Genomic DNA, 55,517 nt, shown 5'->3' on the forward strand with positions numbered 1-55,517 from the left:
CTGCGCACGCGCGGCGGCGGGGCGCACCCACAGCAGGTAGGCGGCGCCCAGCAGCACGATCCACAGGCCGCCCACGACCAGCGCGGCTCGGGTGTGGGGGAAGTAGCCGAGCACGCCCAGCACAAGCAGCATGAAGGCGATGGCGGCCAGCGGCGCGGCGGGCCACAGCGGGACCGGGAACTTCAGCGCGGCCACCTGCTGCGGGCTCATGCGGCGGCGCGCCGCGAACTGCGACAGCAGGATCATCAGCCAGACCCAGACCGTGGCGAAGGTGGCGATGGAGGCGATCAGCAGGAACACGTCCTCGGGGATCAGGTAGTTCAGCACCACGCCGGCCAGCAGCGCCACGGCCATCACCACCACCGTCATCCAGGGCACGCCATGGCGCGAGACACGGCCGAAGCCGGCGGGGGCCTGGCCCTGGTGCGCCATGCCGTAGAGCATGCGGCCGGCGCCGAAGATGTCGCTGTTGATGGCCGACACGGCCGCCGAGATCACCACGATGTTGAGGATGGTGGCGGCCGAGGAAATGCCCAGGCCGCTGAAGATCTGCACGAAGGGGCTGCCCTGGCTGCCGATCTGCGGCCAGGGGAAGATGCTCATCAGCACGAACAGCGTGAGCACGTAGAACAGCAGGATGCGCAGCGGCACGGCGTTGATGGCGCGCGGGATCACGCGCGCCGGGTCCTTGGCCTCGCCGGCCGAGATGCCGATGATCTCGATGCCTCCGAAGGCGAACACCACCACCGCCAGCGAGGCGATCAGGCCCGAGACGCCATGGGGCATGAAGCCGCCGTGCACCCACAGGTTCTGCACGCCGGTCGGCGCCTGGTCGGCCGCCATGCCGAAGCCGAACACCATGATGCCCAGGCCGCCGCCGATCATGGCGATGATGGCCGCCACCTTGAGCAGGGACAGCCAGAACTCCATCTCGCCGAACACCTTGACCGAGCACAGGTTGAGCGCGCCGATGAAGCAGACGATGGACAGCACCCAGATCCAGCGCGGCACCTCGGGAAACCAGAACCCCATGTAGATGCCGAAGGCCGTCACGTCGGCCAGGCAGACGATGACCATCTCGAAGGTATAGGTCCAGCCCGTGACGAAGCCGGCGAACGGCCCCAGGTAGTCGCTGGCGTACTGGCCGAAGGAGCCGGGCACGGGGTTGTGCACGGCCATCTCGCCCAGCGCGCGCATCACCATGTAGACCGCCGCGCCCGCCAGCAGGTAGGCGATCAGCACCGAGGGCCCCGCCTGCTGTATGGCCTTGGCCGAGCCGTAGAACAGCCCCGTGCCTATGGCCGAGCCCAGTGCCATGAAGCGGATATGGCGGGCCGACAGCCCTCGGTGCAGGCTGCCTGCAGATGGTGAACTCATGCGCTGTCTCCCCCCGTCATTGGTGAAATGGCTGCCGCATCCACAGGCTTCATCAGCCTGCGGATGGGTCTGCGATCAGATGTATAAGCCTGTATATACAATATGCGCAGACACCGATTTCCCGGACCGGGGATTACCCGGAGGCGGGAAGGAACGGGAATGGGGGAGCCGCCGAAAGAGGCGACGGGAGTGCCGCCGCAGGCCCCGGTATCAGCCCAGGCCGCCCGTGTGCATGCGGCCTGCGTGGTACAGCAGCGGCGTGTGTCCGGCCTGGTGGCTGCACTGCTCGACCTCGCCGATGAAGATCACATGGTCGCCTTCTTCATGGCGATGGCGATTGCGGCACTCGAAGACGGTGGTGGCTTCGGTCAGCAGCGGCACGCCCTGGGCCGAGCTGCGCCAGGCGGTGTTGGCGAAGCGGTCCACGCCCTTGCGCGCGAACAGCTCGGCCAGGGGCTTTTGCGAGGCCGACAGCACATGGATGGCGTAGTGCGAGCAATGCTGGAACACGGGCAGCGAGGCCGCCGACAGCGCCATGCTCCACAGCACCAGCGGCGGTGTGAGCGAGACGGAGTTGAACGAGCTCACGGTGACGCCCACCGGATGGCCCTGCGGGCTGCGCGCGGTGACGATGGTCACGCCCGTGGCGAACTGGCCCAGCGCGTCGCGGAACTCGCGCGACGAGAACGGGGCCTGAGGGGCCAGGTTGGCCATGGCGGCAGGAGGCAGGGCGGAATTCACGGGTGCAAGAACCAGGCGGCAGCAAGGCGGCAGCAGGGCTGCCGCGTTTGGGACGGGCGCCCGTAGCCGGGCAGCAACCGTGCATTATGGGTGCGGATGCCGGCAGATGCGGCCGATGGGGATTTGGCCAGGGAGGTCTTTGCCTTGCGTGCGCCGTGCCGGCTCACAGCGCCATGCGCATCTGGGCGGGCGCGGCGTTCTCCTGCAGCCAGCCTGCCATGCGGGCGCGCGCGCAGCGCTGCAGCCGCATCAGCAGGGCATGCTCGGGCCAGGCCAGCGCATAGCGCCGGCACAGGTCCTGCTGCATGCGCGCCAGCAGGGCGGCGGCCATCTCGGCATCGGCCAGCGCCCGGTGGGCACGCTCGGCCACGGGCAGGCCCAGGTGGGCGGTGAGCCGGCTCAGACTGTGGCTGGGCGCGTCGGGATAGATGCGGCGCGACAGCAGCACGGTGCAGGCAAAGGGCTGGGGCGCGGCCTCGCCGGCCAGGGCCAGTTCGGACTGCCAGAACTTGCTGTCGAAGGCCGCGTTGTGCGCCACCATGGGCGCGCTGCCCACGAAGCGGGCGGCATCGCGCATCACCTCCTCGGCGGGCGGCGCGGCTGCGACCATGGCATTGGTGATGCCGGTCAGCCGCGTGATGAAGGGCGGTATCCAGGCACCCGTGCGCATCAGGCTCTGGAAGCGGTCCACGACCTGGCCGCCCTCGATCAGCACGATGGCGACCTCGGTGGCACGCGCGCCCTGAGCGGGCGCCATGCCCGTGGTTTCAAAGTCGATGACGGCAATCGGCTGCGGCATGGGGCGATTGTGCCCGGCAGTGCCCGACCGGCGTGCCGGGGCGGCTATTCCTCGGCCTGGCTGCCGTCGGCCGCGCCCAGGCGCTGCACGACCTGGTCGAGCAGGGCGTAGAGCTGCTCGATCTCTTCATGGCCCACCAGGCGCTCGATCTCGGCATAGGTCTCGGAGGAATGCGGCGCGATCTCGGCCACGATGGCGTGGCCGGCCGCCGTGAGCTCGAACTCGGCGCCGCGCATGTCGCTGGCGTGGCGCGAGCGCTCCACCAGCTGCCGGCCTTCCAGCGTCTTGAGCAGGCGCGAGAGGCTGGGCATGCTGATGTAGGTGGCCTGCGACAGCTCCATGGGCCGCAGCCTGTGCGTGACCGCCGCCATGGCGCGCAGCACGCGCCACTGCTGTTCGGTCAGGCCATGGGCGCGCAGCATGGGCCGAAAGCGCACCATGACCGATTCGCGTGCGCGCAGCAGCGCCATGGGCAGGGAGCGCGAGAAGGCGCGCAGCGGCTCGGGGGCAAAAGAGGTCGTGGTCTGGGGCATGTTCGGCAGCATCTGTCGGCTGGATTCTATGCAGCCGCCGCTCCCTCCCCGGAGCGGCGTTGCGCGCGCCTTGTCAGGCCGGGGCCTCAATAGGTCTGGCTTTTCGGCGCGGGGGCCGCTGCCTGCTTGAAGCGCGCAGCCAGCGCGCTGGTGGCCTGCACCAGCACGCTGGTGTCCAGGCCCACGGCCGTGAAGGTGCAGCCCAGCTCCAGGTACTTGCGCGCCAGGGCCTCATTGGGCGTGAGAATGCCGGGCGCCTTGCCGGCGCGGCGTATGCGCGCGATGGCGTCGGCAATCGCCTCCTGCACCTCGGGATGGCCGGGGTTGCCGATGTGGCCCATGGAGGCCGACAGGTCGGCCGGGCCGATGAAGACGCCGTCCACGCCCTCGGTGGCGGCAATGGCGTCCAGGTGGGCCAGCGCCTGGCGCGTCTCCACCTGCACCAGCACGCAGACCTGGGCGTTGGCTTCATGGGCGTAGTTGGCGCGCCGGCCCCAGGCCGAGGCGCGTGCGCCGCCCATGCCGCGGATGCCGCCCTGGCCGTCGGCCTGCGGATAGCGCGCGGCGCGCACGATGCGTGCGGCCTGCTCGGCCGTGTCCACCATGGGCACGAGCAGGGTCTGCACGCCGATGTCCAGGTACTGCTTGATCAGCATCTCGCCGACCTCGCCGTGTCCCATGGGCACGCGGGCAATGGCATGGCTGTCGGGATAGGCCGCGATGGCCTGCAGCTGCGCCAGCAGGGTGCGCGTGTCGTTGGGCGAATGCTCGCCGTCGATCAGTAGCCAGTCGAAGCCGGCGCCCGCGCAGATTTCCGCCGAATAGGCGTCGGCCAGGCCCAGCCACAGGCCGATCTGGGGTTGGTCGGCCGCAATGGCGGCCTTGAAGCGGTTCACAGGTGTCTGCATGGTGTGATTGTCCGGGCCTCAGTGGCCCATGCACAGGTACTTGGTGCTCAGGTATTCCTCTATGCCGGCGGCGCCGCCCTCGCGGCCCATGCCCGACTGCTTGACGCCGCCAAACGGCGCCACGGCCGTGCTGATGATGCCGCTGTTGATGCCCACCATGCCGTACTCCAGCGCCTCGCCCACGCGCCACACGCGGCCCACGTCGCGGGCGTAGAAGTAGGCGGCCAGGCCGTACTCGGTGTCATTGGCCATGCGGATGGCCTCTTCCTCGGTCTTGAAGCGGAACACGGGCGCCACGGGGCCGAAGACCTCTTCCCTGGCGATGCGCATGCGGTCCGTGGCGTTGGCCAGGATGGTGGGCTCGTAGAAGGTGCCGCCCAGCGCATGGCGCTTGCCGCCCAGCACGACCTCGGCGCCGTTCTTCACGGCGTCGGCCACCAGCTCCTCGACCTTGTCCACGGCGGCCTGGTCGATCAGCGGGCCCTGGCCCACGCCGGCCTCCAGCCCGTTGCCCACCTTGAGGGCCTGCACGGCGACCTTGAGCCTGGCCATGAAGGCGTCGTACACGCCGTCCTGCACCAGCAGGCGGTTGGCGCACACGCAGGTCTGGCCGGTGTTGCGGTACTTGGAGGCCATGGCGCCTTCCACGGCGGCATCGAGGTCCGCGTCATCGAAGACGATGAAGGGCGCGTTGCCGCCCAGCTCCAGCGACATCTTCTTGAGCGTGGGCGCGCATTGCTCGGCCAGCACGCGGCCCACTTCGGTGGAGCCCGTGAAGGTCAGCTTGCGCACGGCCATGCTGGCCGTGAGCACGCCGCCGATGGCGCGCGAGGAGCCCGTGATCACGCTGAACACGCCTTCGGGAATGCCGGCGCGCTGGGCCAGCTCGGCCATGGCCAGGGCCGACAGCGGTGTCTGCTGCGCGGGCTTGACGATGATGGTGCAGCCCGCCGCCAGGGCGGGCGCGACCTTGCGCGTGATCATGGCGGCCGGGAAGTTCCAGGGCGTGATCGCGGCGCAGACGCCCACGGGCTCCTTGGTCACGATGATGCGCTTGTCGGCCCAGGGCGCGGGCACGGTGGAGCCGTAGATGCGGCGCGCTTCCTCGGCAAACCACTGCACGTAGGAGGCCGCATAGGCGATCTCGCCGCGCGACTCGGCCAGGGGCTTGCCCTGCTCGCTGGTCATGATCAGGGCCAGGTCCTCCTGGTTCTCCATCATCAGCTCGAACCAGCGATGCAGCAGGCGCGCGCGGGCCTCTGCGGTCTGCTGCTTCCAGAGGGCGAAGGCGCGCTCGGCGGCGGCGATGGCGCGCTGCGTCTCGGCCTCGCCCATGCGGGGCACATGGCCGACGGCTTCGCCCGTGGCGGGGTTGTGGACGTCGATGCGGCTGCCATCGTCGGCGGCCAGCCATTGGCCGTCGATCAGGCAGAGGTTCTTGAGCAGGCTGGGGTCACGCAGGGCAAGGGGCATGGGAAATCTCCTGGAAGTACGGTGCAGGCGCCTGGACGAAGGCGCTCAGACAAAACGGAACTGCAGCCGGCCCAGCGGGCCGTAGTCGGCATCGAACAGGTCGCCAGGCTTGGCGGCCACGGGGCGCGTGAACGAGCCGGCCAGCACGGTCTGGCCGGCCTCCAGGGCCTCGCCCCAGGGCGAGAGCTTGTTGGCCAGCCAGGCCACGCCGATGGCGGGATGGCCCTGCACGCCGGCAGCCAGGCCGGTCTCCTCGACCACGCCGTTGCAGCGCAGTATGGCGCCGCACCAGGGCAGGTCTATCACCTGGGGGTCAGCGCGGCCGGCGCCGGTGACGATGCCCGCATTGGCTGCGTTGTCGCTGATGGTGTCGTAGACCTTGCGCATGGCCTTGGTGTGGCGGTCGAACTGCTCGATGCGCGCGTCGATGATCTCGATGGCCGGCGTCACATGGTCGGTGGCGTCCAGCACGTCCTGCAGCGTGATCTCCTTGCCGCCGGGCAGGCCCGGGCCGCGCAGCGGCGCCTTGAGCACGAAGGCCAGCTCCACCTCCACGCGCGGCGCGATGAAGTGGGCGGCCGGGATGTCCAGCACCTGGCCCGGCGTGCAGCGGTAGAGCATGCTGTCGAGCAGGGTGCCGTAGTCGGGCTCGTCGATCTGGCTCGATATCTGCATGGCGCGCGAGGTCAGGCCGATCTTGTGGCCTATCACCTTGCGCCCCGCCGCGATCTGCAGGCGCACCCATTCGCGCGAGACGCGGTAGCCATCCTCCACGGTCATGCCGGGAAAGCGCTTGGAGAAATGCTCGACCTGCACGCGCGTCTTCTCGCTGCGGTCCAGCTCCTGGGCCAGTTGGGTCAACAGTTCTTGGGAAAACATTTCAAGGCCTGGAAAAGAGAGGGTGGAGGGTGCTGTGCTTGCCGTCATACACCTGGCCCGGGCTTTCATCGACCTGCACGGTCAGGCCCAGGTGGCGCTGCGCGAACAGCGGCTGCAGATGGCGGCGCGCGCAGGCCAGCAGGGCGTCGCCGGCCTGCTGCTGCACGGCGGCCGAGCGGCCCCGGCCCATGCGCAGGTTGATGTAGATGAAGCCGTAGTCGCCATCGCCGCCGGCCGCACGGCCCGCGGCCCCGCCATCGGCCACGGCGCTGTGCGGCGCGGGGTAGGCCAGCACGCGCGTGCCGCCCGTGGGAAAGACCTGGGCGCCGTCTTCGGCACGCACGGTGAGCATGGTGTCGGCCAGGGCGCGGCACAGCTGCGTCATGTCGGTGTGCGCGTCCAGGCTGGCCGTGTAGAGGATGACCACGTGCGGCATTCAGGCCACCTCCATGGTGGCGGCCGTGCAGCTCACGGCGAAGATGGGAATGGGCTGGCAGTACAGCACCTGGCCCGCGCCGCGCGCGGCGGCGGCCACGGCGATGAAGCTGCGGATCTCGAAGCCGCCCTGGCCGCCGTCGCGGTAGGTCTCGGCGTCGGTGTACGACAGCAGCGCGTCCCGGTCGTTGCGGCACCAGCGGTCCATGAACTGCTGGTCCCACTCCCAGTTGACCTTGCCCGAGTCGGGCGTGGCCGGCCAGTGCGAGATGCCGCCCGTGCCCACGATGGCGATGCGCTCGGGCGCCTTGTCGCAGGCGCGGCGCAGGGCCTCGCCAAAGGCCCAGGCGCGGTGCAGCGGCGTCAGCGGCGGGCCCTGGCAGTTGATGTTGACCGGGATGATGTCCTTGTCATAGGCCGGCGTCAGAAAGTGCAGCGGGACCATGATGCCGTGGTCGAACTTCCACTCCTCGGCAAAGGCCACGTCCACGGTCTGCATGACCTCGGTGATCAGGCGCCGCGACAGCTCGGCATTGCCGGGAATGCGGTGGCGCTCTATGCCCAGCCAGGCCGGGTCCTCGATGGGCCCTTCGTAGTGGTCCGCCATGCCGATGGCATAGGCCGGCATGTTGTTCATGAAGAAGTTGGCGAAGTGCTCGGCCGCGATGACGATCACGGCATCGGGCCGCGCCGCCTCCAGCCGTGCGCCCATGTCGCGGAAGGCGGCATGGAAGGCATCCCTGGTGGCCGGATCGGCCAGGTGTGCGCGGCCCGTGATGCCGGGCGCGTGGCTGCAAACGCCTGCAAATACCAGACTCATCTCAAACTCCTGCGATCTTTTCGTTGGTGGCTGTCGTCATCGCGTAGACGCCCGCGCGCACCGGTCCGTGCTTTTGCACGCCGTCGCGCATGGCCTGCAGGTAGTCGGCCCAGGGCATGCCCAGCAGCGGCGCGAAGTGCATCAGCAGCTGGCCGTTGCAGCCCAGCACGTAGAGCTTGCCGATGTCGCCGTGGAACATGGCTTCGTACTCCTCGGGCTCCAGTGCGTACTCGGCCAGCAGCGCGGCGCGGTCCTCGGCAAAGCGCCGCTGCACCTCGGGCTCGCGGTTGAGCTGGAACAGGAATTTCTGCATGGTGTACAGGCTCATGGCGGCTCCCGGTGTCGGCCTCAGCCCAGCGTGATGTTGGCGCGGCGGATGATGGCTTCGTACTTGGCGATTTCGCTGGTGACGAAGGCTGCGAACTGCTGCGCCGTGCCGGCCTGCGAGACGATGCCGCCGCGCGCGAAGGCGTCCACCACGGCGGGCTCGGCCAGGGCCTTGACCACGGCGGCGTTGATGCGCTGCACCAGCGCATCGGGCGTGGCGCCGGGTGCCAGCAGACCCTGCCAGGAGTTGGATTCCAGCGCCACGCCCTGCTCGGCCAGCGTGGGCACCTGGGGAGCGAACTGCGAGCGCTGGCGCGTGGCCATGCCCAGTGCCACCAGCTTGCCGCTTTGCACATGGCCGCGGAACTCGGGCCAGTTGCCGAACATCACGTCCACCTGGCCGCCCAGCAGGTCGGCCAGCGCCGGGCCCTGGCCCTTGTAGGGGATGTGGACCATGTCGATGCCCATCTCCTGGCACAGCAGCGCGCCCGACAGATGGGCCGAGGTGCCGTTGCCGAACGAGGCATAGCTGAGCTCGCCGGGCTTGGCCTTGGCGCGGCTGCGCAGGTCCGCCAGCGTCTTCAGGCCGCTGCCCGGGTGGGTGGCCAGCACATGCTCGGACAGGCCCATCAGCGCCACGGGCTTGAGGTCGCGCGTGGTGTCGTAGGGCAGGTTCTTCACCAGCGTCTTGTTGGCCGTGAAGCTGTTGGCCACGCACACCAGGGTGTAGCCGTCGGCCGGCTGCTTGGACACATAGTCCACGCCGATCACCGTGCCCGCGCCGGGCTTGTTCTCCACGATCACAGGCTGGCCCAGGGACTTGCCCAGTTCGGTGCCCACCAGGCGCGCCACCAGGTCGGTGGTGCCGCCCGGCGTGAAGGGCACGATGATGCGCAGCGGCTTTGCGGGCCAGGTGCCGGCCGGGCTACCGGGCTGGGCCTGGGAAAGGCCCGGGAGCATCAGCGCTGCGGCCGTGGTGGCTGCGGTGGATTGCAGGAAATGGCGGCGTTGCATGTCTTGTCTCCTCGGTTCTCTTTGTCGTTGTCGCTGGTCGCCCGTTCAGACGCCCCAGTGCGGAATATGGTGCGAGCCCAGCGAGACGGCCACGTTCTTGGGCTCGCAGAAGACCTCGTAGCTCCAGCTGCCGCCCTCGCGGCCCGTGCCCGAGGCCTTGGTGCCGCCGAAGGGCTGGCGCAGGTCGCGCACGTTCTGGCTGTTGACGAAGCACATGCCGGCCTCGATGGCGGCGGCCACGCGGTGGGCGCGGCCCACGCTCTCGGTCCAGACGTAGCTGGACAGGCCGTACTGGATATCGTTGGCCAGGCGCACGGCCTCGGCCTCGTCGCTGAAGGGGATGATGCAGGCCACGGGGCCGAAGATCTCGTCCTGGGCGATCTGCATGCGGTTGTCCACGTCGGCAAACACCGTGGGCAGCACGTAGTTGCCCTTGCGCACGCGCTCGGGCAGCACGGGCGCATCGAGCCCGCCGCACAGCATGCTGGCGCCTTCCTTCTGGCCCAGTTCGATGTAGTGGCGCACCTTGGCCAGGTGGCTGGCGCTGATCATGGGGCCGACAATGGTGGACTCGTCCAGCGGGTCGCCCACGGTGATCTTCCTGGCGCGCTCCACGAAGCGGTCCACGAACTTCGCATAGATGCCCTTTTGCACCAGGATGCGGCTGCCGGCCGTGCAGCGCTCGCCGTTGTTGGAGAAGATCATGAACACGGCCGCATCCAGCGCGCGCTCGAAGTCGGCGTCGTCAAAGATCACGAAGGGGCTCTTGCCGCCCAGCTCCATGCTGAACTTCTTGAGGCCGGCGGCCTGCACGATGCGGTTGCCGGTCTGGGTCGAGCCCGTGAACGAGACGGCGCGCACATCGCGGTGGCGCACCAGGGGCTCGCCCGCGTCCTTGCCGTAGCCGTGCACCAGGTTGAGCACGCCGGGCGGAATGCCGGCCTCCAGCGCCAGCTCGCCCAGGCGCGCGGCCGTCATGGGCGACAGCTCGCTCATCTTGAGCACGGCCGTGTTGCCGAAGGCCAGGCAGGGCGCCACCTTCCAGGTGGCCGTCATGAAGGGCACGTTCCAGGGCGAGATCAGCGCGCACACGCCCACGGGGTGGAACAGGGTGTAGTTCAGGTGCGTGGGCGTGGGATAGGTGTGGCCGTCCACGCGCGTGCACATCTCGGCAAAGTAGTAGAAGTTGTCGGCCGCGCGCGGCACCAGCTGCTTGCCCGTCTGGGCGATGACCTGGCCGCAGTCGTTGGTCTCGGTCTGCGCGATCTCGGGCACATGGCGGGCGATCAGGTCGCCCAGCTTGCGCACGAGCTTGGCGCGTTCGGTGGCGGGCGTGTTGGCCCATTTCGGAAAGGCGTTCTTCGCGGCGGCGACGGCGGCCTGCACCTCGGCCTCGCCGCCAGCGGCGACCTCGGCCAGCACCTCCTGGGTAGCGGGGTTGACGGTCTCGAAATAGTCCTTGCCGGCGACGGCCTTGCCGTCGATCAGGTGGTCAATGCGCATGGGGATTCCTTGGCGTGTGCGGTGGGTTCAGGAGGCGGCCGGCTCGTCGCCGACGATGGTGTTGACCAGGCGGCCCAGGCCTTCGATCTCGGTGACGATCTCGTCGCCCACGCGGGAGTCGGCCACGCCGTCGGGCGTGCCCGTGAGGATGAGGTCGCCGGGGTTCAGCGTCATGAAGCCCGACAGATGGGCGATCAGCGAGGGGATGTCATGCACCATGTCGCGCGTGCTGCCGTCCTGCTTGAGCTCGCCGTTGACCCAGCTGCGCAGGCGCAGGTTCATGGGGTCGGGCACATCGGCCGCATCGACGAACCACGGGCCCACGGGCGTGGCGCCGTCGCGGTTCTTCACGCGCAGGTTGGGCCGGTAGAAGTTCTCCAGGTAGTCGCGTATGGCGTAGTCGTTGGCCGTGCAGTAGCCGGCGACCACGCTGTAGGCATCCTCGCGGCGCACATTGCGGCAGGTCTTGCCGATGACCACGCCCAGCTCGCACTCGAAGTGCATGTAGGCCACGTCGGCGGGCCGGTACGTGCGGCCTCGGTGGCCGTTCAGCGTGTTCGGGCCCTTGAGGAAGACCAGCGGTTCCTCGGGCGCCTTGTTGAAGGCGATTTCCTTGGCATGGTCCGCATAGTTCAGGCCCAGCGCGAAGACGGTGCCGAACTGCAGCGGCGGCAGCCACTGCACGGCGGTCTCCGCCACCAGGCGGCCATCGGGCAACTGCACCTGTCCGTGCGGGCCTTCGGTGACCTGCAGGGTCTGTCCTTCGAAGATGACGCGTCCGTGCTTCATGCTGCTGCTCCCTGTTCTGCCACCACCGAATGCGTGAGCCGGCCCAGGCCGGGCACCTCGATGACCACGCGGTCCCCGGGCCGCGCCAGCGGCGCGCCTTCGCCCGGGCCCAGCAGCAGCACGTCGCCGGGCGACAGCGTCATGAATTCGGTCACGTCGGCCAGCAGCCTTGCGGGCGAGCGCACCAGATCGGCAAAACCGCGCTGCCAGACCTGTTCACCATTGATGGACACCGTGAGTTCTGCCGCTTGCGCATCGAAGCCTGCGCCGCGCACCAGCGTGCCCAGCGGGCAGAAACCGTCGCGGCAGCGCTGGCGGATGGCGGGGCGGTAGTAGTTCTCGTGCGGCAGCGTGAGGTCGCTGGCGATCAGCCAGCCGGCCACATGGTCCATAGCCGTTGCTTCGCTGACGCGCGTGGCGCTGCGGCCGATCACCAGGCCGATGCTGGCATCGACGCGGACCTCGCCGGGATCGGCCGGCACGGCCACCGCAGCGCCATCGCGTGCCCAGGTGTTGCGCGGCTTCAGGTAGAGCACGGGGGCGCGCGGAGCGGCCTTGTAGGGCGCGCTGTCGAACTGCGGCGACAGGCGCTGCACGGTGGCCTGCTGGTTGAGCAGCGTGCCGTAGACCGTGCCCAGCGCAAGGCCGTCATCCAGGAGAAAAGGCTGAATCTGCATGGTGTGGATTTAGTTAACGTGGTAATTATTGTTTTTGCAACAAGCCCCGTCAACACGGTGGATTCAGGGTTTTCCCAGGCCGCAGCAAAAAGCCCCTGCGCGGCAAACCGTGCAGGGGCTTGAAGGGGCGCCGGGCGCTGCCGGTGCTGGCGGGGGCTGGCGTCAGCTGCGGCGGCGGCGCAGTGCGGCCATGCCGCCCAGGGCCAGCGCCAGCAGCGCCTGGGCCAGTGTGGACAGGCCGGGCACGGGGGTGGCCGTGGCGCCGGGCGGCAGGGCCGCAGGCGCGGCCACCGCCACGGGGTCCACGATGACGCCGTTGACGGTCAGGTCGCTGTCGCCCGTCTGCCCGTCGGTGATGTCGAAGCTCACCGAGCGGCGGTCGGGTGCGAAGCGGTAGGCCGAGGCGCTCAGCTCATACCAGTGCGCCGTGGGCGTGGCGGCCGTGGGGCCGTACTTCCAGAGCGTGGCCTGGGCGGGTGCGGCTTCAGGCAGGTCCATGCGGATGGTGGCCATGGAGCCCGGCGTGCCGCCCATGAGCACGAAGCTCAGGCTGCCGTAGGGCATGCGCAGGTTGCCAGGCAGCGGGCTTTGCGAGGGCGCGGGCTGAAAGCCTGCCGAGTTCGAGGCGAACTGCCACTGGTCTGCACCCACGTTGCCGGTGCCGTTGCTCACGCCCGCCGTATTGCTGCCCGTGCCGATCTGCGTGCCGATGGGCACAGGCTTGCTCAGGGCCAGCACAGCCGGCGCGCTGGCCGTGCCCGAGGCCGGCAGGTTGACCGCATGCACGCGATAGCTCACGGCGGGGTCCAGTCCGGTGAAGGACAGCGTGGCAGCGGTATTGGCCGCGGTGCTGACCGTGTTGCTGGCAGGTGCCGGCAGGCCGGCGGCATCCAGGCCGGCCATGACCTGTTCCCAGCTGGGGACGGGCGCATTGGCGGGCAGGGCCACGGCGCGCAGGCTGCCGCCCACGCTGGGCGTGGCCTGGACCACGGCCGATGTCTGGTCCACGGCCTGGGCGGACAGGGCCACGGTGGACAGGGCGGGCACCGCCAGGCTGTCCAGGCGCGCCTTTTTCCAGGCGGCATAGGGCAGGTCCTTGGCCGCGGTGCCATCGCCGTAGAAATCGGCATCGCCGCAGTCGCTGATGATGTCCACGCTGCCGCCTGCGTCCAGGCTGGCCGGCATGGCGCCTATGCCTTCGGCCGAGCAGGCGGTATTGGGCACGGTAATGGCGACCAGGTCGGCAGCGCGCGGGCGCAGGTTCAGGGCCAGGCCTGCGCCGTTCACGCGGCCATCCCAGGAATAGAGCTGGAAGTTGCGCGGCGCGGTGCCCGTGGCGCTGGCCGAGGGGCCGGCAATGATCAGGTACTCGCCGGCCGCGTTCTTGCGGATTTCGCGGATGCCTCGGCCGCCCAGGTCCAGGCGGATCGGCTGGCCCATGATGGCGCTGCCCTTGCTGCCGCCATCGGCCGCAGGCAGGGCCGCGAAGTTGGTCACGGGCACGATCAGCGCATGCGTGCGGCCCGTGGCTTGGTCGGCCGTGACGGCCGGCGCGCCCGGTGCCGGCACCAGCGGCGCGCGAAAGCCCAGCCATGCGGCGCCGTCGTCGGGGCTGGTGGACATGCCTTCGATGGAAAAGCCGCTCATCGTCTCGGCCTCGGGCGCCTTGGTGGCGCCGCCGTCCGAGCTGGCCACCAGGCCCAGGTAGTGGGCGGCAAGGCCGTCATGCGCGGCCGCGTCCCAGCTGCGCAGGTCCTCGCGCAGCCAGCGGTAGTAGCCCTGGGCGGTCAGCGTCGTGGAGGCGCCGGAGCCGGTCACATCCATCGCCGCCAGGCGCCAGCGGTCGGTGCGCGACTTGCCGCTCTTGTTGTTGGAGTGCGAGCTCGCCACGTACACGCGGCTGCCCAGGGCAAAGCTGGCCTCGATGTCCATTTCCTCGTCGCTCTTGCAGCTGTCCAGGCCCGTGAGGCCGGGGGCGGTGCAGGCGGCGGCATCGGCCAGGCCCAGGGCGGTCCTGTCCAGCATCAGCGGCTTGATGGGCAGCCCGCCGGCCGGGCCATAGGCCGAGAAGGAGTTGCCGGCCGGCAGCGCATTGCCCGAGGCATCCTGGGCGGGCGCCTCGTCGTCGCCCACCAGCATGGTGGCGGCATCGATGACGATGGCCGTCGATGCGTCCGAGCGCCCGGCCAGCCAGCGCGGGCTGGTGTTGGTCGCGGTGTTGGCCGAGGCCGCGTACTTGATGGTGCGGCTGACGGAGGCGCCGCCCGCGTTGATCAGCGTGACGGTGATGTCGGCATAGCCCACGCCCGTGGGCGTGATCCTGAGCACGGCGTTGCCGGCCTGGTTGGACGCGGCCAGGCCTGCGTCGGCCACCACGGCCTGGTTGCTCGAACGCGCAGTGACCTGTACGCCGCCAGCGCCCCCCGCATCCTGCACCGTGAAGCCGATGCCTGCCGAGGCCAGCGGGTCGTTGGCGTCGCCGACCACGCCGGAAAACGCGGTCAGTTCGGGCAGCGAGGCCGTCGGCGGGGCCGAGGCCATGAAAGGCACGCTCACTGCAGCCGTGCTCCCGCCGAGGCCGTTGACGGCGCGCACGCGCAGCGTATAGCTGCCGGGCTGCAGGCCTTCCAGCGCCTGGCTGTTGCCCAGGGCCACGGCCGTGGAGGCTACCGATGCAAAGCTGTCCTGCGACAGCTCCACCACGTAGTAGGCGGCGCCCGGCACGGCGTCCCAGGCGGCCGTCACGCGGTTGCCGGCCGGGGTGGCCGCCAGGTTGGAGGGGGCGGGGGGCACGGTCGCCGGCACGGTCTCCAGCGGGGCCCAGGCCACGCCATAGAACACGCCGTCCTGCGGCGCGGCGATGGACTCGGCCGTGCCCGACAGCGTGCCGGCGTAGCCGCCGTGATCGAAGGCGCGGTACAGGCGGCCCGTGGTGTCGGTGGCCATCAGCATCACATTGCCGCCGCCGGTATCGAAGGCGGCCAGGCCGTGGACCTTGGACAGGCCGGCAATGGAGCCTGCGGGCTGCCAGCTGGTGCCGTCCATCGAGAGGCGGAATTTCCGGATGGCGCCGGTATCGTTGTCCGCCACGTAGACGGTGTTCGCCAGCGCGGGGCCGCCATCGAGTTGCAGGAAGGCGATGCCGCGGTAGGTGGAGGGCGTCAGGCCCGCCAGGGGCAGGGCCGTCTGGATGCCCGTGGTCGGCAAATTCGTGCCGATCTGGTTGAGCGAGCCGCCGTTGATGGCGGCGATCAACTGGCCGCCGGCGACCGCCAGGCCCTGGACATTGCTGCTGTTCAGTTGGGAGATGCCCGTGCCGTCGGCAGCCACATGCCAGATGCCATTGTTGGCCGTGGCCGTACCCTTGCCGCTGGCCCAGACGGCGCCGCAGTCGCTGCTGGCTGCTGCGCGGATGGTGTCCTTGCTGAAGGCCGTGGTGCCGAGCGGGCGCAGGCTTTTCACGTCGGAGTCGAACCCCACCACGGCCACGGCGCGCGGGGCCGCCGCTGCCGTGACGCCGTTGGGCTCGGTGCCGCCGGTGGCCACGGCATAGCCGGGAACCACCAGGCACAGGCCATTGTCCGAGCGGTTGAGCAGGCCTTCCGAGCCCTTGCTGCTGGCCGTCAGCGGCGTCGCTCCGCCTGACAGCGGCAGCGATTGCACCAGGGTGCCGTCCACGCGGTACTCATCCAGGAACACGGGCAGCGCGCCTGTGCCCGTGCCCACGCGGTAGGCCACCAGGTTGCCCGGGGTGAAGGGCGCGGACCATGCAGCGCCACACAGGGCCAGGCAGGCCGTTGCAATCGCCTTGTGCCGCCAATCCAAAGTACTCGCGCGCATGCTCACCATCCCCCTGTGTGACAAATCGCGCGACTGTAAGAGGCGGCTGTGACAGCCCGGTGACGGCAGGCCCGCAGGATGGTGGGAAGGCACCATGCAAAAAAAGACGGCTCCCTCAGGGGAGCCGTCCTTGCCTCATTGCGCCGTGATGCCCGCGCTTTGCTTTTTCTGGTTATGGGCGCTGCGTGTGCACGGGGCAGCGTATCGCGCGGTCGATCAGCGGATCAGCAGCACAGGCACCTGGCTGCCGGCCAGCACCTGGGTGCTGACCGAGCCCATGACCAGGCGGCCCAGCGTGCCGTGGCCATGCGTGCCCATGACCAGCAGGTCGAACTTGCCTTCTTCGGCCGCCTTGATGATGGAGTCGGCAATCGGGCCGACCTTGCTCAGGCGGGCTGCCTGCACGCCGTGCTCGGCCAGGTAGCTGCACACGGGGTCCAGCACCTTGGTCGACTCCTCGGCGTAGTACTCGTCCACCACGTCCTTGCCCAGGGCGGCGCGCGCGCGGGCCGGCAGCTGGGGCTGGACGGTGATGGCGCTGTAGCTGTGGGCCGAACCCAGGATCTCCGGGTGCGAGGTCAGGTAGGCCAGCATCTTCTGGGTGTAGGGGCTGCCATCGACAGCGAGCAGGATGTTCATGAAGGTCCTCCTTGGGTATGGCCCGAGACTAAGCCCAAGCCGGGGTGGAGTGCTTGATCCAGGTCAAGCACGGGCCGGTGCCTCTGCCGCCCCTGCGGTCGCGTGCACCGGCAACTCGATGGTAGAGCGCGGCGAAAACCCCTCCTGCTCGCCCTTGCGCGCGTAGCCCAGCGGGTTGGCCACCACGCGGCAGCGCCAGGCGCTGCCATCGCCGCGCAGGCCCTCGGCCACATAGTCGCTGGGCGAATGCAGGTGGCCGTGCAGCCACAGATCGGCACAGGGCAGCAGTTCATCCAGCACGTTGCAAAAGCCGGCCGTGCCCGGCACCAGGCCGTAGCGCGGGTCGGCGCTGCGCAGGCTGGGCGCGAAATGCGTGACGGCCACCGTGGGGCCATCGAAGGGCCTGGCCAGCGCCTGGCGCAGCCATTGCTGGCAGACCAGCGACTGCTCGCGCATGGGCTCGGCCAGGAAGGGCTCGCCGTCGCGCGTGCCGCCGGTCTTTTGCAGGTAGAAATTGGCGGCGCGAAAGGCCTTCTCGCGCAGTTTGAGCAGCCGGGCCAGATCGGTCACGCCTTCATGCATGGACATGGCGTCGTAGTCGCTCCACAGCGTGGTGCCCACGAAGCGCACGCCGTCCAGCACGGCCGTCTCGCGCTCCAGCCAGACCATGCCCATGCGCTCGCAGGTGGCACGCAGGCGGGCGTGGGCGGCGTCGAAGTCCTGCATGTCGTACTCATGGTTGCCCGGCACGAAGATCACGGGGCAGGGCCAGCCCGCGTACTGGGGCAGGGGAGAGAAGCGCTCCAGCCCGAAATCCTGGTCCGGCAGCAGGCTGCCGCTCTGGTAGGAGCCTATGTCGCCGGCCAGCACCAGCACGTCGGCATCGGGTGCGGGCTCTGCGGTGAAATGCGGATGGGCCTCGAGGTGCAGGTCGGACAGCAGCTGGATCTTCATGCGGCCAAGTGTAGAACCTGCGCTGGCGCTGGCGCGGGCGCCCCGCAAACGGCGCTCAGGTGTGCGGGAAGGTCGCCTCTGCAGAGCGCGTGAGCGTGCGCAGCAGCCAGTCGTAGGCCTGAGGATGCTGGCCGCGCCGGCGCCACAGCGCGTCCACGTGCACGGGCTGCACGTCGAAGGGCAGCTCGCGCAGCACCAGCTTGTCGGCCATGCCGGTCACGGGCACGAAGTGGCGCGGCAATATGGTCAGCAGGTTGGAGGTCATGACCACGCGCCCGGCCGTGAAGAACTGGTTGACGGTAAGCACCACCTGGCGCGTGCGGCCCAGCGAGGCCAGGGCCTCGTCGATGAAGCCGAAGGAGCGGCCCGAGAAGCTCACCAGCATGTGGCGCGCCGCGCAGTAGTTGTCCAGCGTCAGCGGCACATCGGCCAGCGGATGGCCCTGGCGCATCACGCACAGGTACTCGCCTTCATACAGGCGCCGGCTGTCGAAGGCCACCAGGGCGCCCGACTGCGCGCGCGCCGTCAGGTCGGCCAGCGCGGCGGGGAAGTAGCCCACGGCCATGTCGGCCTCGCCGGCCTCCAGCAGGCCGCGCGGGTCGCGCGTGGTCAGCGGCAGCACGCGGATGCCGATGCCGGGCGCCTCGCGCTCCAGCAGGCTGAACATGGGAGGAATCAGCGTGGCGGCCGTGGCGTCGGCCATGGCCAGCACAAAGGTGGCGGTGGCGGTGGAGGGGTGGAATTCGCCTGGCGTCAGCGTGTCCTGCAGCTGCTGCAGCGCCTCGCGGATCACGGGCCACAGCGCCAGCGCGCGCGGCGTGGGCTCCACGCCCTGGCCCTGGCGCACCAGGAGCTCGTCGCCCAGCGCCTCGCGCAGGCGGCGCAGCGCATTGCTCACGGCCGGCTGGGTGATGGCCAGCTTGTGGGCCGCCCGCGTGAGGCTGCGCTCCGCCATCACCTCGTCGAAGACGCGCAGCAGGTTCAGATCCAGTGTGCGGAAGTTCAGGGCGGACATGGCCGTGGCAGCGAGCGCTGAGTCATCACTGACGTGAATGCTACAGATTCAAGATATAAATTTGAAGAACTCTAGGGTAAACCCTATAGTTACCCCTAGTCGCCCGCCACGCCGTCAAAAGCGGCCATTTAACTGGGTTTATCTGCCATGAGCAACTTCATTTACAACTCCTACTGTGTCGAGCACCCTGGTGTGGTGCATGTCTATCAAGCCGCCGACGACCGCAAGAGCGCCGTCAAGCGTTTCTCCGGCAAGCGCGGCGCCAGCGCCCTGCTGCTCGCTGCCCTGGTGGCCGCGCTGATGGTGGTGGTCAACGAGGTCGCCCACAACTGGACCGACGGCCACATGCTGGGCGCCTGGGTCGTGCTGTGGGTTGCCGCCTTCATGGGCCTGGCCCTGTTCTCCGCCCCCGCCCGCCGCGCCGCCATGATGGCCCGTGCCGGCTACCGCGCCTGGACCGAGAGCCGCCAGCAGGCCGCCGCTGACGAGCGCATCTGGAACGCCGCCCTGCAGGACGCCCGCCTGATGGCCGATCTGGCCCGCGCCATGGATAGGCAAGGTAGCTGATCTCTGCCTGGGGTGCCTTGCGGCGCTCCTCCAAAAAAAGCCGCTGCCCACAAGGCGCGGCTTTTTTGTTGTCTGGGAGCGTCGTTGAAACGCCACAAACAAAGCCTCGCACTGCGAGGCTTTTTCCATGGGTCGAGAGCTACTCAGGGATTCATTGTTCTGTGCATCTTCCACAGTCCATGAAACTGGCGCTACCCAAAGCAAGGGGCACCGAGGAAGGGCCGCCCCGCACCGAGGGTGCCGTCCCCCCCGCGAAGCGAGAGGGGGAAGCGGCGTAGCCGCTCAGGGGGAGCTTTATGTCCCCAGGCGCTTTTCCAGTTCGGCCTTGGTCACCAGCAGCTCCTGGGGCAGCTTGTGGGCCAGCTTGTCGAAGTGCTCGGTGTGCAGCTGCATTTCCTCGGCCCAGGCGGCCTTGTCGATGCTGGTCACGCTGGCGAACTGGTCGGCGGAGAAGTCCAGGCCGGTCCAGTTGATCTCGGCGTACTGGGGCGCAATGCCGAAGGCGGTCTGCTCGCCCTGTGCCTGGCCTTCGAGGCGGTCGATCATCCACTTGAGCACGCGCATGTTCTCGCCGTAGCCGGGCCAGACGAACTTGCCGTCGGCATTCTTGCGGAACCAGTTGGTGGTGAAGATCTTGGGCAGTGCCGCGCCCTGGGCCTGGATCTTGGCGCCCAGCGTGAGCCAGTGCTGGAAGTAGTCGCTCATGTTGTAGCCGGCAAACGGCAGCATGGCGAAGGGGTCGCGGCGCACCACGCCCTGGGCGCCGAAGGCGGCGGCCGTGGTTTCCGAGCCCATGGTGGCGGCCATGTAGACGCCTTCGGTCCAGTTGCGGGCCTCGGTCACCAGCGGCACGGTGGTGGAGCGGCGGCCGCCGAAGATGATGGCGTCGATCTTCACGCCCTTGGGATCGTCCCAGGCTTCGTCCAGCGCGGGGTTGTTGGTCGCGGCCACGGTGAAGCGGGCGTTGGGGTGGGCGGCCTTGGCGCCGGTCTCGCGGGCGATCTGGGGCGTCCAGTCCTTGCCTTGCCAGTCGATCAGGTGATCGGGCAGCTTGCCGGTGTCCTTGTCCATGCCTTCCCACCACACGTCGTTGTCGTCGGTCAGCGCGACGTTCGTGAAGATCACGTTCTTGTCGAGGCTGGCCATGCAGTTGGGGTTGGTGTGGTAGTTCGTGCCCGGGGCCACGCCGAAATAGCCGGCTTCGGGGTTGATCGCGCGCAGCGAGCCGTCGGCCTGGGGCTTGATCCAGGCGATGTCGTCGCCGATGGTGGTGACCTTCCAGCCTTCGAAGACCTTGGGCGGCACCAGCATGGAGAAGTTGGTCTTGCCGCAGGCGCTGGGGAAGGCCGCAGCCACGTGGTACTTCTTGCCTTCGGGGTTGGTCACGCCCAGGATGAGCATGTGCTCGGCCAGCCAGCCCTGGTCGCGGCCCATGGTGGAGGCGATGCGCAGCGCAAAGCACTTCTTGCCCAGCAGGGCGTTGCCGCCGTAGCCCGAGCCATAGCTCCAGATTTCGCGCGTCTCGGGGTAGTGGACGATGTACTTGGTCTTGTTGCAGGGCCAGCTGGTCTGGTCCTTCTCGCCTTCGGCCAGGGGCGCGCCCACGGTGTGGACGCAGGGCACGAACTCGCCTTCCACGCCGATCACGTCATACACGGCACGGCCCATGCGGGTCATGATCTTCATGTTGACGGCCACATAGGCGCTGTCGGACAGCTCCACGCCCACGTGGGCGATGGGCGAGCCCAGCGGGCCCATGGAGAAAGGCACCACATACATGGTGCGGCCGGCCATGCAGCCGTCGAACAGCGGCTGCAGCGTGGCGCGCATCTCGTTCGGGGCCATCCAGTTGTTGGTCGGGCCTGCGTCTTCCTTGTTGGCCGAGCAGATGTAGGTGCGGTCCTCGACGCGCGCCACATCGGACGGATCGGACCAGGCCAGGTAGCTGCCGGGGCGCTTGACGGGATCGAGCTTCTTGAAGGTGCCGGCATCGACGAGCTGCTGGCACAGCTGCTCGTATTCCTCCTGCGAGCCATCGCACCAATGGATTTTGGCGGGCTTGCACAGTGCGGCCATCTCGGCCACCCAGGCGATCAGGCGGCTGTTCTTGACATAGGCGGGGGCCTGGATGTTCAGGCCTTGCATGACGGGTGCGTTCATCGCGGAGCTTCCTTCAATTGAAAAAACCAGTTTTTCAAAGGGGACGCGCCTGCTGCACCGCGCCAACTTTGAGAAACGGGCTCTCGTTCAGTCGGCGCGCGAAGGAAGCTCTTCTCTGGGCGGCGAAGCGGCGCTGGCGGAAGCTGGCGGCGCACCGGCTGGGGATTCGATTCTAGGGAGCGGTCACGAATTTGTCAGCAAACGAATGGCAAAAACTATGCATTCTATGCATTGAAGTATGCAATATGAACGATGAAATTGCCTGTTGAAAAGGCAAGCAAAAAGCCCCGCAAAGCGGGGCCTGGTGCAGGGGCAGGAGGGCCGGATTCAGGCCATGTTGACGGCAATGAAGGCCAGCAGAAACATCAGCACGGCGCCTGCCAGGGGCAGGATGACAGGCATGTAGGGGACGACGGCCTCGGTGGCGTCTTCGGGGGCCGGCTGCTCGCCGTGGTGCGCTGCGGGATCGTGCGTCATGCAAAAGCTCCTGGCTTGCCAATGGGGATGCCTGATTCTAGGCAGGCCTGTCCCCTGGCGCCTTCGGGGAAAGCCATGACACCGGGCCTGCTAGACGGCATTGACCTGCATGCCTTCGGCCTGAAGGGCGGCTATGACCTCGTCGATATGGGCCTTGTTGCGCGTCTGCAGCACCAGCTCGATTTCCACGCTCTGCGCGGCCAGCATGGTGAAGGCGCGCTGGTGGTGGACTTCCTCGATATTGGCGCCCGCTGCAGCCACCGTGGCCGTGATGCGCGCCAGCACGCCGGGCACGTCGCGCGCGCTGACCTTGATGCGCGCCAGCCGCCCGGAGCGCACCATTCCGCGCCCGATGATGGCTGCCAGCAGCAGCGGATCGATATTGCCGCCCGACAGGATCATTCCCACCTTCTTGCCCGCAAAGCGCTGCGGATGGCGCAGCAGCGCGGCCAGGCCTGCGGCGCCCGCGCCCTCGACCAGGGTCTTCTCGATCTCCAGCAGCATGAGCACGGCCTGCTCGATATCGCCCTCATCGACCAGCAGCATGTCGTCCACCAGGCGTGCCACGACTTCCTGCGTGATCGCGCCGGGCTGGGTGACGGCAATGCCTTCGGCGATGGTCGAGGTGCCCATTGGCAGCTCGGCCTGGCGCACGGCATTGAACATGGACGGAAAGCGCTGGGTCTGCACGCCGATGATTTCGATGTCCGGGTTCAGCCCCTTGGCCGCCGTGGCCACGCCCGCGATCAGGCCGCCGCCGCCAATGGCCACGACCAGCAGGTCCAGATCCGGCTGTTCGGCCAGCATTTCCAGCGCCAGGGTGCCCTGGCCCGCCGCGATCTGCTCGTCGTCATAGGGATGGACAAAGCACAGGCCCTGCTGCTCGGCCAGCGCGTAGGCGTGCTGGCGCGCCTCGGCCAGGGAGTCGCCGTGCAGCACGACCTCGGCGCCGAAGCCGCGCGTGCGCTCCACCTTCACCCCCGGCGTGAAGCGCGGCATGACGATGACGGCACGCACCCCCAGGCGCTGCGCGTGGTAGGCCACGCCCTGGGCATGGTTGCCGGCGCTCATGGCGACCACGCCGCGTGCGCGCTCCTCGGGCGAGAGCTGGGCCAGCTTGTTGAGGGCGCCGCGTTCCTTGAACGAGGCCGTGAACTGCAGGTTCTCGAACTTGAGATACACCTGCGCGCCCGTGATCTGGGACAGCGTGCGCGATTCCACGCAGGGCGTTTCGAGCACGGCGCCGCGCAGGCGGCCGGCGGCGTTCTGGATGTCTTGGAGGCTGAGCATGGCGCATTGTGGCGCACACGCGGGCCTGCGCGCGCCAGGCCATGCAATGGATTCCCCGCAGCCAGCGTGGTGCAGGGGGCTTTCATAAAATAAGAATCATTCTTGTCTGTGGGGCGCGCACCGCTCCGGCTGGCCATGGCTTTCTCCTCTGTCCAAACACCTGCACGCCCTCCGCGCTGGCTGGGGCGGGGCACGCTGCGTGCCTGTGATTTCAGCGGGCCCGACTACCGCATCCTCGATGCCGAGGTCACGGCACAGGATGCGCTGCTGGCCGGGCACCTGCAGGCCTGGCAGGTCCAGCCCGGCCTGTGGCTGCATGGCGTGGAGGCCCGCGACCTTCGCACCATGAGCACGCGTTCGCCGGCCGTGCCGGGCCTGCACATGGTCGTGCTGCTGGAGGGGTGCGTGGACGTGGCCTTCGGCAACCAGGGCCTGCAGCTGCAGGTGGCGCCCGCCAGCGCCGCCGGTGCCCATGTGCAGGCCTGCGGGGCCGTCATCCACACGCGGCCCGGCGACATGTTCATGCGGCAGTGGCGGCGCGGCAAGTTCGAGCGCAAGCTCAGCATCACCGTGCAGCCGCAGTGGTTTGCCGCACAGACCCTGCCCATGGCGGCGCCGCCGCTGCTGCAGCACTGGATGGAGCAGCAATTGCTGGCCATACGGCCCTGGCAGCCCTCGCCGCGCGCCGTGGCGGTGGCCGAGCAGATCATCCAGCTGGCACGCGAGGGCTCGGCGCCCTTGCTGCTGGCCAGCCGCACGCTGGAGCTGGTGCACGAGGCCGTGCAGTCCCTCGAGGTGCCCGAGCCCGATCCGGCGCAGACCGTGCCGGGCGTGCTGGGCGTACGCGAGCACCGGCGCATGGCGCGCCTCAAGGCCCTGCTGGACAGCGGCGGCGACGGCTGCCGCACGCTGGCCGAGATCGCACGCGAAGTGGGCCTGAGCGCCAGTGCGCTGCAGCGCCAGTTCCGCCTGGCCTATGGCTCCAGCATCGACGAGTACCGGCGCGAGCAGCGGCTGGCGCGCGCCTGGGCCGCGCTGGAGCAGACGGGCTGCAGCGTGGCCGAGGTCGCACATGGGGCCGGCTATTCCAGCGCGGCCAACTTTTCCACGGCCTTCAAGCGCCGCTTCGGCATCTCTCCCAAGCTGGTGCGTGCCCGGGTCTGACGCCCGGCGGGCGTCTTTGGTGCGTGGCGCAAACATCGGCAGGCCTGCCGCAAAGCCTGCTTGCGCCAGGCGGTGCTGCAATCTGGCAAAAGAAAGGACATACGCGAATGACACAGCTGCAGGCGCGCACCTCGGTGCACATGGACAGGCCCGACGAAGCCATTGCCGCCATCGTCGGGCACATGCAGGAGCACGACATCACCGTGCGCCGCGAAGGCTCGCGCTGGGTGGCCGACTACGAAGGCGGCCGGGGACAGCTGTGGCTGGAGGGCGGGCAGGTCCATGCGGAGGTGGCGGCACCCGGCGTGGAGCTGCTGCAGGACATGAAGCTCATGCTGGCCCACCTGCTGCTGGAGGCCACGGGCGCCGCCGACGGCTCCCTGGCCTGGGAGGGTGACGGCGCCGCGCTGCAGCGCCCGCCGGCCTTCCGCGAGCTGCGGGTGCTGGCCGTGCGCGATCTCACGCCGCACATGCGCCGCGTGCGCTTTGCCTGTGACGACATGGCGCGCTATGCGCAGGACACTAACATCCACGTCAAGCTGCTGTTTCCGCAGCCGGGCGTGGCCGAGCCTCAATGGCCCACGCTGTCGGCCAGCGGCCTGCTGCGCCTGCCCGAGGGTGACGGGCGCCTGGATATGCGCACGTACACCATGCGTGCAATGGGAATGGCCCAAGACGGCGCCAACGGATGGATCGACGTGGACTTCGTGCTGCACGAGGATGCCGGCCCCGGGTCGGCCTGGGCCGCGCGCGCCCAGCCGGGCCAGCGCATCGGCATGACCGGCCCCGGCGGGCGCACGGCCACGCCGGCCGACTGGATGCTGCTGGCCGGCGACGACACCGGCCTGCCGGCCATGCTGCGCATTGCGGCCGCCCTGCCCGCGCACACGCGCGGCCATGTCTTCGCCGAAGTCCAGGGCCCGCAGGACGAGCAGCCCGTGCAGGCGCCCGAAGGCCTGCAATGGCACTGGCTGCACCGGGGCGCTGCCGAGGCCGGCACCACCACGCTGCTGATCGACGCGCTGCGCGCCGTGCGCTGGCCGGATGCGTTGGCCGGTCATCCCGCCAGCCGCTTCGTCTGGGCCGCTGGCGAATTCGACACCGCCCAGGCCGTGCGCCAGTGGGCGCGCGAGGAGCGCGGTCTGGAAAAGCACGAGCAGCTGGTCGTGGCCTATTGGCGGCGCGGCATGAGCGAGTCGGATTTCAAGGCCGCGAAGTAGGCCGCTAAATAGGCCGCGAAGCAGGCCACGCAGGAGGCCGGCGCCTCAGGTGGCGCTGCGCTCCTGACGCAGCAGGAATTTCTGCAGCTTGCCTGTGGGCGTGCGCGGCAGGCTGGCCGCAAAGACGAATTCACGCGGGATCTTGTAGCGCGCCAGCCTGTCGGCCAGGAACTGCTGCAGTGCCTCGGCCTGCGGCGCGGCCTCGCCGCGCGTCACCACGTGGGCGACGACGGTCTCGCCCCATTCGGCGTGGGGCCGGCCCACGACGGCGACATCGGCGACCTGGGGATGGGCCGACAGCGCGTCCTCCACCTCCTTGGAATACACGTTCTCGCCACCCGTGATGACCATGTCCTTGGTCCGGTCCACGATGAAGAGATAGCCCGCGTCGTCCAGACGCGCAAGATCGCCCGTGTGGTACCAGCCGCCCGGTGCGAAGGCGGCAGCCGTGGCCTGGGCGTCGTGCAGGTAGCCGTCCATCACGCTGCCGGTGCGCAGCCAGATTTCGCCGGTGTCGCCCGGGCCGGCATCCTCGCCGTCGTCGCGCACCACGCGCATGTCCACGCCGGGCAGGGCCACGCGGCCGATGGAGCCGGCCCGCTCCACCTGCTCCTCGGGGTAGAGCGTGGTGCCCGTGGGGCCGGTCTCGGTCATGCCGTAGACCTGGTAGAAGCGGTCGCTGCGGTAGGCCGTGGCCAGCTTGCGCGCCATGTCGGCGCCGATGGGGCCGCCGCCGTAGACCCAGGCGCGCACGCTGCTCAGGTCGTAGCGGGCAAAGTCGGGCAGCATCTGCAGCGGCGCAAAGTAGGAGACGGGGGCGCCGAAGTACAGCGTCACGCCCTCGTCCTGCACGGCCTGCAGGAAATGCTGCGGGTGGTACTCGCGCAGCAGCACCACGGTGCCGCCCATGTACAGCGTGCCGCCAAACCAGTTGTTGAGCGGCGAGGAATGCCAGATGGGCATGGCCATCAGCGTGCGTTCCTCGCGCGTGATGGACAGGCCCAGTGCGGCCGTGATCGCCGCCAGCGTGACGGCGCGGTGGCTCAGCAGGCAGCCCTTGGGCCGGCCCGTGGTGCCCGAGGTGTAGAGCACCTGGGCGATGTCGCCATCGGCGGGCCGCGTGCCTTCCATGGGCCTGGCGGCTGCCACCAGCGTGTCCCAGTCCTGGACACCCGGGACGGCATCTTGCGCCTCGGTCACAAGGCGGGCGCAGGGGTGTGGCGCGGCGGCGACCACGGGCGCGAGTGCCGCGTCAAACACCAGGGCCTTGCACTGCGCGTGGTCGAGGATGTACTGCAGCTCGGGCGCCTGCAGCTTGTGGTTGACGGGCACCAGCGCGGCGCCCAGGCGCCAGGCGCCGAACAGGGCTTCGACAAAGCCCGGCGTGTTCAGGCACATCAGGGCCACGGTATCGCCTCGGCCCACGCCCTGGGCCTGGAGCACGGCGGCCGCGCGCTGCGAGCGCCGCTGCATGTCGGCATAGCTGATGGAGGCGCCGCGGTCGCGCAGAAAGGCCTTGGCGGGCGTCTTGCGCACGGCGCTGTCGAAGGCGTCGAGCAGGTTCATGTCTTGTCTCCTTGTGCTTTGTTGTGTGGTGGGCCGGCGGCCGCTTCAGGCGGGCAGCGCGCGCTGAAGGATGGCGGCGATGTCCAGGCCTGCCGGGTCGAAGGCGCCCGCCACCATGGCGCCCTGCTGCGCCCCCAGGCGCGTGGCGATGAAGCCGTCGGCCATGGCGGGCGGCGCATGGCGGCGCAGCAGGCAGGCCTGGGCCAGCAGCACCAGGTCCTGCACCAGGCGGCGTGCCTGGGCCTCGAGCTGGTCAGGCGGGCCGGACAGGCGCCGTGCCAGCGATTGCGCCTGCTGCAGCAACGCGGGCTCGCCCGCTGCCGTGTCGATCAGGTCCTGCAGCAGCAGCTGCGCGCCGTCGGGCTCGCGCGAGATGGCTCGCAGCACGTCCAGGCACATGACGTTGCCCGAGCCTTCCCAGATCGAGTTCACGGGCGCCTCGCGGAACAGGCGCGCCATAACGCCCGTGTCCACGTAGCCGTTGCCGCCCAGCACCTCCATGGCCTCGCCCGTCAGCTCCACGCCGCGCTTGCAGACCCAGAACTTGGCCGCTGGCGTCATGATGCGTTTCCAGGCCCGCTCCAGCGGATCGCCCTCGTCGCCTCCACGCTCATAGGCCTGGGCCAGGCGCATGGCGATCTGCAGCGCGGCCTCGCTTTCCAGCGCCAGGTCGGCCAGCACGGTGCGCATCAGCGGCTGCTCGGCCAGCAGCTTGCCGAAGACGCTGCGCCGGCGCGCATAGGCCAGGGCCTGCACCGTGGCCGAGCGCAGGATGGCGGCGCTGCCCAGCACGCAGTTCAGGCGGGTGTAGGTGGCCATCTCGATGATGGTGGGAATGCCCCGGCCTTCCTCGCCCATCAGGATGCCCCAGGCGTCCTCGAACTCCACCTCGCTGCTGGAGTTGCTGCGGTTGCCCACCTTGTCCTTCAGGCGCTGCACGCGCACGGCATTCCTGCTGCCGTCCGGGCGCCAGCGCGGTACGTAGAAGCAGGCCTGCCCACCGCCTTCCCCCATGCGTGCCACCACCAGGTGGGCATCGCACATGGGTGCCGAGAAGAACCACTTGTGGCCGCGCAGCAGGTACTCGCCGCCACGCCCGCCGGCGTGCACCGGCATGGCCACCGTCGTGTTGGCGCGCACGTCGGAGCCGCCCTGCTTCTCGGTCATGCCCATGCCCAGCCACATCGATGCCTTGTCGGCCACGGGCAGGTCGCGCGGATCGTATTCGTGGCTGAACAGCTTGCCCTGCAGCTGCTGCCACAGCGCCGGTTCCTTTTGCAGCAGCGGGATGGCGGCCGTGGTCATGGTGGCCGGGCACAGCGTGCCCTGTTCGACCTGACCGTGCAGGTAAAAACCTGCGGCCCAGGCGCTCCAGCGGCCCGCGCTGCTGTCCTCGAAGGGCAGGGAGATCAGCCCCTGCTGCCGGTATAGTCCCAGCAGCGTGTGCCAGCTCGGGTGGAACTCCACGGCGTCGATGATGCGGCCGCGCGCGTCGAAGCGGTGCAGCTCGGGCGTGTGGCGGTTGGCCTGCTCGGCCAGCTCCCAGGTGGCGCGCTCGCCCAGCTGCTGCGCATAGCGCGACAGCGAAGGAATGTGGCGCGCAGCGCCGTTGCGCTGAAGGGCCTCGGCCAGGGCAGGGTCGGCCTCCAGCAGGTTGAAGTCGGTGAGTTCGTCGACCTGGTTCAGTACGTCGTGCGTGTTCCAGGTATGCCCTGTCTGCAATGTCTGGCCGGTGCTCATGCGTGTCTCCGTGATCGTTGGTCTCAACGCAAAAGTCTAGGAAAAATGCCCAGCAAAGGTGTTCGGGTTTCACGGCAGCAGCCGCAGCCGCCCAAAGTGCGGCGCCGCCCCCTGCAATCGCGCGCGCAGGCCACGTCGCAGGCGCTGCAGGACGCCTTTGTTCGGCTTGTGATCGAGCAGGGCTACGAGCGCACCACGGTGCGCGAGGTGGCCGCCGTGGCCGGCGTGGGCCTGGGCACCTTCTATGAATACTTCGGCAACATGGACACGCTGGCGGCCATGTGCATCCACCGCCAGGTGCAGGCCCTGCACGCCCAGGGGCTGCAAACGCTGCAGGACAGTGCCGGCATGCCGCTGGCCACGCGCGTGGACCGCCTGCTTGACACCCTGGTCGACGGCATTGCGCGCGAGGCGCCGATGTGGTCCGCGCTGTTCATGCTGGAGCGCAAGGTGTCCGCGCCCGAGCCCTTCCGCCGCCACTACCAGTCCTATGTACAGCTGTGGGGCACGGCATTGCAGGAGTGCGATCCGCCGCTGCCCGCGCCGGCCCAGCCCCTGGCACGGCTGCTGCACACGCTGACCTATGGCTGGGTGTCGCAGTCGCTGCTGGCGCTGGGGCCGCAGCAGACACTGCAGCAGCTGCGCGCGCCGCTGGGCTGGGCCATCCATGCGCTGCTGCGCGAGGCGCAGGCTCCGTCCGCGTAGCGGACGCCGCAGCGGCCCCCGGCGGCCTTCAGTGGCGCAGGATCAGACGCGCGGAAAGCGCAGAGTGAAGCGGGCACCGCCCTGCTCGGAGTCGTCGGCCTCCACGCTGCCGCCCTGGGAGACGGTCAGTGCCTTGACGATGGACAGGCCCAGGCCCGAGCCCTCGCGGCGGCGCTTGCCGGGCACCTGGGCAAAGCGCTGGAAGGGGTGGGAGCGCAGCTCGCTGGGCAGGCCGGGACCGGCATCGCTGATGCGCAGCACGGCCCAGGCACGGCCTTCGATATCGGATTCCACCGTCAGCGCCACGCCCAGCCATGCGCCGCTGGCCGCATGGCGGATGGCGTTGCTGACGAGGTTGGAGAGGATCTGGCGCATGCGGTCGGCGTCGGCACGGATGTCGGCCATGCCGATGTCACTGGGCGCGGGCAGGTGCATCTCCAGCTGCATGCCATGCTGCAGGAGCTGGGGGTGCAGGTGGTCCAGCGTCTCGGCCACGAGTTCGGCCAGGTCCAGGCGCTGCTTTTGCAGCGACAGCTGGCCGGCATCGGCCATGGACAGCGTGTGCAGGTCGCCGACCAGCCGGCCCAGGTGCTCGACCTGGAACAGCAGCGTGTTCAGCTCGGTGTCGTCTGCGGCGATGACGCCGTCGCAGATGGCATGCAGGCGCGCCTGCAGCACGGTCAGCGGCGTGCGCAGCTCGTGCGAGATCGAGGCCGCCGTGGCGCGGCGCTCGGCCTCCAGCGTCTCCAGCGAATCGATCATGCGGTTGAAGGCCACCACCATCTCGGCCATCTCGCCATGGGCCTTGCCGGGCAGGGCGCGCGCGCTGAAGTCGCCCAGCTCCACGCGCTTGGCCACCTCGACCATGGACGCCAGGGGCCGCGTCACCAGGCGCGAGACCCAGAAGCCCACGGCCAGCCCGAAGGGCAGGCACACCAGCAGGCCGATGACCAGGGACCATTTCTCGCCGAACAGCAGATCGCCCGTCCAGTACTGGCCGTAGATCTGCATGGCGCGCGGGCTGTCTTCCAGCGACTGGGCGTTGAGTTCGTCCAGCTCGATCTGCACGGCCGGCGGCAGGCTGCTGTAGAAGTCGCGGTACTGGATCTCGGAGAACACCAGCACGCCGATGGCCAGCAGGGCAATGGTGCTGAGCACGGTGGCCGTGATCCACAGGCCGAAGCGCACCCATATGCGGTTGGGCCTCAGTCCCAGGGCCATAGCCGGTAGCCAATGCCGCGCACGGTCTCGATCAGGCCTTCCTGGCCGGCCAGCTGCAGCTTGCGACGCAGCTTGGACAGATGGGAGTCGATGACGCGCTCCAGCGCATCGCTCTCGGGCAGGCAGTGCTCGATCAGGTGGGAGCGCGAGAAGCAGCGCCGGGGCTGGGCCGCCAGGCAGGCCAGCAGGCGGAATTCGGTCAGCGTCAGGGGCAGCGGCAGGGCGCGGCCCTCGTTGTCGTAGACCACGGCGCTGTGCGCCTCGGTATCGATCTCGATGGGGCCCACGCGGATGGGCGCGGGCGCCGGGTTCTTGCGCGCCTGGGTGCGGCGCAGCACGGCGCGCACGCGGGCCACGACCTCGGGCGGATTGAAGGGCTTGACCACGTAGTCGTCGGCGCCCAGGCGCAGGGCCAGCAGCTTGTCCACATCGTCGGCCAGGGCCGTGACCATGATCACGGGCGTCTGGCTGTCATCGCGGATGGCGCGCAGCACGTCGATGCCATCCATGCCGGGCAGGTGGATGTCCAGCAGCACCAGATCGGGCCGCAGCTGGCGGAACAGCTGCAGCGCCTCCTGCCCGTCCGAGGCCATGCGCGAACGCAGCCCGTCCCGCTCGAGATAGGCCGTCAGGATGCTGGCGATGGCGGGCTCGTCTTCGACGACGAGCACGAGGGGGGTGGTTGCCGTTGGCTGTGCTGTGGAGTTCATGGGAAAGCTGGCAGGGCCAAGCGCACATTATGGTGCGATGCCCTGCGAGCCGCAGCCCTCCATATTGGCTCCACGAAGTCTGCAATCGCGCGCAAGGCTGGCGCTGTTCATTTCCTGCAGGCCCATCAGCGGCTATTGGTAGCTCATCGTGAAGGTCGCCCTGCCATAGGCCACGCCAGGTGTCACGCTGCCGGCTGTCTGCACCAGGCGCGCGCTCAGCGGAATCTTCAGGCTGTTCTGCCCCTGTGCGACCTGGCCCGCATTCCATTGGTTGGCATTGCCCAGGCTGCCGGAGTCGGCGCCGAAGCTCACGGGCACGTTGTTTCTCAGTACCTGTATGCCGACACCCCGGGCCTTGGAGTTTTGGGCCAGCGTCAGCGTGCTCGATCGGTTGGTCGCCTGGGTGGCGTCCGTCAGCGTGATGAAGGCGGTCAGGCGTGTATTGGCTTCGCCTCCCGCGCAGGTCAACTCGATGCTGAAGTCCTTGGCTGCCGTGACGGTCCCGATTCCCTTGAAATCGGCGAACGGGGCGGGGGCCATGGCCACGTCGATCTTGCCCGTGGACACCCGGCAGGTCGGCGGCCTGGGGCGGCTGCTGACGTTGACGGTGATGCCACTCGAAAAGAATACCGTGGCCAGCAAGTCACGGGCATTGCTGGTCCCAGAGTAGATTCGTGCGAAGCTGCCATTCAGGAAACCGCCAGATGTGAGTTCCCCGGTTTTCACGAGCTCGATGGTCATGTTGTTGCTTGGCAGTGAATGGAATATGCCCTGTTTCAGCATGGACCCGGAATAAGGCGCGGCTCTTTCCCACGTGATTCTCATGCCCAGGTTGGGAATGGAGGTGGAATATATTCCACCGCTTTCCGTTCCAATGCCTTCTATGTAATAAAAATCATTGTCGCAAGAAATGTGGTAGCTGCCGGCCCCGGTATTTTGCAAAGCCATTGTCCTGGAATAGACAACGCTGCCAATCGGATAATTTTCATTGACGATGGTGGGGGTGTTGGCCGAACCCGGAAACTGGGCATTCCAGCCCTGGGAGGAACAACGGGCCCAGGATGAAATAGGGGCCATGAAGAAAATCAAGAGGAGCGGCATGGCCAATGCATGGCGCAAGATGGCTGTGAAAGGCATGCTGTGGACTCCAGCCAGGAAGATATGGATCAATGTCCTTGGGACAGGCGGCACCGGGCGCGATATCCGGTCAATATACCGACCTGTATGCGGCATTGGAATCGGAGTGTTCTGAAAATAAACTCGGAATCATCCGAGTCCGCGGTAATCTGGCGCGGTCCGCGACTGACTACCGCCCGGGATGGGCAAGAGAGGCTTGCGCACGGCGCCGCGTTCTCCATGTTTCCTCCATAAAGCCTGCAACCTCGCGCAAGCTTGGCCGCGTCCAATGGCTATCCGGGGACATGGTTCCCTGGCCTCGTTTTCCCGGTCCTCCCCCTCGATCATCCCCTCCCGCCTGTCCATCCCGTGAACCACGCCGCCGCGACGCAACGCCTCTCCAGCCTGTGCCTGGGCGCCGCCCTGGCGCTGGCCGGCTGCTCATCGCCGCCCCCGGCACAGCTCGACGGCTCGGTGCCTGCGCAGTGGACACAGCCCCTGCCCGCCGCCGCGCCGGGTGCACCTGGCTCGGCCGCCGCACCCGACCTGCAGGGCTGGTGGAAGGCCTGGGGCGATGAATCCCTCAACACCCTGGTCGAGGAGGCGCTGGCCGCCAACCTCGATCTGTCCCAGGCCCAGTCGCGCCTGCGCCAGCAGCGGCTGCTGGCGGGCACGGCCGGCGCTGCCTTCCGGCCCGTGTTCACGGCCGGTGCGCGCACGCTGCAGGACATCGCAGCCATCGACTCGTATTTCCACGCCAGCATCGACGTGAGCTGGGACCTGGGCCTGTTCGGCGCCCGCGAGGCCGGCGAGCGCAATGCCGCAGCTGCCGTGCTCGATGCACGGGGCCGCCTGCAGGCAGCGCGCGTGGCCCTGGTGGCCGACGTGGTGCACCGCTACCTGGACATCCGCATGGCCCAGCGCCAGCTGGCCCTGATCGACGAGCAGGCGCAGCTGGATGCGCGTGCCCTGCAACTGGCCCAGGTGCGCCAGCAGCAGCGCCTGGGCACGGCCGAGGCCGTGCGCCAGCTGCAGCTGCAGGCCGGCCAGAGCGCTGCCCTGCGTGCGGGCCTGCGTGAAACCCAGGCCCTCAGCGCCCACATGCTGGCCGCACTGCTGGGCCGCACACGGCCCGATGCGCAATGGCTGCAGGCCGATGCGACAGCGCCGCTGCCCGGCCCGCAGGCGCTGGGCGTGGCGGTCCTTCCGGCCGACCTGCTGCGCACGCGCCCCGACATCCAGGTGGCGCAGGCCGGCGTGGAACGCGCCGCAGCCGAGCAGGGCATTGCGCAAGCGGCGCTGTACCCGCGCTTCGTGATCGGCGGCTCGCTGCTGTATTCGTTCAACATCACCCAGAACCTGCGCACGACGCAGGACAACGCGCCCACCTTCGGGCCGCAGATCGACATTCCCCTGTTCGACTGGGGCCGCCGCCGCTCGCAGGCCGATGCCAGCGAGCTGGCGCTGCAGGCTGCCATCCAGGGCTACCGCCAGAGCGTGCTGGACGGCGTGGCCGAGGTCGAGTCCGCCCTGGCCGCCATCGGTGCCCAGCGCCAGCGCATCGCCACGCTGCAGGACTCGCAGCAGGTGCTGGCCGAGCGCGAACGCGTGCAGCACCAGCGCCAGAAGCTGGGCCTGGACAGCGAGTTCGGTGGTCTGGCGTCCCGGCGCGCCGCATTGCAGGCGCGCAGCGAGCAGACCACCGCCCTGGCCGCCCATGCCCTGGCCTATGTGGCGCTGTACAAGGCCCTGGGCGGCGCGCCGCTGCCTGCCGAGGACAGGCCGGAGGACGATGCCGGCAACGGCCCTGCGCCTGTGGCTCAGGGGGCATCCTCATGATCGCGCTGGCGCGCAAGACGCTGGTGCACGAGTGGCGCCGGTTCATTCCCTCCGTTTTCGCGGTGGGCTTCTCCGGCGTGCTGCTGGCCATGCAGGCCGCGCTGGTGCTGGGCATCTTCGGATCGGCCGCGCTGTATGTGACGGCGTCCTCGGCCGACCTGTGGATCGGCTACCCGGGCACGCAGAGCGTGAATTTCGGCCGCACCATCGGCCGCGACGTGGACATGCGCCTGCGCATGGACCCGGACATCACTGCCGTCGAGCCCTACGTCTGGGTCGATGGCGACTGGCGCTCCAGCACGCCGGCCGGCGGCGCGGCCAGCGAACACGGCGGCGGCGTGTCGGTCTACCTGTCCGGCATTGCCACCGATGATGCCTCCATGCTGTTTTCCCGCGTGCTCCAGCCCTGGCAGCGGCAGCGCCTGCGCGAACCCGGCGCCGTGATCGTGGACCGGGCCGACCTGCAGACGCTGGGCGCCAGCGAGGGCGGCGTGGCCTGGGTCAACAACCACCGCGTGCAGGTGGTGGCGGCCGTGGACGGGCTGCGCGGCCTGGGCGGCGTGAACGTGCTGGCCTCGCTGGCCACGGCGCGCGAGATTGCCGGTGACCCGGGCCAGGGCAGCACCTACTTCGTGGCGCGCGTGCGCCCCGGCGCCTCGGCCAAGGCCGTCCAGCAGCGCCTGAACCAGTCCACGCCCAGCTTCGGCCCCTACGAGGCATGGACAGCCAAGGAATTCGCGCGGCGCTCGCAGCGCTACTGGATGTTCGACACGGGCGCCGGCGCGGGCGTGCTGTTCATGGCCGTCATCGTCTGCCTGGTGGGCTCGGTGGTCACCAGCCAGTCGCTCAAGGCCGTGGTGGCTGCCTCGTCGCGCGAGTACGCCGTGCTCAACGCGCTGGGCGTGAGCCGCGCGGCCCTGGGCCGCGTGGTGGTGGAGCAGGCCTGCTGGATCGGCGGCCTGGGCTTCGTGATGGCCGCGCTGGCCAGCGCCGTGCTGCTGGCCGTGGCCACGGCCTACCGCGTGCCCGTGGCGCTGAACGCATCGGCCGTGCTGGCCTGTGCCGTGCTGGTGGCCGTGCTGTCCCTGCTGTCGGGCCTGGGCGCCATGCGCAGCCTGCTGCGCGCCGACCCGGCCACGCTGCTGCGCTGAAGACTTCCAGACACCATGAACGTGATGAATGCCTCTTCCCCCGCGCCCACGGCGGTGCCTCGCACGGCGCCCAGCCTGGAAGCCGTGCGGCTGTGCAAGTCCTTCCTGTCGGGCATGGTCAGCGTGCAGGTGCTGCAGGGCCTGTCGGTATCGCTGTACGCGGGCGAACTGAGCCTGATCTCTGGCCCTTCGGGCTGCGGCAAGAGCACCCTTCTGTCGCTGATGTCGGGCCTGCAGGCGCCGGACAGCGGCCACGCCATGGCGCTGGGCGAGGACCTGGGCAAGCTGGGCACGCGGGCGCTGGAGAAGTTTCGCCTGCGCCACACGGGCTTCGTCTTCCAGGGCTTCAACCTGTTCCCGGCACTGACGGCCATCGAGCAGGTGCAGCTGCCCCTGGGCTACATGGGCCTGCGCAGCGACGAGGCCCTGCGCCGCGCGCAGCAGGCGCTGGACGAGGTCGGCCTGTCCCACCGCGCCCACATGCGCCCGGCCGAACTGTCGGGCGGCGAAAAGCAGCGCGTGGCCATTGCGCGCGCCATGGCCAAGGCGCCGCAGCTGCTGTTCGCCGACGAACCCACGAGTGCGCTGGATGCCGAAAGCGGCCAGCGCGTCATCGACATCCTGCACCGCGCGGCGCGCAACCATGGCACGACCGTGCTGTGCGTGAGCCATGACCCGCGCCTGGTGCGCCATGCCGACCGCGTGCTCGGCATGGAGGACGGCGCCATCCGCAGCGACTGGCGCCAGACCTCCCCGTTGAAGGAAAAACAATGAAGCACCCCCTGAGCGGCCTTGCCGCTTCCACTGCCGGACTGGCTGCGGCGCTGGCCGCCGCCGCGCTGCTGGCGGGCTGCGGTCCTTCGCACGATGCGCCCGCCAATGCGGGCCAGGCCAGCTCCAGGGCGCAGCAAAGCGGCCCGGCGGCAGTGGCCGTGGCGCGCGGCAAGATCGAGGTGGAAGGCGGGCTGCTGGACCTGTCGCCCGCCGTGGCCGGCGTGGTACAGCAGCTGTCCGTCAAGGAAGGCCAGTCCGTGCAGCGCGGCCAGCTGCTGCTGAGGCTGGCCGACGAGACGGGCCAGGCCGACCTGGCCGTGGCCGAGTCCGAGGCCCAGCTGGCCAGGGCCCGCCAGAAGGCACGCGCCGCGCGCCTGCCCCAGCTCAAGCAGACCCTGGCGCGCTGGCAGGCAGCGGCCCGCGAAGGCGCGGCCGACGCGCAGAACGTGGACGAGGCCGCGCAGGCACTGCGCGATGCCCAGGCCGAGATCGACGTGGCCGCGGCCGAGGCCCAGGTGGCGCAGCGCAAGCTCGAACAATTGCGCGCCCAGCACAAGCGCCAGGAACTGCGCGCGCCCGAGGCCGGCACCGTGGTGCGCCTGGCCACCCACGCGGGCAGCCAGGCCGTGCCCGGCACGCCGGCCGTGGTGCTGCTGCCGCAGCGCCCGCTGCAGGTGCGCGCCGAAATCAACGAAAGCTTCGCCGCCGCCGTGCGCGAAGGCATGCGGGCCACGGTGACGCTGGATGCCGATGGCTCCGCACAGCAGCAGCTGCCCTCGGCACGCGTGCTGCGCATCAGCCCCGTCTATGGCACGGCGCGGCTGCAGGACGACCAGCAGCGCGGGCCGGTGCGTGTCATCGAGTGCGTGCTGGTCTTCGAGCAAGCTCCCGCCGCCGCCGTGCGCGTGGGCCAAAACGTAAGGGTGCAGTTCCATGAATAAGCGCATTCCCCTGTATCTGGACACCGCCGCGCCCGGCTGGATGGTGCAAAGCGATTTCGACGGCACGATCAGCCTGCTGGACGTGACCGACACCCTGCTCAACCGCTTCGGCAAGCCCGGCTGGCAGGAGCTGGAAGACGCCTGGGAGCGCGGCGAGATCGGCTCGCGCGAATGCATGAAGGGCCAGGTCGCGCTGCTGGACATGGACGAGGCCGAGCTGCGCGCCCACCTGGACACCATCGAGATCGATCCCGGCTTCGCCGGCTTCGTGGCGGCCGCCCAGGCCCACGGCATGGTGGTGCAGGTGGTCAGCGACGGCATCGACTACGCCATACGCCATGTGCTGGAACGCCATGGCCTGGGCCATCTGCAGGTCATCGCCAACCGCCTGGTGCCGACCGGCGAGCGCAGCTGGCGCCTGGACTCGCCCTGGGCCAGCGCGCAGTGCGCGCGCGCCAGCGGCAACTGCAAGTGCGAGCGCCTGGCCGAGCAGCAGGCCCAGCATGGCCGCGTGCTCTATGTGGGCGACAGCACCTCGGACTTCTGCGTCTCGGGCCGCGCCGACTTCGTGCTGGCCAAGTACAAGCTGATCGCCCACTGCGAAAGCCGGGGCATCGCCCATGCGCCCTTCGAGCATTTCGAGCAGGCCACGGCCTTGCTCGACAAGGTGGTCCTGGGCCTGGAGGCGCTGGCATGACGTACCACCACCCCCTGAGTCGCTTCGCGCCTTCCCGTTGCACGGCGCCCCCCAAGGGGGACGACACCTTCGGTGCGGGGCGGCGCGGCCGGCCAAGGCCCTTCCTTGGTGTCTCTGGCTTCAGGGCACGCCATTTTCATGGTCAGAGGGCGACGCGCAGCGTCATGGAAAATTGACATGAATTTGAGTGATGGGCTCTCCTTGGTTCAGCGCAGCGAGCCTGCCACGGGGCTGGAAAGCGTCTGCGTGACCGAGCATGAATTCGTCATGCCCGGCACGGGCGCTGCCGCGCGCACCGGCGTGCTGCTGGTGCACGGGCTCACGGGCACGCCGGCCGAGATGCGCCTGCTGGCCAAGGGGCTGAACAAGCAGGGCTTCACCGTCTATGCGGTCCAGCTGGCCGGCCATTGCGGCAGCATGGAAGATCTCGTGGACACGCGCTGGACCGACTGGCTGGCCAGCGTGGAAGGCGGCCTGCAGCGGCTGTCGCAGCATGTGGACCATGTGGTGGTCGGCGGCCTGTCCATGGGCGCCGTGCTCTCCCTGGCCGTGGCCCAGCGCCACCCCGACAAGGTGGACGGCGTCTGCGCCCTGTCCACCACCTTCCGCTACGACGGCTGGAGCATCCCCTTCTACACGCGCCTGGCCTTTTTGCTGCCGCTGTTCCGCGCGCTGGGCATTGGCCGCCGCAGCGTGTTCATGGAGCAGCCGCCCTACGGCATCAAGGACGAGGCGCTGCGCGCACGCGTGGTCGAGCAGATGCACTCGGGCGACAGCGCGGCGGCCGGCCTGCCGGGCAATCCCTGGTGGTCCATCATCGAGCTGCGCCGCCTCTCGGCCCACGTGCTGGCGCGCCTGCCCCAGCTGCGCTCGCCCTGCCTGGTCATCCATGCGCGCAACGACGACATCTCGTCGGTGGCCAACGCCCACGACATCGTGCACGGCGCCAGCCAGGCCCATGTCGAGCTGGTGCTGCTGGACAACAGCTACCACATGGTCACCATCGACCGCGACCGCCGCACCGTGATCGCGCGCACCACCGAGTTCGTGGCGCGCATCGCCAGCGGTGCCGCCCCCCGCGAAGGCCGGGCTGTGGAGGCTGCGCCGCATGGGCAGTGATCTCTCGCCGCTGGTCATCACGCTGTGGGTGCTGAATGTGCTGGTGGACAGCGGCGGCCAGCTGGCCTTCAAGGCCGCTGCCAGCCAGCCCGGTGACCTCGACGGCCTGGCACGCTGGCGTTTCATGGCCTCCAGGCCCTGGCTGTGGCTGGGCGTGGGCTGCTATGTGGCCGAGTTCGTGCTGTGGCTGGCCTTTCTCTCGCTGGTGCCGCTGTCCGAGGGCGTGCTGCTGGGCTCCATCAACATCGTGGCCATCATGATCGCGGGCCGGCTGCTGTTTGCCGAGAAGCTGGCACCCATGCGCGTGGCAGGCATCGTTCTGGTGTCCATCGGCGTCGCCATCGTGGGCCTGCATTGAGATGAAACAGCACCCCCTGAGTCGCTTCGCGCCTTCCCCCTCTCTCGCTTCGCGGGAGGGGGACGACACCCTCGGTGCGGGGCGGCCCTTCCTCGGTGTCCCTGGCTTTGGGGCTCGCCAGTTTCATACGATGCGGGCGGCGCGCAGCCCCGTGAATAACTGAGATGAAACGTTTCTATTTCATTGGCTTTCTGGTGCTCATGGCCTTCGACACGCTGGCCCAGCTGAGCTTCAAGCAGGCCGGCAATGCGGCGCTGCCGCTGGAGTTCTCCACGGCCTGGCTGGCGCGCGTGTTCGGCCAGCCCTGGATCTATGGCGCCTTCGTGGGCTACATCGGCGCCTTTTTCTCGTGGATGACCTTGCTCAAGCGCGCGCCCATCGGCCCGGCCTTTGCGGCATCGCACCTGGAGATTCTTTCCGTGCTGGCGCTGTCGTACTGGCTGTTCGACGAGCGCATAGGCATGCCCCAGATCATCGGCTGCCTGTTCATCGTGGCCGGCATCGCCTGCCTGGCGGTCAGCGAGACGCAGGAGGCCGAGGGGCCCGGCGCAGACGACGACACGCCGGGCCATGCGGGCGGCAACCCGGGCGCGGGCTCGGCCAGCGCTGGCGCCGCGCACCTGGCGGCATCGGCCGAGCACGGCACGCGCCATGGCTGAACGCGTGCTGCCGCCCACGGCAGGCCTGCCGCTGCGCGCGGCCGACCTGCTGCCCTGGGGCGATGCAGACCTGGCGACGGCGCTGGCGCAGTGGCTGGGCGTGCCCGCCGTGCAGCTTGAATGCTCTGGCACCTCGGCGCTGATGGTGGCGCTGCAGACCCTGCGCCGCCTGGCGCCGGGCCGCAGCGAAGTCATCGCCCCCGCCTATACCTGCCCGCTGGTGGCCCTGGCCGTGGCGCACTGCGGCCTGCAACTGCGCCTGTGCGATCTGCATCCCGACACGCTGGACATGGACCCCGCGCGCCTGCGCGCCCTGTGCAGCGAACGCACCCTGGCCGTGCTGCCCACGCATCTGTGCGGCCGCGTGGCCGACGTGGCCACGGCCGTGGACTGCGCGCGCGCCGTGGGCGCCTGGGTGGTGGAGGACGCGGCCCAGGCCCTGGGCGCGCGCCTGCGCGGCGAGCCCGTGGGCTGGCAGGGCGATGTGGGCTTCTACAGCCTGGCCGTGGGCAAGGGCCTGACCACCTTCGAGGGCGGCGTGCTGCTGGCACGCGACCCCGCGCTGCGCGAGGCACTGCGCGAGACACATGCGGCCAGCGTGCGCCAGGACCGGGGCTGGGAGTTGCGCCGCAGCCTGGAGCTGCTGGGCTATGCGGCGCTGTACCGCCCCGCCGGGCTGGACCTGGCCTATGGCCGTCCCCTGCGCGATGCGCTGTCGCGCAGCGACTGGGTGCAGGCCGCCGGCGATGATTTCGACGACGGCATTCCCCGCCATGAACTGGGCGCCTGGCGCCGCCGCGTGGGCCGGCGCGCGCTGGCGCGGCTGGCGGATTTCCAGCAGCAACTGCAGCGCCAGGCCCGTGAGCGCGGCGCCTGGCTGTCGGCCATCGATGGGATCGAGGTGGTGGGTGACACCGTGCCGGGTGCGCAAGGCGTCTGGCCCGTGCTGCTGCTGCGCCTGCGCGATGCCGCCACGCGCGATGCGCTGCTGCGCGCGCAATGGGGGCGGGGCTGGGGTCTGTCGCTGCCCTTCGTCCATGTGCTGCCCGACTATGGCCGCTACGACCATGTGCTGGGCCTGGCGCGCCAGGACGTGGTGGACCAGGGGCGCGACTGGGCACGGCGCCTGGTGGCCGTGGGCAACAGCCTGTGGTTCGACGACGCGCGCTTTGGCGATCTGGTCCAGGTGCTGGAAAGCGCCACGAAGCAGGCCGCCGCCTGACCTCGCAGCCCCGGTCGCCGCAGCCCCGGTGGGGCCTCAGCCGGCCTGCTGCAGACGCTCCACCAGGCGCTCGTTGAACGCATGCTGGCCCAGTTGCCAGGTGGCCAGCGTCTGCGCGCCGATCTGCGTGTCCTGGCCGTCACCCGCGCTCATCCAGCGCTTCCACCAGGTCGCGTAGCGCCAGGAAGACACATCGCCCGTGATGTCGCTGCCCACGATCTGGCCGGACAGCGCGCCAATGATGTCCATGGCTTCGCTCTCCAGCATGCGGCCCTGGTCCCAGTTGGTGCGCACCACCTCGGGCGCGAACACGTCCTTGTCGATGCTCAGGTAGGTGGGCTGGGCCTGCTCGCGCAGCATGCGCGCCAGCGTGCGCGACAGCTCGGCCACGCTGGCAAAGCTGCGAAAGGCCGAGTCCACGCCCAGGCGGCGCGCCCAGCCCGTGTCCACGCCCGCGCTCCAGTAGCTCAGGCGGCCCGCGCGCAGCGGCGTGAGGTAGTTCTCCCAGGCGTGTGCGCGGCCGATGTCGGCGGAAGTGATGCCGGCCACGTGCACATGCGAGACGGCCGGATGCAGGGCCACGCGGCGCACCCAGGAGCCGCAGTGCACGCCCCAGGGAAAGCGCATGTTGTCGGGGTGGTTGTCCAGCACGACCACGCGCAGCGGCCGGCCTGAGGACAGGGCCCGCGCCGCGATGCAGCGCTCGATCAGCGGCCAGCTCAGATGGTGGAAGTCGCCGCTGCCCATGAGGGCCGTGCCATGCGCGGCGGGCAGCTGTGCATCGAGCGCCGCGCGGAACCGCGCGAAGCGCCGCAGGCCGCAGCCGAAGCGCACCTGCTCCTGCCAGTGCTGCAGCGGCAGGCGCAGCTCGCCGGGCAAGGACCCCACCGAGCCATCCACATCCAGCACGACCGGCTGGGCATTCAGTTCTGTTCGCTCCATTGGCGATCGCTTTCGAAGTGGCCGGCAAAGCGCCGGCCCAGTGCGCGCAGCAGCGGGTTGCGGATGAAGACCGCATGCTGCGTGAAGGTGAAGCTGGCGCCCAGCTGGGCCTTGACCTCGGGATCGGTCCAGCCGGCCACGTAGTGGCTCAGGCCGCGTTCGATGGCGTATTCGAGGTTGACCATCCAGCTCACGAAGTAGAGGTTGGCCTCGCGTGCGGCCGGGTAGGACAGGCCGATGTACTTGTCGATCAGCTTGCCGCCGTGCTCGAAGCACAGGTTCCAGCCCAGCAGCGCGCCGGGCGCGCCGTCGTCCTGCAGCGCGCGGTACTCGAAGACGAGGCCGCCGTTGCCTGCATCGCGCAGCACGGCCGCGAAGAAATCGCGCGTGAGCCTGTCGAAGTGGATCTCGCTTTGCGCATACACCGCATCGAACAGCGCGTAGTAGGCATCGACCCGGGCGTCATCGGCAAAGGCCGCGCCCGTGGGAATGCGCTGCACCTGCAGCTGCGCGCGGCTTTTGAGCTTGCGGCGCAGGTTCTGGCGGCGGCTCCTGGACAGGCGCGCAAGGTACTCGTCCAGGCTGGAAAAGTCGATGGGCACATGGGCCAGGGCCTGGCCTTCGACCAGGATGAAGCCCGCATCGGCCAGGGCCTGCGCCAGCGCCCGTGCATGGGCGTTGTCGGCGTCCGGCAGCAGCGGGGAATCCTGGGGCAGGTCCTTGACGATGGTCAGCATGCGCCGGCCTGCGCGCGCACGCAGCGCGGCAGCCTGCTGGGCGGCAGGGATGCCCATGGGCAGCACGGCGTACTCGCTGACCGTGGTGCCCACGAAGTCGGTGGACAGGCGCAGCCGGCGCGACAGCCAGCCGCCACCGGGCAACGACAAAAGACGCGCCTTGAGCGCGTCGTCCGCCGTGGTCAGAAGATCGAAGGGCGCCGTGAAGGCCGGCGCCGGCCAGTCCTGCAGCAGTGCGAAGCCCTCGGGAGGATGGGCCGCGAACTGCGCGAGCAGGCCTGGGGGTTCGAGCTGGTTGTGCAGGCGCTCTGCGGGCATCGCGCCTTCAGGCCGCCTTGGCTTTCGTGAGCAACTGGTCCAGCAGGACCATGGCCTCGTCGATCTCGGGGCGCGAGATCATCAGCGAGGGCGCGAAGGTGATCACGTTCTTGTAGTAGCCGCCCACGTCCAGCACCAGGCCGCGCTTGCTGCCCTTGTATTCCAGGCCGCCTTCGAGTCCGATGTCCACCATCTTGTCCAGCAGCGCCTTGTTGGGCGTGAAGCCGTCCTCGGTGCAGATCTCGGCGCGCAGCGCCAGGCCCAGGCCGTCCACATCGCCGATTTCCTTGTGGCGCTTTTGCAGCTCCTTGAGGCCTTCGAGGAAGTAGGCGCCCGATTCGCGCACCTGGCGGCCGAAGTCCATCTCGTGGGTCATCTTCATGACTTCCAGGCCCAGGGCCGTGCCCAGCGGGTTGGAGGCGAAGGTGGAGTGGGTCGATCCCGGCGGGAAGATGGTGGGGTTGATCAGTTCCTCGCGCGCCCACAGGCCCGACAGGGCGTTGAGGCCGTTGGTCAGCGCCTTGGCGAAGACCAGCACGTCGGGCTTGACGCCGAAGTTCTCCACCGACCACAGCGTGCCGGTGCGCCAGAAACCCATCTGGATTTCATCGACCACCATCAGCACGCCGTGGTCGTCCAGCACCTTCTTGAGGCCCTTGAAGAAGTTGGGCGGCGGCACGACGTAGCCGCCCGTGCCCTGGATGGGCTCCACGTAGAAGGCTGCGTACTCGCACTGGTTGGTCTTGGGGTCCCAGATGGCGTGGTATTCGTTCTCGAACTTGCGCGCGAATTCCCGGACGATGGAGTCCGCGTATTCCTCGGACGTCATGCCCTTGGGGCGGCGGAACGGGTAGGGGAAGGGGATGAACTGCGCGCGGTCGCCGAAGTGGCCGTAGCGGCGGCGGTAGCGGTAGCTGGAGGTGATGCTGGAGGCGCCCAGCGTGCGGCCGTGGTAGCCGCCCTCGAAGGCGAACATCAGGCTCTTGCCGCCGCTGGCATTGCGCACGACCTTGAGCGAGTCCTCGATGGCCTGGGCGCCGCCCACGTTGAAGTGCACGCGGCCGGCATGGCCCCACTTGCGCTCCGCATCCTGGGCGATGAACTTGGCCAGCTCGATCTTGGTGGGGTGCAGGTACTGGCTGGCGACCTGGGGCAGGGTCTGCAGCTGCTCGATCATCTTCTGCTCGAGGCGCTTGTTCTTGTAGCCGAAGTTCACGGCCGAATACCACATCTGCAGATCGAGGTAGGGCGTGCCGGCCTCGTCGTACATGTAGCTGCCTTCGCAGCCCGAAAAGATCTTGGGGGGATTGACGTAGTGGACGGTATCCCCGAACGAGCAGTACTTGGCTTCGTCGGCCAGGAGTTGGGCGTTATTGGTCACAGCAAAGGGCTCCAGATATTCAGCCGCCGCAGTGTGAGCGGGCAATCTTGCTGCGCTGTCGAGTCTTTGTGTGGGGTTTGTGGAGGAGGTCCGCGCGGGACCGTGATCTGTCCCTGTGACGTAAATGATACAAAACAAATGATAATCATTATCAATTGGTGGGAGAATCGCGGAAAGCCAGCAGGAAGAAATCACACCCGGGGGGAATCAATGGTCTCGCAAGAGCACTCCGCGAAGAGGTCGGCAGCTAGCCAGCAACCCTCGTTCCCCGATTCCTGCCATGGCTCCATCTTCACGCTCCTGCGCCCCTGTCTCCCTTTTCTGGAATCCCTGCGCTGCGCCGGCCTTGCGGCCCAGCCTGCTGGCCGTGGCCGTGCAGGCCGCCGTGATCGGCCTGGCCACGTCCGGCGCCTGGGCCCAGCCCCGGCCTCAGGCCCTGGACGATGAGGCCCGGCTGATGGCGCAGGCACCCACCAAGGCACTGGCCCAGGTCGACGTGGTCGACACGGCCGAGCCCGCGCAGCGAACCCCGGGCGCCTCCACCACCGTCAGCGGCCCGGCGCTGGAGCAGGCCGGCAGCATGGCCGATGTGGTGCGCTACCAGCCCCTGGTCTCCGCGCCGGGCACGGCCTCGGGCACCAGCCGCAACCGCAGCAGCTTCGACCGCTCGGGCACCACGGGCTACAACATCCGCGGCATCGAGGGCAACCGCATCGGCATGGATGTGGACGGCGTCGAGATGCCCGACGCCACCACGCGCCCCTATGTGAGCCGTGTCGGCGCCAACACCTTCGGCGTGGGCCGCGACTTCATCGATCCGGAAATGTTCTCGGGCGTGGACATCCACTCCGGCACCACCACGGCGCGGCGCGCGGCCGGTGGCATCGGCGGCTCGGTGGGCTTTCGCACCAAGTCCGCCGAGGACTACCTGGTGGGCGGCAAGACCTCCTACCTGGGCGGCAAGATCGACCATGACACGGCCGACCGCTCCTGGAACGAGAGCTTCACGGCCGCTGGCCGCTCGGGCGACCTCGACGGCCTGATCGCCTACTCGCGCCGCGACGGCCACGAGACGCGCAACCACAGCGCCATCGTCAACAGCTATCCCGACGACTGGAACTCCAACGCGCTGCTGCTCAAGGGCGGCCTGCGCATCAACCCGGCCCACCGCCTGGTGCTGTCGGCCGACCTGTACCGCCGCAAGAACGACACCTCCTTCCACGGCTGGGACACCACCAACACCAGCATCACCGAAAGCTCGCGCCAGAACAGCGACACCAGCCGCAACACGCTGCAGCTGCAGCACCTGTGGACACCGGCCGGCGCCTGGGTGGACCAGCTGGACACGCGGCTGTACTTCCAGAACACGGACACCAACGACGTCACCGACACCACCACGCTGGCCACGGGCGCCAAGGTGCACAACGTCTCCGGCAATGAGACGCGCACCTGGGGTTTCTCGAGCACGGGCGACAAGCGCATCGACCGCCACCGCCTGAGCTTTGGCGTCAATGCATCGACACAGGACACGGAGCGGCCGTGGAACGTTTCGCTACCGGCACGCCCGTTATGAAGCCCCAGCCCGACACCACCACCCGCCGCTACGGCGCCTTCCTGCAGGACGAGATCAGCTTCCAGGCCGGCGGCCGCCGCCTGGCGCTGATTCCCGCGCTGCGCGTGGACCGCGTGGAGATCAAGACACGCGACCTGGACAACTTCGTCTCGGGCGTGCTCACGGCCGCCGATGTGGAAAAGATTTACGGCGGCACGCGCGGCAACACCATCCTCAGCCCCAGCCTCGCCCTGGTCTATGACCTCACGCCCACGTTCAGCGCCTATGCCCAGTTCAAGCGCAGCGGGCGAGAGCCCTCGGCCGGCGAGATCTTCGGCTCGTGGAACATGGCCAGCAACTACAACGCGGCAGGCCAGTACGCCCTGGTCGGCAACCCCAACCTGAAGGAGGAAAGCAGCAATGCCTTCGACTTCGGCCTCAAGGGTTCGCCCACGCCGGGCGTGACCTTCAACAGCTCGGTCTTCTATACCAGGTACTCCGACTTCATCGCCTACACGCGCTACCTGCGCGCGGGCCGTCCCGACCTGTTCGTCAACGTGCCCGCCCACATCGGCACCATCTACCAGGCCGAGAACCGCGACAGCGCAAAGATCTACGGCTTCGAGGCCAGCGCGCGCCTGGACCACGGCCAGTGGATGCCCGCCGCCAGGGGCCTGTACTCCACCTGGGCGCTGGGCATCAGCCGCGGCACCTCCAAGTCCTACTACGCAGGCGACAAGGATGTGCCGCTGGACAGCGTGCTGCCGCGCAAGGCCATCGTCGGCGTGGGCTATGACGCACCAGCCCGGCAATGGGGCCTGAACCTGACCGGCACCTTCGTCGCGGGCAAGCAGGCCGTGGCCACCAACCGCGACAGCTACCTGAACGCGGGCACCGGCCTGACCGACTCGACCACCGAGCTGTTCCGCGTGCCCGGCCATGCCATCTTCGACCTGGCCGGCTACTGGCAGGTCGCAAAGAACGTGCGCCTGAACGCCGGCATCTACAACCTGGGCGACAAGCGCTACTGGGACTATTCCAGCACCCGCAGCCTGCAGCCCGGCGTGGCGCGCGACCGCCGCGACATCGAGCTGCTGAGCAACCCGGGCCGCACCTTCGCCGTGTCCATGAACGTTGCGTTCTGAGCACCCTGCGCACCATGCCATTGCATCCACGCCACCTTCACTTGCCGCGTGGCGCGGATCCGAGGAGTTTCTCCAGGGGCCGGCCGGCCTTCCCTACAGCGGCGGTGTCGGCCGGAAAGCCTCCACCACCATCGCAGCCGCCGCTGTATCTGCCTACTTCAGGAGTCGTTTCATGATCGAGTTCTCTCTGTCCCACCGCATGCTGGCCGCTGCCGGCCTGGCGGCCCTGCTCACCGCCTGCGCATCGCCCACGGCACCGTCCGCCAGCGGCCCGGCCCAGCCTGCGGGCGGGCATGGCCAGTCTGCCTTCATGGGCAGCTACGACGCCAACCGTGATGGCGTGGTCACGCGCCAGGAGTACGACACCGTGCGCAAGCAGCGCTTCCTGGCCGGCGACACCAATGGCGACGGCTGGCTCAGCGAGAAGGAGTACGTGGACGAGTTCGAGGCCCGCCTCAAGCAGCAGTACGCGGGCCGCCAGCCCGACGAGCGCTATGCCCAGTCCATGAAGCAGGCCCATGTGCGCTTCGGCATCGTGGACAGGAACCGCGACGGCAAATACACCGTGGAAGAAGACATGGCCATCGCCGAACGCAGCTTCAAGGAAGCCGACGTCAATGCCGATGGCGTCGTGGACAAGAACGACGTCAAGAAGCCCTGAGCGGACATGGCCAAAACCCCATCCAAGCGATTGGCCTGGTGGCTGCCGCTGCTGTCGGCCGTGTGCATCTCCGCCCAGGCCCACACGCCCTACCTGCTGCCCACCAGCTTCGAGGCCCAGCCCCGGGCCGTCATCAGCGTGGACGCCAGCTTCGCCGACAAGTTCTTCATCCCCGAAGTGGCTTTTGGCGAAACGCGCTTCGCCGTGACGGCGCCCGACGGCTCGGTCACGCCCATGGCCGATGTGCGCCAGTTCAAGACCCGCACCGTGGCCGAGCACCAATTGCCCGACGAGAAGGGCACCTACCGCGTGAGCACCGGCCCGCGCCTGGGCGCCATCTTCCGTTCGTGGGAGCGCAACGGCAAGGTGGAGACCGCGCGTGATCCCGCCACGCCCACGCCGGCCGATGCCAGGCTGCTGAGCCACTACCAGTCGCTGTCGGTCTCCGAGACCTACATCACGGTGGGCAAGCCCAGCCGGGCCGCGCTCGCGCCCTCAGGCAAGGGCCTGGAGATCGTGCCCGTCACGCATCCCGCCGACCTGTTCGCGGGCGAGAAGTTCGACTTCACCGTGCAATACGATGGCAGGCCGCTGGCCGCGCAGAAGGTGGAAATCTTCCGCTCGGCCATGGACCTGGCCAGCCAGCACAGCGTGGACGCGCTGACCACCGATGGCGAGGGCCGCATCTCCTACGCCCTGCCCAAGTCAGGCATCTACCTGGCCCTGGTGCGCTACCGCGCCGACGCCCCCGCCGGCGCCGCCGCGCCGCAGTACGGCAACAACTACACGCTGACCTTCAGGGTGCTGGCGCAGTAAGGGGTTCCGGTTTCACGAAAAAGGCCTGACGCCATGGAGGTGCAGGCCTTTTCTCATGGTGAAGCCCTGCCCCATGCGATGTGCATGAGGGCTATGCGCCTCAACCCGTGGCCACCACCCGCAGCACCTCGGCGCCATAGGCGTCCAGCTTCTTGGCGCCCATGCCGCTGATGCCCTGCAGGTCGTCCAGCGAGGCCGGGTTGCGCTCGGCAATGGCGGCCAGCGTGGCGTCGTGGAAGATCACGTAGGCCGGCAGGTTGTGCTCGCGCGCGACTTCGGCGCGCCAGGCCTTGAGGTTGATGAAGCGCACCTGGGCATCAGGCCCCAGGCTGGCGGCGGCCGCGTTGGGCTGGGTGGCGCGCTTGGAGGTGCGCGTGCGCGGCGCTGCGACGGCCTCGCGCAGCTGTACCTGGACATTGCCGCGCAGCACTTCGCGCGAGCCTTCGGCCAGGCACAGGGTGTCGAAGCTGTGGCCGCTGTTCTCGCTGGTGATCTTGTGCAGGCCCAGGGCGCCAGTGGCCAGCAGCTGGCGCATCACGCCGCGCAGCTGGGGCTCGCTGTAGTCCTTGCCCAGGCCGAAGGTGGAGATCTTCTCGTGCCCGTACTGGCGCACCTTCTCGGTGTCCTTGCCGCGCAGCACGTCCATGATGTGGCCCGCGCCAAAGGTCAGCTGGCTGGCCTCGTGCACGCGGTAGATGGTGGACAGCAGCTTGCGCGCGGCGTCCGTTCCATCCCACAGGGCCGGGGGCTCCAGGCAGTTGTCGCAGTTGCCGCAGGCGGTCTTTGCCACGCGCTGCAGCGGCCGGCCTTCAATGTCCGTCTCTGCGTCTTCTCCCGGTGCGCCCAGGCCGTACTGCTCGCCGAAGTAGGCCAGCAGCCGCACGCGGCGGCAGTCCGTGGCCTCGGCCAGGCCCAGCAGGGCATCGAGCTTGCCGCGCATGACCTGCTTGAAGGTGTCCTCGGCCGGGCTTTCGTCGATCATGCGGCGCTGGTTGACCACGTCGGACAGGCCGTAGGCCATCCAGGCATCGGCGGGCAGCCCGTCGCGGCCTGCGCGGCCGGTTTCCTGGTAGTAGCCCTCGATGTTCTTGGGCATGTCCACGTGCGCCACGAAGCGCACATCGGGCTTGTTGATGCCCATGCCGAAGGCGATGGTGGCGACGATGACGATGCCGTCCTCGCGCAGGAAGCGGTCCTGGTGCAGCTGGCGCGTCTCGAAGGGCAGGCCCGCGTGGTAGGGCAGGGCGGGCACGCCGGCCTGGCTCAGCGTCTGGGCCAGCTCCTCCACGCGCTTGCGCGACTGGCAATAGACCACGCCGGCCTCGCCCTCGTGCTCGCGCTCGATGAAGCGCAGCAGCTGGTTGCTGACGTCCTTCTTCTCGGCGATGCGGTAGCGGATGTTGGGGCGGTCGAAGCTGCTGACGAAGTGCCGTGCGCTCTCCAGCTGCAGCCGCTCGACGATGTCGGCGCGCGTCAGCGCATCGGCCGTGGCCGTGAGCGCAATGCGCGGCACGCCCCCATAGCGTTCGTGCAGCACGCTCAGCGCGCGGTACTCGGGCCGGAAGTCATGGCCCCACTGGCTCACGCAGTGCGCCTCGTCGATGGCGAACAGCGACAGCTTGCCCTGGGCATGCAGGTCGTCGAGCAGGCCCAGGAAGCGCGGCGTGTTCAGGCGCTCGGGCGCGGCATACAGCAATGTGATGTCGCCGCTTTGCAGGCGCCATTCGACTTCCTGCGTCTCGTCATAGGACAGCGTGGAGTTCAGGTAGGCGGCGCTCACGCCGGCCTCGTGCAGCGCGCCCACCTGGTCGTGCATGAGCGCGATCAGCGGCGACACCACCACCGCCACGCCGTGGCCCTGCTGCTGGCGCACGATGGCCGGCACCTGGTAGCACAGGCTCTTGCCGCCACCCGTGGGCATGAGCACCAGCGCATCGCCGCCGGCGACCACGTGCGAGACGATGGCCTCCTGCGGACCGCGGAATTGTTCGTAGCCGAACACGGCTTGCAGGACGGAATGCGCGGCGGACAACGGAGGCTTCTTTCGGCAGGGGCGGCTGGCGCGGGAGGGGGCGGGATGCGGGCGCTTCCCGCAACAAATGCGCTGCGGCCCGAAGGCCGCAACAGCCGCCATTTTGCGCCCCCTCGCAAGGTCCAGGGAAGACCTGGGGTTTGAACCGCTCTGCATCAACGGCCTTTTCCGGGCGCGAGGGTGCCATTTTCAGATTTCTCCTAGCCACCCGCTGCTGCATTCAGCTGCCGCCCAGCACTCCACGCGCAATGATGCTGCGCTGCACTTCGGACGAGCCCTCGTAGATGCGCAGGATGCGCGCATCGCGCACCAGGCGCTCCAGCGGCATCTCGCGCGTGTAGCCGTAGCCGCCGTGGATCTGCAGGGCCTCGTCGGTGACGAAGCCCACCATTTCGGACGCATGGAGCTTGGCCATGGCCGAGTGCTGGGTGAAGGGCTGGCCGGCCTGGCGCAAGGCCAGGGCCTGCATGGTCAGTGCCCACGATGCCTCCAGGCGCAGCTTCATGTCTGCCAGCTTCCACTGGATGCCCTGTTTCGTGGCCAGCGGCTCGCCGCCGACCAGGCGCTGATTGGCCCATTGCGCTGCAGCGGCCAGGGCGGCCTCGGCCACGCCCAGGGCGGTGGCCGCCACGTCCAGGCGGCTGTTGTCCAGGACCTTCATGGCCGTCTTGAAGCCTGTGCCCTCGGCGCCCAGCCGGTGGCTGGCAGGCACGCGCACGCCGTCCAGCGAGACCTCGAAGGCATGGCCGCCGCGGATGCCCATGAGTTTTTCGGGGGCCGAGACCTGGATGCCAGGCAGATCGCGCGGCACGATGAAGGCGCTGACGCCGCGCGCGCCGGCCTCCATGTCGGTCTTGGCGAAGACGACCATGAAGCGCGCCTCGGCGGCGTTGGAGATGAAGTGCTTGACGCCCGTGATCAGATAGTCGTCCCCATCGCGCACGGCGCGCGTGCGCATGTCGGCCGGGTGGGAGCCGCCGCGCGGCTCGGTCAGCGCAAAGGCCGCCAGCCATTGGCCGCTGGCGCAGCGCGGCAGCCACTGCTGGCGCTGGGCGTCGTCGCCGCCGATGAGCACGGCGTCCGTGCCCAGGTAGTGGGCGCCGATCATGGACGAGGTGGCCGCGCAGGCGCGCGAGATGGCCACCAGGGACAGCAGCATGGCCGTGGGCGTGACGCCGGGGCCGCCCAGGGCCTCGGGCAGGTTCATGCCCATCACGCCCAGGGCCGACAGGCCCGGCACATGGCAGGTGGCGGACAGCGCCTCTTCGTCCATGCGCTGCGCCAGCGGGGCGAGTGCGTCGTCGGCAAAGCGGGCCACGGCATCGGCAATGGCGTGGTCGTCGGCGGTGGTGCCCAGTCGTTGGAAGTTCATGTCGGTTGCTCAATGTGATGGGGAAGAGGGGGCTGCGCCTGCGGTGCCCAGGGCACCGGATGCGCGCAGCGCGGCAATGGCTTCGGCGCCCCGGCCCAGCCACTGCGAGAGCAGGGCGTCGGTGTGTTCGCCCAGGGCCGGTGCGCGCTCGGCGCGGTTGGGTGCGGCGCCGCTGAAATGCACGGGCTGGGTGGGCAGGCGCAGGCCGGGCAGGCGCGGGTCCTGCACCGCACCGAGCAGGCCGCGCGCCTGGCTCTGGGGCGACTCCAGCGCCTGGGCAATGTTCCAGATGGGGGCGGCGGGCACGCCGGCCGCATCCAGCGCGGCCACCACCTGCGCCACTTCATGGCGGCCGGCCCAGGCCTCGATGGCCTCGCGCAGCGCGGGTTCGTGGGCCGAGCGTGATTCGTCGCTGGCAAAGCGCGGGTCGCCGGCCAGGCTGCCCAGCTCCATGGCCTGCAGGGCGGCGGCGAACAGCTTGTTGTTGAGCACGGCCAGCGCGAAGTGGCCGTCGCCTGCGCGGTACACGCCGAAGGGGGCCGACAGCGGATGGCGGTTGCCCACGCGGCGCGCGGGCCGGCCCGTGAACAGGTAGCGCGCCACCGAGGTGGCCAGAAAGCTCAGCGTGGTGTCGAACATGGCCACGTCCACCTGCTGGCCCTGCCCGGTGGCGCGGGCCTGCAGCAGCGCGGCCAGCGTGGCCCAGGAGGCGAACAGGCCGGCCACCACGTCGCTGACGGCCTCGCCCACGACGGTGGGCGCGCCATCGGGCTCGCCCGTGGCCTCCATGAGGCCGCTCATGGCCTGCACGATGATGTCGTAGGCCGGCCGGTGGGCCAGCGGCCCGGTCTGGCCGAAGCCCGAGACGCTGACATAGACCAGGCGCGGATTGAGCGCCCGCAACTGGCTTGCGCCGATGCCCAGGCGCTCGGCCACGCCGGGCCGGAAGTTCTCCACCACCACGTCGGCCTGGGCCGCCATCTCGTGGACCAGGGCCACGGCCTCGGGGTGCTTGAGGTCCAGCACCAGGCTTTGCTTGTTGCGGTTCATCACCGTGAACAGCGCGCTTTCGCCGTTGTTCATGGGGCCGATGGCGCGGTAGTCGTCGCCCTGCGGCGGCTCGATCTTGACGACCTCGGCGCCCAGGTCGGCCAGCAGGGCCGTGGACAGCGGCCCGGCCAGCACGCGCGTGAAGTCGAGAATGCGCACGCCGTCCAGCGGGCGGGCGGTACTGGCAGGGGCGGGGGGCGAGGCGGATTCGGTCATTGATGCAGCCATGGACAGGTGGTGGATGGCTGCATGCTGGCCCGCAATTGAATCAATGGAAAATATTCATTTCTGATTCACTGCATTCAAAAAGATGATCCAAATCAGCCTGCGCCAGCTGGAGTATTTCGTGGCCGCCGCACGCCATGGCAGCACGGCGCGCGCGGCCGAGGCCATCGGCGTGTCCCAGCCGTCCATCTCCAAGGCGATTGCCGACCTGGAGGCGCAGTGGGGCGAGGCGCTGTTCGTGCGCCGCCATGCCAGGGGGCTGGATCTCACGGCGGCCGGCGCGGTGCGCAGCCGCGATGCCCAGGCGCTGCTGGACGGCGCACGCAGCCTGCAGGGGCCGCGCACGGCGGCGGTGGCGGGCGTGCTGCGCCTGGGCTTTCTGAGCACGCTGGGCGCGCGCTGGGTGCCGGCGCTGCTGGCGCAGATGCAGCGCCGCCATCCCGGCATTGCACTGGAGCTGGTGGAGGGCGATATCGCCTCGCTCACGCAGCAGGTGGAGCGCGGCGAGCTCGATGCGGCCCTGCAGTACAACACGGGCCTGGCGCGTCCCCGCATGGAGCTGCTGCCCGTGGCGGCGTTGCCGCCCTATGTGCTGCTGCCGCATCGCCATGCGCTGGCGGCCAGGACCAGCGTGAGCCTGGCCGAAGTGGCGGCCCACCCGCTGGTGCTGATCAACCTGCCGCACAGCCGCGAGTATTTCCTGTCGCTGTTCCGCGAGGCCGGCGTGACGCCGCTGGTGGCCCATGAGTTCGCCTCCATCGAGATGCTGCGCTCCATGGTGGCCAATGGCCACGGCCTGAGCGTGCTGACCACGCGACCGGTGGTGGACCGCGCCCACGATGGCCAGCGCCTGGCCTGCCGCCGCATCCGGGGCCGCGTGGCCCCCCAGCCCGTGGTGCTGGCCGTGCCGGCGGGCAATGCCTCGCCGCTGATTGCACCTTTTTTGAAGGTGGCGCGGGCTGTGATTGCACCGTAGCGGCGCGCCGTGCGGTGGCCTGCACCACGGTGGTGAATCGCGACCAGGGACTTTCCCCAGCTTGTATGGACAAGATGGGTTGGCACGGTGCTTGCTCTCGCTCTCTGTGTTGACCGCAGATGGATGCAGGTTTCCGCCCTTGCCAGGTTTGCCGGGTAATCCTGTATATACATGTTTGGTCGGCAAAAACACACTTCGGGCTTCCGCACCGGTCTGCCCGCGGACCCCGAAACTGCCATTGCCAACTTGCTTTCCCGACCGAGGAGTGCCACATGAGTTCGATCCCCACGTTCCGCCGCCTGCCCCTGGGGCCGCTGGCCGCCGCCCTCTGCCTTGCCGCCGCACTGCAGCCCGCTGCCGCGCAGGAGACCAAGATCACCCTGGGCATGTCGGGCTGGACAGGCTTCGCGCCGCTGACCCTGGCCGACAAGGCCGGCATCTTCAAGAAGAACGGCCTGGCGGTGGACCTGAAGATGATTCCGCAGAAGGACCGCCACCTGGCCCTGGCCTCGGGCGCCATCCAGTGCGCGGCCACCACCATCGAGACGCATGTGGCCTGGAACACGAACGGCGTGCCCATCGTGCAGATCTTCCAGATGGACAAGTCCTATGGCGCCGACGGCATCGCCGTGCGCAATGACGTCAAGGGCTTTGCCGACCTCAAGGGCAAGACCGTGGCCGTGAGCGCGCCGGGCACGGCGCCGTACTTCGGCCTGGCCTGGATGCTGCACAAGAACGGCATGACCATGAAGGATGTGAAGACCGTCTCGCTGGAGCCGCAGCCCGCGGCCCAGGCCTTCGTGGCCGGCCAGAACGATGCGGCCATGAGCTACGAGCCCTACCTGTCCACCATCCGCGCCAACCCGGCGGCGGGCAAGATCCTGGCCACCA

General features: G+C 69.1%; 52 protein-coding genes (2 of these 52 only partly in view). 20 read left to right on the top strand and 32 right to left on the bottom strand.

Annotated features, from left to right (window positions below; translation table 11 throughout):
• The 18 genes from AAN986_RS00485 to AAN986_RS00570 all read right to left on the bottom strand — a co-directional run.
• Positions 1-1,377: the 5' portion of an amino acid permease gene (locus AAN986_RS00485; RefSeq protein ID WP_047217568.1), read on the bottom strand. It extends 39 nt beyond the left edge of the window; the window shows 1,377 of its 1,416 coding nt (coding positions 1-1,377); the start codon lies at positions 1,375-1,377; the stop codon falls past the left edge of the window.
• A 210-nt stretch (positions 1,378-1,587) separates the two neighbouring features.
• Entirely contained in the window at positions 1,588-2,091 is a 504-nt protein-coding gene (locus tag AAN986_RS00490) for a flavin reductase family protein (protein ID WP_016452255.1), read from the bottom strand.
• A 190-nt stretch (positions 2,092-2,281) separates the two neighbouring features.
• Positions 2,282-2,917, bottom strand: a complete 636-nt coding sequence (locus AAN986_RS00495; protein WP_016447334.1) for a 3'-5' exonuclease — start codon at positions 2,915-2,917, stop codon at positions 2,282-2,284.
• Between the two features lie 44 nt (positions 2,918-2,961).
• The gene (gene hpaR / locus AAN986_RS00500) at positions 2,962-3,450 is read right to left on the bottom strand and encodes a homoprotocatechuate degradation operon regulator HpaR (RefSeq protein WP_016447335.1); all 489 of its coding nucleotides are present in this window, start codon (positions 3,448-3,450) and stop codon (positions 2,962-2,964) included.
• Positions 3,451-3,536: 86 nt separating this feature from the next.
• Entirely contained in the window at positions 3,537-4,358 is an 822-nt protein-coding gene (locus AAN986_RS00505; RefSeq protein WP_012202038.1) for an aldolase/citrate lyase family protein, read from the bottom strand.
• Positions 4,359-4,376: 18 nt separating this feature from the next.
• Positions 4,377-5,831, bottom strand: a complete 1,455-nt coding sequence (locus AAN986_RS00510; RefSeq protein WP_016452253.1) for an NAD-dependent succinate-semialdehyde dehydrogenase — start codon at positions 5,829-5,831, stop codon at positions 4,377-4,379.
• Between the two features lie 45 nt (positions 5,832-5,876).
• A complete protein-coding gene (gene hpaH, locus AAN986_RS00515; protein ID WP_034365851.1) occupies positions 5,877-6,710 on the bottom strand; it encodes a 2-oxo-hept-4-ene-1,7-dioate hydratase in 834 nt (277 codons plus the stop codon).
• 1 nt (position 6,711) lies between these two features.
• On the bottom strand, positions 6,712-7,146 hold the full coding sequence (locus AAN986_RS00520; protein WP_012202041.1) for a 5-carboxymethyl-2-hydroxymuconate Delta-isomerase: 435 nt from the start codon (positions 7,144-7,146) through the stop codon (positions 6,712-6,714).
• Entirely contained in the window at positions 7,147-7,965 is an 819-nt protein-coding gene (locus AAN986_RS00525) for an extradiol ring-cleavage dioxygenase (RefSeq protein WP_012202042.1), read from the bottom strand.
• Position 7,966: 1 nt separating this feature from the next.
• Positions 7,967-8,293, bottom strand: a complete 327-nt coding sequence (locus tag AAN986_RS00530) for an aromatic ring-opening dioxygenase subunit LigA (protein WP_012202043.1) — start codon at positions 8,291-8,293, stop codon at positions 7,967-7,969.
• 20 nt (positions 8,294-8,313) lie between these two features.
• Positions 8,314-9,306 carry a tripartite tricarboxylate transporter substrate binding protein gene (locus tag AAN986_RS00535; RefSeq protein ID WP_047217569.1) on the bottom strand — a complete coding sequence of 331 codons (993 nt, stop codon included), beginning with the start codon at positions 9,304-9,306 and terminating at the stop codon, positions 8,314-8,316.
• Positions 9,307-9,351: 45 nt separating this feature from the next.
• Complete coding sequence (gene hpaE / locus AAN986_RS00540; RefSeq protein ID WP_017405675.1) at positions 9,352-10,809, bottom strand: 5-carboxymethyl-2-hydroxymuconate semialdehyde dehydrogenase; 1,458 nt, start codon at positions 10,807-10,809, stop codon at positions 9,352-9,354.
• Positions 10,810-10,836: 27 nt separating this feature from the next.
• Entirely contained in the window at positions 10,837-11,598 is a 762-nt protein-coding gene (locus tag AAN986_RS00545) for a fumarylacetoacetate hydrolase family protein (protein WP_047217570.1), read from the bottom strand.
• A complete protein-coding gene (locus AAN986_RS00550) occupies positions 11,595-12,275 on the bottom strand; it encodes a fumarylacetoacetate hydrolase family protein (protein WP_047217571.1) in 681 nt (226 codons plus the stop codon). Before AAN986_RS00550 ends, AAN986_RS00545 begins: the two co-directional genes overlap by 4 nt.
• A 162-nt stretch (positions 12,276-12,437) precedes the next feature.
• Entirely contained in the window at positions 12,438-16,115 is a 3,678-nt protein-coding gene (locus AAN986_RS00555) for a fibronectin type III domain-containing protein (RefSeq protein WP_047217606.1), read from the bottom strand.
• A gap of 216 nt (positions 16,116-16,331) precedes the next feature.
• Positions 16,332-16,754, bottom strand: coding sequence for a universal stress protein (locus AAN986_RS00560; protein WP_016447345.1), 423 nt, complete (start codon positions 16,752-16,754; stop codon positions 16,332-16,334).
• A gap of 63 nt (positions 16,755-16,817) precedes the next feature.
• Positions 16,818-17,708, bottom strand: a complete 891-nt coding sequence (locus AAN986_RS00565; RefSeq protein WP_047217572.1) for a metallophosphoesterase — start codon at positions 17,706-17,708, stop codon at positions 16,818-16,820.
• A gap of 55 nt (positions 17,709-17,763) precedes the next feature.
• A complete protein-coding gene (locus AAN986_RS00570; RefSeq protein ID WP_016447347.1) occupies positions 17,764-18,723 on the bottom strand; it encodes a LysR family transcriptional regulator in 960 nt (319 codons plus the stop codon).
• A gap of 147 nt (positions 18,724-18,870) precedes the next feature.
• Here AAN986_RS00570 and AAN986_RS00575 point away from each other — a divergent pair, with 147 nt between their 5' ends.
• Positions 18,871-19,290 carry a hypothetical protein gene (locus tag AAN986_RS00575; RefSeq protein WP_016447348.1) on the top strand — a complete coding sequence of 140 codons (420 nt, stop codon included), beginning with the start codon at positions 18,871-18,873 and terminating at the stop codon, positions 19,288-19,290.
• 294 nt (positions 19,291-19,584) lie between these two features.
• Here AAN986_RS00575 and AAN986_RS00580 read toward each other — a convergent pair whose 3' ends face one another.
• Positions 19,585-21,450 carry a phosphoenolpyruvate carboxykinase (GTP) gene (locus AAN986_RS00580; RefSeq protein WP_016447349.1) on the bottom strand — a complete coding sequence of 622 codons (1,866 nt, stop codon included), beginning with the start codon at positions 21,448-21,450 and terminating at the stop codon, positions 19,585-19,587.
• Between AAN986_RS00580 and AAN986_RS00585 the strand changes: the two genes are divergently transcribed.
• Positions 21,434-21,685: a hypothetical protein gene (locus AAN986_RS00585; protein WP_126311565.1), complete on the top strand. Its 252-nt coding sequence runs from the start codon at positions 21,434-21,436 to the stop codon at positions 21,683-21,685. The two genes, AAN986_RS00580 and AAN986_RS00585, sit on opposite strands and share 17 nt — an antisense overlap.
• A 92-nt stretch (positions 21,686-21,777) precedes the next feature.
• Here the strand turns inward: AAN986_RS00585 and AAN986_RS00590 are convergent, their stop codons facing one another.
• Positions 21,778-21,927 carry a hypothetical protein gene (locus AAN986_RS00590; protein ID WP_016447350.1) on the bottom strand — a complete coding sequence of 50 codons (150 nt, stop codon included), beginning with the start codon at positions 21,925-21,927 and terminating at the stop codon, positions 21,778-21,780.
• Between the two features lie 90 nt (positions 21,928-22,017).
• Positions 22,018-23,217, bottom strand: coding sequence for a threonine ammonia-lyase (locus tag AAN986_RS00595; RefSeq protein WP_016447351.1), 1,200 nt, complete (start codon positions 23,215-23,217; stop codon positions 22,018-22,020).
• A 135-nt stretch (positions 23,218-23,352) separates the two neighbouring features.
• On the opposite strand from AAN986_RS00595, the gene AAN986_RS00600 reads away from it, so the two are divergent.
• Together AAN986_RS00600 and AAN986_RS00605 are read left to right on the top strand one after the other, a co-directional pair.
• On the top strand, positions 23,353-24,381 hold the full coding sequence (locus AAN986_RS00600) for an AraC family transcriptional regulator (RefSeq protein ID WP_016452245.1): 1,029 nt from the start codon (positions 23,353-23,355) through the stop codon (positions 24,379-24,381).
• 107 nt (positions 24,382-24,488) lie between these two features.
• Positions 24,489-25,601, top strand: a complete 1,113-nt coding sequence (locus tag AAN986_RS00605; protein ID WP_047217573.1) for a siderophore-interacting protein — start codon at positions 24,489-24,491, stop codon at positions 25,599-25,601.
• Positions 25,602-25,646: 45 nt separating this feature from the next.
• On the opposite strand, the gene AAN986_RS00610 is transcribed toward AAN986_RS00605, so the two are convergent.
• Both AAN986_RS00610 and AAN986_RS00615 read right to left on the bottom strand, forming a co-directional pair.
• On the bottom strand, positions 25,647-27,167 hold the full coding sequence (locus tag AAN986_RS00610) for an AMP-binding protein (protein WP_047217574.1): 1,521 nt from the start codon (positions 27,165-27,167) through the stop codon (positions 25,647-25,649).
• 45 nt (positions 27,168-27,212) lie between these two features.
• Positions 27,213-28,907, bottom strand: a complete 1,695-nt coding sequence (locus AAN986_RS00615) for an acyl-CoA dehydrogenase family protein (protein ID WP_047217575.1) — start codon at positions 28,905-28,907, stop codon at positions 27,213-27,215.
• A 96-nt stretch (positions 28,908-29,003) separates the two neighbouring features.
• On the opposite strand from AAN986_RS00615, the gene AAN986_RS00620 reads away from it, so the two are divergent.
• Positions 29,004-29,612: a TetR/AcrR family transcriptional regulator gene (locus AAN986_RS00620; RefSeq protein WP_241150327.1), complete on the top strand. Its 609-nt coding sequence runs from the start codon at positions 29,004-29,006 to the stop codon at positions 29,610-29,612.
• A 42-nt stretch (positions 29,613-29,654) separates the two neighbouring features.
• On the opposite strand, the gene AAN986_RS00625 is transcribed toward AAN986_RS00620, so the two are convergent.
• The 3 genes from AAN986_RS00625 to AAN986_RS00635 form a co-directional block, all read right to left on the bottom strand.
• The gene (locus tag AAN986_RS00625) at positions 29,655-30,833 is read right to left on the bottom strand and encodes an ATP-binding protein (protein WP_043823338.1); all 1,179 of its coding nucleotides are present in this window, start codon (positions 30,831-30,833) and stop codon (positions 29,655-29,657) included.
• Positions 30,818-31,543 carry a response regulator gene (locus AAN986_RS00630; RefSeq protein ID WP_016447358.1) on the bottom strand — a complete coding sequence of 242 codons (726 nt, stop codon included), beginning with the start codon at positions 31,541-31,543 and terminating at the stop codon, positions 30,818-30,820. The genes AAN986_RS00625 and AAN986_RS00630 overlap by 16 nt, the downstream gene beginning before the upstream one ends.
• A gap of 132 nt (positions 31,544-31,675) precedes the next feature.
• Positions 31,676-32,680, bottom strand: coding sequence for a fimbrial protein (locus tag AAN986_RS00635; protein WP_047217577.1), 1,005 nt, complete (start codon positions 32,678-32,680; stop codon positions 31,676-31,678).
• A 348-nt stretch (positions 32,681-33,028) separates the two neighbouring features.
• Between AAN986_RS00635 and AAN986_RS00640 the strand changes: the two genes are divergently transcribed.
• The 9 genes from AAN986_RS00640 (at position 33,029) to AAN986_RS00680 (ending at position 41,419) form a co-directional block, all read left to right on the top strand.
• Entirely contained in the window at positions 33,029-34,498 is a 1,470-nt protein-coding gene (locus AAN986_RS00640) for an efflux transporter outer membrane subunit (RefSeq protein WP_047217578.1), read from the top strand.
• Positions 34,495-35,649, top strand: coding sequence for an ABC transporter permease (locus AAN986_RS00645; RefSeq protein ID WP_016447361.1), 1,155 nt, complete (start codon positions 34,495-34,497; stop codon positions 35,647-35,649). The genes AAN986_RS00640 and AAN986_RS00645 overlap by 4 nt, the downstream gene beginning before the upstream one ends.
• 15 nt (positions 35,650-35,664) lie before the next feature.
• Complete coding sequence (locus AAN986_RS00650; protein WP_047217579.1) at positions 35,665-36,423, top strand: ABC transporter ATP-binding protein; 759 nt, start codon at positions 35,665-35,667, stop codon at positions 36,421-36,423.
• On the top strand, positions 36,420-37,364 hold the full coding sequence (locus AAN986_RS00655) for an HlyD family efflux transporter periplasmic adaptor subunit (protein WP_017405665.1): 945 nt from the start codon (positions 36,420-36,422) through the stop codon (positions 37,362-37,364). Before AAN986_RS00650 ends, AAN986_RS00655 begins: the two co-directional genes overlap by 4 nt.
• Positions 37,357-38,061 (top strand): MtnX-like HAD-IB family phosphatase, encoded by a 705-nt coding sequence (locus AAN986_RS00660; RefSeq protein ID WP_016452236.1) that lies wholly within the window; start codon positions 37,357-37,359, stop codon positions 38,059-38,061. The genes AAN986_RS00655 and AAN986_RS00660 overlap by 8 nt, the downstream gene beginning before the upstream one ends.
• Before the next feature lie 177 nt (positions 38,062-38,238).
• A complete protein-coding gene (locus AAN986_RS00665; protein WP_016452235.1) occupies positions 38,239-39,180 on the top strand; it encodes an alpha/beta fold hydrolase in 942 nt (313 codons plus the stop codon).
• Positions 39,170-39,538, top strand: coding sequence for an EamA family transporter (locus AAN986_RS00670; protein WP_012202070.1), 369 nt, complete (start codon positions 39,170-39,172; stop codon positions 39,536-39,538). Before AAN986_RS00665 ends, AAN986_RS00670 begins: the two co-directional genes overlap by 11 nt.
• Positions 39,539-39,702: 164 nt before the next feature.
• Positions 39,703-40,197, top strand: coding sequence for a DMT family transporter (locus tag AAN986_RS00675; protein ID WP_047217580.1), 495 nt, complete (start codon positions 39,703-39,705; stop codon positions 40,195-40,197).
• On the top strand, positions 40,190-41,419 hold the full coding sequence (locus AAN986_RS00680) for a DegT/DnrJ/EryC1/StrS family aminotransferase (protein ID WP_047217581.1): 1,230 nt from the start codon (positions 40,190-40,192) through the stop codon (positions 41,417-41,419). Before AAN986_RS00675 ends, AAN986_RS00680 begins: the two co-directional genes overlap by 8 nt.
• 36 nt (positions 41,420-41,455) lie before the next feature.
• Here the strand turns inward: AAN986_RS00680 and AAN986_RS00685 are convergent, their stop codons facing one another.
• The 3 genes from AAN986_RS00685 to AAN986_RS00695 are packed head-to-tail and all read right to left on the bottom strand — an operon-like array spanning position 41,456 to position 44,797.
• On the bottom strand, positions 41,456-42,361 hold the full coding sequence (locus tag AAN986_RS00685; RefSeq protein ID WP_047217582.1) for an arginase family protein: 906 nt from the start codon (positions 42,359-42,361) through the stop codon (positions 41,456-41,458).
• On the bottom strand, positions 42,343-43,416 hold the full coding sequence (locus tag AAN986_RS00690) for a GNAT family N-acetyltransferase (RefSeq protein ID WP_047217583.1): 1,074 nt from the start codon (positions 43,414-43,416) through the stop codon (positions 42,343-42,345). The genes AAN986_RS00685 and AAN986_RS00690 overlap by 19 nt, the downstream gene beginning before the upstream one ends.
• Before the next feature lie 7 nt (positions 43,417-43,423).
• Positions 43,424-44,797 (bottom strand): aminotransferase class III-fold pyridoxal phosphate-dependent enzyme, encoded by a 1,374-nt coding sequence (locus AAN986_RS00695; RefSeq protein ID WP_016452231.1) that lies wholly within the window; start codon positions 44,795-44,797, stop codon positions 43,424-43,426.
• 280 nt (positions 44,798-45,077) lie between these two features.
• On the opposite strand from AAN986_RS00695, the gene AAN986_RS00700 reads away from it, so the two are divergent.
• The 4 genes from AAN986_RS00700 (at position 45,078) to AAN986_RS00715 (ending at position 48,971) form a co-directional block, all read left to right on the top strand.
• A complete protein-coding gene (locus AAN986_RS00700; protein ID WP_349335546.1) occupies positions 45,078-46,370 on the top strand; it encodes a TonB-dependent receptor plug domain-containing protein in 1,293 nt (430 codons plus the stop codon).
• Positions 46,337-47,494, top strand: coding sequence for a TonB-dependent receptor (locus AAN986_RS00705; protein ID WP_349335547.1), 1,158 nt, complete (start codon positions 46,337-46,339; stop codon positions 47,492-47,494). Before AAN986_RS00700 ends, AAN986_RS00705 begins: the two co-directional genes overlap by 34 nt.
• Before the next feature lie 172 nt (positions 47,495-47,666).
• Positions 47,667-48,155, top strand: coding sequence for a hypothetical protein (locus AAN986_RS00710; protein ID WP_012202078.1), 489 nt, complete (start codon positions 47,667-47,669; stop codon positions 48,153-48,155).
• Positions 48,156-48,161: 6 nt separating this feature from the next.
• Positions 48,162-48,971, top strand: a complete 810-nt coding sequence (locus tag AAN986_RS00715; protein WP_047217585.1) for a DUF4198 domain-containing protein — start codon at positions 48,162-48,164, stop codon at positions 48,969-48,971.
• 100 nt (positions 48,972-49,071) lie between these two features.
• On the opposite strand, the gene AAN986_RS00720 is transcribed toward AAN986_RS00715, so the two are convergent.
• The 3 genes from AAN986_RS00720 to AAN986_RS00730 form a co-directional block, all read right to left on the bottom strand.
• Positions 49,072-51,003 (bottom strand): RecQ family ATP-dependent DNA helicase, encoded by a 1,932-nt coding sequence (locus AAN986_RS00720; RefSeq protein ID WP_047217586.1) that lies wholly within the window; start codon positions 51,001-51,003, stop codon positions 49,072-49,074.
• 220 nt (positions 51,004-51,223) lie between these two features.
• A complete protein-coding gene (locus AAN986_RS00725; protein ID WP_016447375.1) occupies positions 51,224-52,375 on the bottom strand; it encodes an acyl-CoA dehydrogenase family protein in 1,152 nt (383 codons plus the stop codon).
• A gap of 9 nt (positions 52,376-52,384) precedes the next feature.
• Positions 52,385-53,641 (bottom strand): CoA transferase, encoded by a 1,257-nt coding sequence (locus tag AAN986_RS00730; protein WP_047217587.1) that lies wholly within the window; start codon positions 53,639-53,641, stop codon positions 52,385-52,387.
• A gap of 94 nt (positions 53,642-53,735) precedes the next feature.
• Here AAN986_RS00730 and AAN986_RS00735 point away from each other — a divergent pair, with 94 nt between their 5' ends.
• Together AAN986_RS00735 and AAN986_RS00740 are read left to right on the top strand one after the other, a co-directional pair.
• Positions 53,736-54,626, top strand: a complete 891-nt coding sequence (locus AAN986_RS00735) for a LysR substrate-binding domain-containing protein (RefSeq protein WP_034365616.1) — start codon at positions 53,736-53,738, stop codon at positions 54,624-54,626.
• A gap of 272 nt (positions 54,627-54,898) precedes the next feature.
• Positions 54,899-55,517 carry the 5' portion of an ABC transporter substrate-binding protein gene (locus AAN986_RS00740; RefSeq protein ID WP_013800043.1) on the top strand. Its footprint extends 356 nt past the window's final position, so only the first 619 of its 975 coding nucleotides appear in the window; it begins with the start codon at positions 54,899-54,901; its stop codon lies off the right edge, out of view.

The organism is Delftia sp. DS1230, from assembly GCF_040112715.1.
In the GTDB taxonomy this organism is placed as follows: Bacteria; Pseudomonadota; Gammaproteobacteria; order Burkholderiales; family Burkholderiaceae_C; genus Comamonas; species Comamonas tsuruhatensis.

Bases quoted from the DNA above. Each gene is read 5' to 3' on its own strand.
- AAN986_RS00595 (WP_016447351.1), bottom strand. From the start codon at position 23,217: ATGCTCAGCCTCCAAGACATCCAGAACGCCGCCGGCCGCCTGCGCGGC.
- AAN986_RS00635 (WP_047217577.1), bottom strand. From the start codon at position 32,680: ATGCCTTTCACAGCCATCTTGCGCCATGCATTGGCCATGCCGCTCCTC.
- AAN986_RS00545 (WP_047217570.1), bottom strand. From the start codon at position 11,598: ATGAAGCACGGACGCGTCATCTTCGAAGGACAGACCCTGCAGGTCACC.
- AAN986_RS00565 (WP_047217572.1), bottom strand. From the start codon at position 17,708: ATGAAGATCCAGCTGCTGTCCGACCTGCACCTCGAGGCCCATCCGCAT.
- AAN986_RS00665 (WP_016452235.1), top strand. From the start codon at position 38,239: ATGAATTTGAGTGATGGGCTCTCCTTGGTTCAGCGCAGCGAGCCTGCC.
- AAN986_RS00575 (WP_016447348.1), top strand. From the start codon at position 18,871: ATGAGCAACTTCATTTACAACTCCTACTGTGTCGAGCACCCTGGTGTG.
- AAN986_RS00630 (WP_016447358.1), bottom strand. From the start codon at position 31,543: ATGAACTCCACAGCACAGCCAACGGCAACCACCCCCCTCGTGCTCGTC.
- AAN986_RS00580 (WP_016447349.1), bottom strand. From the start codon at position 21,450: ATGAACGCACCCGTCATGCAAGGCCTGAACATCCAGGCCCCCGCCTAT.
- AAN986_RS00615 (WP_047217575.1), bottom strand. From the start codon at position 28,907: ATGAGCACCGGCCAGACATTGCAGACAGGGCATACCTGGAACACGCAC.
- AAN986_RS00555 (WP_047217606.1), bottom strand. From the start codon at position 16,115: ATGCGCGCGAGTACTTTGGATTGGCGGCACAAGGCGATTGCAACGGCC.
- AAN986_RS00725 (WP_016447375.1), bottom strand. From the start codon at position 52,375: ATGAACTTCCAACGACTGGGCACCACCGCCGACGACCACGCCATTGCC.
- AAN986_RS00680 (WP_047217581.1), top strand. From the start codon at position 40,190: ATGGCTGAACGCGTGCTGCCGCCCACGGCAGGCCTGCCGCTGCGCGCG.
- AAN986_RS00525 (WP_012202042.1), bottom strand. From the start codon at position 7,965: ATGAGTCTGGTATTTGCAGGCGTTTGCAGCCACGCGCCCGGCATCACG.
- AAN986_RS00570 (WP_016447347.1), bottom strand. From the start codon at position 18,723: ATGTCCGCCCTGAACTTCCGCACACTGGATCTGAACCTGCTGCGCGTC.
- AAN986_RS00710 (WP_012202078.1), top strand. From the start codon at position 47,667: ATGATCGAGTTCTCTCTGTCCCACCGCATGCTGGCCGCTGCCGGCCTG.
- AAN986_RS00585 (WP_126311565.1), top strand. From the start codon at position 21,434: ATGACGGGTGCGTTCATCGCGGAGCTTCCTTCAATTGAAAAAACCAGT.
- hpaH (WP_034365851.1), bottom strand. From the start codon at position 6,710: ATGTTTTCCCAAGAACTGTTGACCCAACTGGCCCAGGAGCTGGACCGC.
- AAN986_RS00670 (WP_012202070.1), top strand. From the start codon at position 39,170: ATGGGCAGTGATCTCTCGCCGCTGGTCATCACGCTGTGGGTGCTGAAT.
- AAN986_RS00735 (WP_034365616.1), top strand. From the start codon at position 53,736: ATGATCCAAATCAGCCTGCGCCAGCTGGAGTATTTCGTGGCCGCCGCA.
- hpaE (WP_017405675.1), bottom strand. From the start codon at position 10,809: ATGCGCATTGACCACCTGATCGACGGCAAGGCCGTCGCCGGCAAGGAC.
- AAN986_RS00505 (WP_012202038.1), bottom strand. From the start codon at position 4,358: ATGCAGACACCTGTGAACCGCTTCAAGGCCGCCATTGCGGCCGACCAA.
- AAN986_RS00610 (WP_047217574.1), bottom strand. From the start codon at position 27,167: ATGAACCTGCTCGACGCCTTCGACAGCGCCGTGCGCAAGACGCCCGCC.
- AAN986_RS00560 (WP_016447345.1), bottom strand. From the start codon at position 16,754: ATGAACATCCTGCTCGCTGTCGATGGCAGCCCCTACACCCAGAAGATG.
- AAN986_RS00495 (WP_016447334.1), bottom strand. From the start codon at position 2,917: ATGCCGCAGCCGATTGCCGTCATCGACTTTGAAACCACGGGCATGGCG.
- AAN986_RS00730 (WP_047217587.1), bottom strand. From the start codon at position 53,641: ATGACCGAATCCGCCTCGCCCCCCGCCCCTGCCAGTACCGCCCGCCCG.
- AAN986_RS00660 (WP_016452236.1), top strand. From the start codon at position 37,357: ATGAATAAGCGCATTCCCCTGTATCTGGACACCGCCGCGCCCGGCTGG.
- AAN986_RS00535 (WP_047217569.1), bottom strand. From the start codon at position 9,306: ATGCAACGCCGCCATTTCCTGCAATCCACCGCAGCCACCACGGCCGCA.
- AAN986_RS00550 (WP_047217571.1), bottom strand. From the start codon at position 12,275: ATGCAGATTCAGCCTTTTCTCCTGGATGACGGCCTTGCGCTGGGCACG.
- AAN986_RS00530 (WP_012202043.1), bottom strand. From the start codon at position 8,293: ATGAGCCTGTACACCATGCAGAAATTCCTGTTCCAGCTCAACCGCGAG.
- AAN986_RS00685 (WP_047217582.1), bottom strand. From the start codon at position 42,361: ATGGAGCGAACAGAACTGAATGCCCAGCCGGTCGTGCTGGATGTGGAT.
- AAN986_RS00700 (WP_349335546.1), top strand. From the start codon at position 45,078: ATGGCTCCATCTTCACGCTCCTGCGCCCCTGTCTCCCTTTTCTGGAAT.
- AAN986_RS00600 (WP_016452245.1), top strand. From the start codon at position 23,353: ATGGCTTTCTCCTCTGTCCAAACACCTGCACGCCCTCCGCGCTGGCTG.
- AAN986_RS00655 (WP_017405665.1), top strand. From the start codon at position 36,420: ATGAAGCACCCCCTGAGCGGCCTTGCCGCTTCCACTGCCGGACTGGCT.
- AAN986_RS00490 (WP_016452255.1), bottom strand. From the start codon at position 2,091: ATGGCCAACCTGGCCCCTCAGGCCCCGTTCTCGTCGCGCGAGTTCCGC.
- AAN986_RS00650 (WP_047217579.1), top strand. From the start codon at position 35,665: ATGAACGTGATGAATGCCTCTTCCCCCGCGCCCACGGCGGTGCCTCGC.
- AAN986_RS00605 (WP_047217573.1), top strand. From the start codon at position 24,489: ATGACACAGCTGCAGGCGCGCACCTCGGTGCACATGGACAGGCCCGAC.
- hpaR (WP_016447335.1), bottom strand. From the start codon at position 3,450: ATGCCCCAGACCACGACCTCTTTTGCCCCCGAGCCGCTGCGCGCCTTC.
- AAN986_RS00715 (WP_047217585.1), top strand. From the start codon at position 48,162: ATGGCCAAAACCCCATCCAAGCGATTGGCCTGGTGGCTGCCGCTGCTG.
- AAN986_RS00590 (WP_016447350.1), bottom strand. From the start codon at position 21,927: ATGACGCACGATCCCGCAGCGCACCACGGCGAGCAGCCGGCCCCCGAA.
- AAN986_RS00675 (WP_047217580.1), top strand. From the start codon at position 39,703: ATGAAACGTTTCTATTTCATTGGCTTTCTGGTGCTCATGGCCTTCGAC.
- AAN986_RS00520 (WP_012202041.1), bottom strand. From the start codon at position 7,146: ATGCCGCACGTGGTCATCCTCTACACGGCCAGCCTGGACGCGCACACC.
- AAN986_RS00645 (WP_016447361.1), top strand. From the start codon at position 34,495: ATGATCGCGCTGGCGCGCAAGACGCTGGTGCACGAGTGGCGCCGGTTC.
- AAN986_RS00625 (WP_043823338.1), bottom strand. From the start codon at position 30,833: ATGGCCCTGGGACTGAGGCCCAACCGCATATGGGTGCGCTTCGGCCTG.
- AAN986_RS00510 (WP_016452253.1), bottom strand. From the start codon at position 5,831: ATGCCCCTTGCCCTGCGTGACCCCAGCCTGCTCAAGAACCTCTGCCTG.
- AAN986_RS00690 (WP_047217583.1), bottom strand. From the start codon at position 43,416: ATGCCCGCAGAGCGCCTGCACAACCAGCTCGAACCCCCAGGCCTGCTC.